Raw genomic sequence first — 54,541 nt, forward strand, 5'->3', positions numbered from 1 at the left:
TCAAAGATTAATTATTATCCTTACATTTGTGTCAGTATCGAATTGATATTAACTTATTAATGTTTATAGTTATATGAGCTTACTTACTATTTTACTTCAGGCCGCAGGCGGAAGCCAGCAATGGTCTGGTATTTTGATGATGGTTGTCATTGTTGCGATCTTCTATTTCTTTATGATCCGTCCGCAACAAAAGAAACAAAAAGAAATTCAGAAAGCCCGTGAAGCCTTGAAAGCGGGAGACAAAGTGATCACTGCCGGAGGTATCTACGGAAAGATCAAAGAAATCGGTGACACATATATGTTGATTGAAATTTCTGATGGCGTACGCATCCGTGTAGACAAAACATCCGTGTTTGCATCTGCAGAGGACGCGCAGCAAAAATAAACAACGGAACATATGTCACGACTTGGACAAACCAAACAAACATTCAAGTCTGTCCGGATAGAGATTAAGGCTTTTCTTCGCCGTCAACAGTGGAAAGAAGCCTTGATCTTTTTCTGTTTTATCCTGTTGGCTTTCGGCTTCTGGCTTCTCCAAAGCCTGCAACAGGAATATGAAATAGATATCAAGATTCCGGTCAAATACAAGAATGTACCGCCGGATATATCTTTCACGGAAACGCCGCCCGAAGCCATTACGGTCAAAGTGAAAGACAAAGGGAGCGTGTTACTGAACTACTCTTTCGGCCGTTCGTTTGCCCCGATTGAGGCCAACATGAAGACACAGCCGGAAAAAGCCGGTAAACTGGTCATCAGCCGGAAAGATATCGAAAGCGATATAAAGAAACAGCTGATTGCGACTACTTCCCTGCTCAGCTTCGAACCCCAGCTTATTGATGCGGCTTACAGCAAACGTATCAAGAAAGAAATTCCGGCCGTGTTCGAGGGAACCGTCCGGACGAATGCCGGTTTCAAAGTCTCAGGCGACATATCCATTACTCCCCGTAACATCAGCGTTTACGCCAGCGATGTCGTACTGGATACCTTGAAAGAGATAAAAACGGTCTATACCGAGATCAAGAAAGGAAACAAGAGCGTCACGCGTACCGTCCAACTGGAAAAGATAGACGGAGCTACTCTCGAACCGACAAGTGTGACCGTTACGATCCCGATAGAAGAATATACGGAAAAGACGCTGGAAATACCGGTTATCTGTACCAACCTCCCCCGCCATTACACCTTGCGCACATTCCCGTCTGTCGTAAAGGTGAGTTGCAGCGTCCCCCTTTCACGCTTCAAGGACGTCTCGGCGGATGATTTCGAGATACGGATCTCTTTTGCCGACCTGGAGCAAAACGCTTCGGGGACATTGCCTTTGCAACTGGACAAGAAACCAAATTGGGTGGATGTCGCGACAATTTCACCCGACCGGATCGAATTTATATTGGAACAAACAAAATCAAATGATTAAGATAGGAATCACCGGAGGAATCGGAAGCGGCAAATCAGTGGTAGCCGCTCTGCTGGAGTTGTCGGGCATTCCCGTGTATATCGCCGATACGGAAAGCAAACTTCTGACAACCACGTCGCCCGTTATCCGGGAAAAACTGATGGCCTTGTTCGGCGAGGAACTTTATACGGCCGACGGTTTGGATAAAAAACGTCTCGCCTCCCATATTTTCGGTAATCCGAAACGGCTTGAGCAGGTAAATGCCATCATTCACCCCGAAGTGAACCGCCATTTTCTTGCCTGGTCGGACAGGCAGGATGCTCCGGCATGCGCCATCGAATCAGCCATCCTTTTCGAATCGGGCTTTAACCGGATTGTCGATACGACGCTGATGGTCTATGCCCCGATGGAAGTACGTATCGCGCGGGCACTCGAACGCGATGCCGTTCCGCGCGAAGAGATCATGCGTCGCATCGAAAGCCAGTTGCCGGACGAAGTGAAGAAAGAGAAATCGGACTACGTGATCTTCAATGGCGGAGAACAGGCTTTACTTCCGCAAATAACCGCTTTCCTTGCCTGGCTAAGGATATGAAAACATTGACTTTCAATTTTATAGCAAACATAAGAACGAAGATGTCCGGTTGGAAGGAACTTTTACGCTTAGTGAATAATCATTAGAAACAAGAAAATATGTTCAAAACTGCCGGAAATTTCCGGCAGTTATACTACATTTGCAACACAAAAGTTAAACACTATTAGAAAAACAAAGTATTATGTTGAAGACGATTTTGTCTATCTCGGGCAAACCGGGATTGTTTAAATTGGTTTCCCACGGGAAAAACATGCTGATTGTTGAGTCGTTAGCAGATCAGAAAAGAGTTCCTGCATACGCAAAAGATAAAGTAATCTCTCTGGGTGATATCGCTATCTACACAGATGAAGCAGAAGTTCCCTTACACGAAGTTCTGACCAGCGTCAAAAATAAAGAAAACGGACAGCAAGCATCTGTTTCCACTTCCGCCAAACCGGACGAACTGCGTGCTTATTTCGCAGAGATCCTGCCTAATTTCGATCGCGAACGCGTATATCCGAGCGACATCAAGAAATTGATCTCCTGGTATAACATCCTGATCGGCGCCGGCATCACAGACTTCACTCCCGAAGAACCGGTAGCGGAAGAGGCTCCGGCAGAAGAAACAAAAGAAGAAGCGTAATAGATCCCTACCAGCTGGCGCGTAAGGGTACTTATTGTAGAAAACGCATTTTTCAGGCTCAAAAGAGATCTGAGACCAAACAGAGGTTAATTCGCTTTTTCGACGTCAAAAAGGGATTTTCACCTATTTTCCGGCACTTCTTCGCCACGAAGACGGTCGTCATTTCATTTATAAGGGACTTCATCGCCATGAGAACGGTCGTCATATACAAAGACAAGGGACCTCATGATGATGAAGTCCCTTGTCTTTGTAAAAAACCGCGCACCTCACGGCAGCAAGCCCCTAAAATACCGATGGAATATTTGGAACGCCACCCGATTTGTCTGAAAATATTCGATTCTCCGGGAGTTAAGGTTTATCACTTTGCACGCGTTTCCCGCTTCCGGCAACCCAATTGCCTGCTTTTCCAAACGACCTCAGCACCTCATTTCTCCTGTTGTCAAAAAAGGCTGCTGAAACCTTAAAAAGAGTCAATCCAAAACAGGCCAAGATTTCGGATGAAATAGAAAAACAGCCAGAAAAGGGGTTATTGTACAAAATATAATCTTTAGAACAACGGATTAGCCACCTTTTCCTTCAACAAGGCCAGATCGACCACCTGACGGATATCATCCACATAGTGGAAAGTCAGTCCTTTCAGATAGTCGGGCTTGATCTCTTCGATATCTTTCCTATTCTCCTGACAAAGGATCAGTTCCTTGATTCCGGCACGTTTGGCCGCCAATATCTTTTCCTTGATGCCACCCACCGGAAGGACTTTGCCGCGCAGCGTGATCTCGCCGGTCATGGCCAGGTTGCTGCGCACCTTGCGCTGCGTAAAGGCAGACACCAATGAAGTGACCATCGTGATACCGGCACTCGGACCGTCTTTCGGAATCGCTCCCTCAGGCACATGGACATGGACATTCCAGTTTTCAAACATCTCTTCGTCGATACCGAACAGTCCGGCATGTGAATGAATGTATTCGAGTGCCAACATGGCAGATTCTTTCATCACGTCACCTAAGTTACCTGTCAAAGTGAGCTTCGAACCTTTTCCTTTGCTCAGACTGGATTCCACAAACAGGATCTCACCGCCGACAGCCGTCCAGGCAAGCCCGGTCACGACACCCGCATAGTCATTTCCCTGATATTTATCACGGGTATATTCGACAGCTCCCAGGTAATCGTGCAGGTCTTCGGGGCGTATCTGCGCAGGAAGCACCTCATCGGAAGCCAGCTTGCGGGCCAGCTTACGCATAATCTTGGCAATCTTCTTATCCAGCTCACGGACACCGCTCTCACGGGTGTAAGATTCGATGATCGCCTGTAACGTCTTTTTCGGAAACTTCACTTTTCCTTTCGACAGGCCGTGAATCTCCAACTGTTTCGGGACCAAATGACGGGCAGCGATTTCCACCTTCTCTTCCATGATATAACCGCTCACCTCGATCAATTCCATACGATCCAGCAACGGTTGGGAAATCGTGTTCAGGTTATTGGCGGTAGCGATAAACATAACCTTGCTCAAGTCATAATCTATATCCAGATAATTATCATGGAAGGCATTGTTCTGCTCCGGGTCCAACACCTCAAGCAAGGCGGAAGCGGGATCGCCCTTGAAATCATTCGTCACCTTGTCGATCTCGTCAAGGATAAACACAGGGTTTGAAGTTCCGGCCTTCTGGAGGTTCTGGATGATACGTCCGGACATCGCACCGATGTAGGTACGGCGATGGCCGCGTATCTCCGCCTCGTCATGCAGGCCACCCAACGAAACCCGGACATACTTGCGGTGCAAGGCTTCTGCCACCGATTTACCCAGCGAAGTCTTACCGACCCCCGGAGGTCCGTACAGGCAGACGATGGGCGACTTCATGTCCCCTTTCAGTTTCAACACCGCCAAATGTTCGATGATACGCTCTTTCACCTTCTCCAGTCCGTAGTGATCGCGATCCAGGACCTTCTGGACATGGGCAAGATTAAAATTATCCTTGCTGTATTCGTTCCAAGGCAGATTGATGATCGTCTGCACATATTGCGTCTGGATGGAGAAATCCGGAGATTGCGGATGCAGGCGTTCCAACTTGCGCACCTCCTTCTCAAACGTTTCGGCCACAGCCGGCGACCATTTTTTCTTGGCAGCCTTCTCGCGCAGTTCCTTTATCTCCAACTCATTGATATTGCCCCCCAATTCTTCCTGGATCGTCTTGATCTGCTGCTGGAGGAAGTATTCCTTCTGCTGCTGGTTAATATCCTCGTGCGTCTTCATCTGGATGGACGTTTTCAGTTCCACCAACTGATACTCACGGTTCAGGATGAACAAAAGACGGTACGCGCGATCTTTCAGGTTACCGATCAGCAACAAATCCTGTTTTTCAGACGATCCGTTGGGGACATTGCAACAAGAGAAATTGATCAGGTAAAGGATATTTTTATTATTCCTTATTGAAAATATCAAGTCGCGGGGCGGTTCGGAAGCAGCTCCGAGCATCTTGATCGTCAAATCCTTGATAGTCGAGACAAGTGCTTCGAACTCACGGTCGGACTTGTCCGGCATGACATCTTCGAGCAATTTGATCTTTCCGTTCAGGTAAGGATCATAAGCTGAGAGTTCTTCCAGTTGGAAACGTTTCTTGCCTTGCAGGATCACGGTCGTCGTTCCGTCCGGCATTTCAAGCACGCGGACAATATCGGCCACAACTCCCGTCGTGTACAGATCTTCCATCTTCGGATCTTCCGTATTCATATCCTTCTGGCAAACCACTCCGATCAAACTTTTCTTATGGGCGGCCTCCTTGATCAGGCGCATGGATTTAGGACGCCCTATCATGACCGGCATGGCTACACCCGGAAACAACACCATGTTCCGAAGCGGAAGAATGGGCAATTCCTCTCCCACCTTCTCCATTCCCTCAGTAAAGTCTTCATCAACATCACAATCTGTGAGGATAGGCATTACGATACCAATATTATCATCCAGGTCGTTGTACGACTCCTCGGCAAACATCGTTACTTTATCTTTCTTCATATATTCTTTATCATAGTTGCGGAATATTCCTTTATCGCCCGCAATTCTATTTTACACAATAAACGTGCCAAAGTTACTATTTTTAACTCAATTCCGATTACTTTTGCACAAAACAATTGTCAATTACTATGTCAAATCCTTTTTTCCAATTCAAACAATTTACCATACGTCATGATAAATGTGCAATGAAAGTAGGAACCGACGGTGTTCTGCTCGGTGCATGGGCCGGAACGGAATCGTGCAACCGCATACTGGACATCGGGACAGGGACCGGACTGATCGCCCTGATGCTGGCTCAACGCAGCAAGGCGGCTATCGACGCTATCGACATAGATGCCGATGCCTGTCTCCAGGCACAGGAAAATGCAGAATCCTCCCCTTTTGCCGGACGGATAAAGATCCGGCATTCCGCCCTGTCCGATTTCGCACAAGCCGGCACGAACTTATATGACCTGATTGTATCCAATCCTCCTTATTTCACCGATTCATTGAAATGTCCCGACCGGAAACGGAACACGGCTCGGCACACCGATACGCTGACATTGGAAGATTTGTTGCAGGACAGCCGCAGGCTGCTTGCCCCGCAGGGACGCATCGCCCTCATCCTGCCCTACGACCAGAAAGAACGTCTTGCGGATTGCATCCGGACACAAAACCTGTTCCTTTCGAAAGAAACTTCCGTCATACCCGTGCCCGGTGCCGAACCGAAACGGCTGTTGGCCGAGCTGACGGCAGAACCACCCGCATCTCCCGTTCGTTCCGACCGGTTGGCCATCGAGATTGCAAGACATCAGTACACCGACGAATATGTCAACCTGACCAAAGATTTTTATCTAAAGATGTAAGGGAGTTTCTTATCGAAGAAACGAGTTACTTCACCAAACAGGTTCTGCACCTCTTCCGTAAAAGAAACTGTTTCCGGCGTCAATACGTTCAATGATTTAGGAAGAACGGAGATTTCGATCCGGCTGTCCGCCATGACCGGCTCGCCGTCCAGGTGCATGACTCCCGGTTTCTGGCGGATGATCGTCACCTCTTTCCCTTTGAATGTCTTGATCTTGCTGTTACGGTCGATCTGCTTCGTGAATAGCTGGATAGCCAACGGTGCTATGTCCAGCGGACCGAAAGGGGAAAGGATCGTAATATCCATTTTACCATCCTGGATATTGGCATGGGGAGCGATAAACGCATTGTTACCATACTGCGAAGCATTCCCGCAGGCCACCAAAAACGCCTTCTCCTTGACCGTCTGGTTGTCGATCAAGAGTTCATAAGGTTCGGGTTGATAGCTCAGATATTCCTCCACCGTGTTTTTTATATAAGTAAGCGACCCGCGACGTTTCTCACCGGCAAACTTCTGGCTGACCGCCGCATCGAAACCGACTCCGCAGGTACAGAAAAAGATACGTCCGTTCGCCTTGCAACAATCGATTGTCGAGACGTGCCCCTTTACGATCAGGTCGATCGCCCGGCGTACATCCATCGGAATATGCAATTCACGCGCCAGGCCGTTGCCGGAACCTTTCGGGATAATCCCCAGCACGGCATCCGAACGGAGCATGGCACGGGCAATCTCGTTCACAGTCCCGTCTCCCCCGACGGCAATCACACAATTGGCTCCTTTATCGAGGGCTTGCCGCGTCAGTTCGCTGGCATGTCCGGGATATTCCGTAAAAGAAATTTCAACACAACAATTTTCGCCCGCAAAAGCGGTTTCAATCATTTTCGGAATCTTTCTTTTCGAACCGACACCCGAAATCGGATTTATAATGGCCTGTATATTGATTGTTTGTCCCTCCATTCTCACTGCTACTTACTTTGAGAGGACAAAAATAATGCTTTTGTAAAACTTTTAAAGCATTTCGGCTACTATAAGTTATTTTTTTACTACTTTTGCGGCTGGATTTGCCGAAACATAGATATTATGTAGTAAGCAGACCTGGGTTCTTTTAGAATAACAACGTAGCGAGAAAATCATTCTCTGTTAATTATAATATGAAACTTTTACAAGAGAAACTATCAAAGTACGATGCACCTCAGCGGGCTATGGCCGCAGGAATTTATCCATACTTCAGAATGATTGAAAGTGATCAGGATACGGAAGTAATGATCAGCGGTAAAAAAGTCCTGATGTTTGGTTCTAACGCCTATTTGGGCCTGACAAACCATCCGAAAGTAAAAGAGGCGGCTATTGATGCCATTAAGAAATATGGTACGGGTTGTGCCGGTTCGCGTTTCCTGAACGGAACGCTGGATTTGCACATTCAGTTGGAAAAACGTCTGGCCGAATTTGTCGGAAAAGAAGATGCCATCGTTTATTCTACGGGATTTCAGGTGAACTTGGGTGTCGTTTCCTGCCTGACAGGACGTGAAGACTATATCATCTGGGACGAGCTGGACCATGCATCCATCATCGAAGGACACCGTCTTTCCTTCTCTACCAAACTGAAATACAAGCATAACGATATGGAGTCCTTAGAAAAGCAACTCCAGAAATGCGAACCCGACAAGGTGAAGCTGATCGTTATCGACGGTGTGTTCAGTATGGAAGGCGACATTGCCAAATTACCGGAAATCGTTGCGTTAGCCAAGAAGTATAATGCAAGCGTAATGGTAGATGAAGCACACGGCCTGGGTGTTCTGGGCGATCACGGTCGCGGAACCTGCAACCATTTCGGCGTAACCGACGATGTAGACCTGATCATGGGCACATTCAGTAAGTCGCTTGCTTCTATCGGCGGTTTTATCGCTTCTGACAAGGAGACGATCAACTACCTCCGCCATAACTCCCGCTCTTACATATTCAGTGCAAGTAATACTCCAGCCGCTACAGCAGCCGCCGGTGCAGCACTCGATATCATGCTGAGCGAACCGGAACGCATCGAGCACTTGTGGAAACTGACTCACTATGCATTGGACGGATTCCGTAACATGGGGTGCGAAATCGGCCATACCTCAACCCCGATCATTCCGTTGTTTATCCGCAACAATGATCTGACATTCCTGATTGTAAAAGAATTGTTCGAAGCCGGTATTTTCGTAAACCCGGTAGTCTCTCCGGCTGTTGCGCCTGAAGATACGCTGATCCGCTTCTCACTGATGGCGACTCACACGATCGAACAGCTTGACTACGCATTGGAAGCAATCCACAAAGTATTTAAAAGTCACGGTCTGGTTAAGTAAATCAGCACGGACAACGATATCGAAAAGGGCAAAGCGGAGCATTCTGTTTTGCCCTTTCTCTTTATAATTCATTCTTCATTTGCTACGAACCAAATATTTTGACTATTTTTGCGTAATTGTACGCACTATAAATACATTATATATACCAGACAAATGGATTTTAAATTAAATACAGGAAGTTGCTGCATGGGTAAAAAAGGATGCAGCAAGATACAAAATAATAAACTGAACACCTACGACTGGCTTTGCGACGTGCCCGATGCGGCAAACGCTACCGATTACGTGGAAGTGCAGTTTAAAAATACCCGCAAAGGGTATTACCTCAACAGTTCCAAGATACCTCTGGAAAAAGGAGATTTAGTCGCAGTGGAAGCCAGCCCCGGACATGATATCGGGACCGTGACACTGACCGGCAAGCTCGTCCTTCTCCAGATGAAAAAGAACAATGTCCGTACCGGCGAAGGCAATGAACCCAAAAAGGTGTATCGTAAAGCCAAACCGACCGATATCGAGAAATATGAAGAGGCGAAGGCCAAGGAACACGCCACAATGATCCGTTCGCGCCAGATCGCTGCCGACTTGGGACTGAATATGAAGATCGGGGATGTGGAATACCAGGGTGACGGCAATAAGGCGATCTTTTATTACATTGCCGACGAGCGTGTCGACTTCCGCCAGTTGATCAAGGTACTCGCCGAAGCCTTCCGTGTCCGCATCGAAATGAAGCAGATCGGTGCCCGCCAGGAAGCCGGACGCATCGGAGGTATCGGTCCTTGCGGACGAGAATTGTGCTGTTCAAGCTGGATGACGAGTTTCGTATCGGTAGCCACCGGAGCCGCCCGTTATCAGGATATATCCATGAATCCCCAGAAGTTGGCCGGCCAATGCGCCAAGCTGAAATGTTGCATCAACTATGAAGTGGACGCCTATGTGGAAGCGCAAAAACGCTTACCGTCCCGTGAAGTGGTGCTGGAAACAAAGGACAATACCTATTATCACTTTAAAACGGATATCTTCAAACGGGAAATCACCTACTCTACCGATAAATCGTTCGCGGCCAACCTGATTACAATCTCAGCCAACCGCGCCTTCGATGTGATCAACATGAACAAGAAAGGTATGAAGCCCGTCACGCTCGAAGCCGATACCAAACCGCAACCGCCCAAACGCGATGCGCAGGATATCTTGGGCCAGGACAGCGTTACCCGTTTCGATGCTTCCCTGAAAAAGAAGAAAAAGAAACGCAGCGGAAACGGCAACAAGGAAAACCTGCCGAAAGAAGCCGCCGCCAACACCGGCAACGAAGGGAACAGCAAACCTTCCAACGGAGAAAAAGCGAACGGCAACAACGGCAACGAAAATAAAAACGGCAAAGGAAACGGGAACAGAAACGGAAACCGCAACCGTAACAGCGGAAACCGGGAGAACAACAACCGGGAAAACAACCGCGAACGGGAGAACCGCGAAAACAACCGTAACAGACCGCGTCCGAACCGAGTAAATAACGATAAGCAACCGAATAATGACAAACCTCAGCAACAAGCTAAGCCTGCTGCCAAACCGGAAAGCAAGCCGGACACAAAGCCGGAAGCTTAAAGGAGTCATTGCCGCACTGACTTGTTCTCTGTTCTTTTCCTGCGAAAACCCAGCCTTGTACGACCAATACCAGGCGATCAACAATATCACGTGGGAAAAGGACAAGGAATACTATTTCACCTTCGAGGTGAAAGATATATCTGTTCCTTACGACCTGACACTGGAAGTAAGGAACAATAACTTGTACCCCTATCAGAACTTATGGCTTTTCTGCAGTGAAGAGCAGCCGATCGGCCCGCTCCGCCGGGACACCATCGAATGCATACTTGCCGACGAATTCGGCAAATGGCACGGACATGGCATTTCCTTATACCAAAGCAGTTTTCCCATTCATTCGCAATATAAGTTTCCGCATGCCGGACAATATACGTTCAGTTTCCGCCAGGGGATGCGCGACGATGCTTTGAAAGGAATACAGGAAATCGGTTTCTCGGTTCGCCCGGCCAAGTGAGCAGCCCAGTCCTACCGTTCCCTCCTGGAAGCATCCAGGCGAAGGAAGATAAAGAGCAGGATCGTGAACCCCCAAAGGGAGGAACCGCCGTAGCTAAAGAAAGGCAGCGGAATGCCGATCACAGGCGTAAGCCCCGTCACCATCCCGATATTAATGGCCAAATGGAAGAAAAAGATAGAAGCGACACTATAGCCGTACACCCGGTTGAAAGTGGAGCTTTGCCGCTCCGCCAGCACGATCAGGCGCAGGATCAGGAATCCGAACAACAACAAGACAGCCGAGGCCCCGATGAACCCCTGTTCTTCACCTACCGTACAAAAGATAAAGTCGGTATCCTGCTCTGGTACATACTTCAACTTAGTCTGCGTACCGTTCAGAAAGCCTTTTCCGGTAAACCCACCCGAACCGATCGCGATCTTCGACTGGTTCACATTATAGCCGGCACCGCTCGGATCGTCTTCCAATCCCAATGACACCTTGATACGTATCTGCTGATGCGGTTCCAGGATATCGGTAAACACATAATCCACCGAATACATAAAAGCCAGCGATCCCAATGCAAAGACAGCGATCAGCACATAATGCCACACCCAGTTGCGGACAGAAAGGAAAATCAGATAGCAGGCAGCCAGCAAGACCAGTCCGATCGATATCAAGGAATAATCGACCGGCATAAAGAAAGAAGCGGCATACCCTCCTAAACAGGCAACTCCCGTAGCGCCCAATATCACCTGTATCGCACGAGTGTCTTTCCTTTCAATCTGTATCAGGATAACCGTGATCAACAGGATCAAAGAAGAGACCAGCAACTCTCCCACCGCCGTAGCCCCCACCGTTACATCCGAGAACTTCATGCTGGTGACAAAAAAGACGACCGCACAGACTCCCGACAAAAGAATATAGCCCGACATCCCCTCCCGGTATAACATCAGGAAGAAAGCCAGGTAAACCAGCGCCGAACCAGTCTCCTGCTGCAACAGGATGCAAACCATCGGCAGGAATATCAGTGACAAGACGAGTATGAAGTTTTTAGGAACAGTCAACTTGAAACCATACGTATTCATCAGCTTCGCGACAGCAAGCGCCGTCGCAAACTTGGCAAACTCCGCCGGCTGCAACCTGACAGGCCCCAAAACGAGCCACGAATGGGAACCTTTTATATTCGGCGCCAGAAAGATCGTAGCTATCAGCAACACGATGACACCGGCATATATCAGATAAGCGAAAACATCAAAAAACTCACTCTCCAGCATCAGGATCACAAAGATCAACCCAACCGACAGCCCCATCCATATCAACTGCGAACCGGGACGACCCGACGGATCGAACAACCCCACGTTATCGAATTCATAACTGGCCCCGCAGATGCTGAACCACCCGGCTACGATCAACACCACATAAAGGATGATCGTCAACCAGTCAACCGTCTTCCATATTTCTGTCTTCCTATAACTCACGATTCGGTAAAGATAAAACGTTTGGCGATACAACCGCATTCGACATCGTCTCTTCCAGCAACTTGTTTTCTTCCGAGATCTCGCCTTTCAGATACTTCTCCATCATCAGCTTGCCGATCGGCACGCCATAGGTCGCACCGAAACCGCCATTCTCCACATACACGCAGATGGCGACCTTCGGATTCCGATAAGGAGCAAAACCGATAAAGGCCGAGTGGTCTTTCCCATGCGGATTCTCGGCCGTACCGGTCTTGCCGCAGACTTCGATATCCGTTATAGCCGCTCCCCGGCAAGTCCCGCCTATAACGGCATTCCGCATACCTTCGGCTACGATTTCATAATTTTTGCGTTCCACCATCGTGTACCGTTTATCCGTGTAAAGGGAATCCAACGGGGTGTCCTGCACCTCCTTCACGACATGAGGAGTAATAAAATACCCCCGGTTAGCGATGGTTGCCGCCAGATTACAAATCTGCAATGGCGTAGCCAACACTTCACCCTGCCCGATCGCAATGGAGATGACAGTACTGGAACTCCAACGTTTACCATGATATTTGTCATAATACTCGCTGTTCGGCAAAAAACCTCTATTTTCCCCAGGCAAGTCAATGCCCAGCTTATAACCGTATCCCATAGATACCAAGTAGTTTTTCCAGACCTCAAACGCCTCTCCCACGCTCGGATAACGCCGGCGGCTATCGATCATATCACGCAACCCCCAACAAAAAAAGGAGTTGCAGGAAGTAGCCAGCGCATAGGTCACATTCAGAGGAGAAGGATGGCCGTGGCAGGCCGGTTTGCCGTTCCGGGCCCCTGTATATCCATGTGCACAGGTGTACAGGGTCTCTGTCGTAATCACCCCCTCCTGGAGGAAAGTCAACGCCTGTGTCGGCTTGAATGTCGATCCCGGCGGATAACGGCCCATGATGGCACGGTCCAGCAAAGGCTTATCCGAATTTTTCGACAGCATGATATGGTTCTTCCCCCGCTGGCGGCCGACCAACAAGTTCGGATCGTAAGAAGGCGAAGAAACCATGCACAGGACCTCCCCGGTTTCCGGCTCGATCATGACAATGCTGCCCCTCTTGTTCTGCATCAGCTTCTCACCCAAAGCCTGCAAATCCATATCGATCGAAAGCGTCAGGTTCTTGCCGGACACGGGAGCCACATCGTGACGGCCTTCTTCATATCGCCCTTTTATACGTCCATGCGCATCCCGCAGCAGGATCTCCACACCTTTCACACCGCGTAGAGCCTCTTCGTAAGACAATTCCACGCCCGAACGTCCGGCATTATCTCCCTGCACATAGTAGGGATCTTTTTCGATATCCCCCCGGTTGACCTCCCCGATATTGCCCAACAGATGGGCGCCATAGGGATATTCATATTCCCGGATCGTACGGTTCTGGATATAAAAACCGGGGAATTTATATAGCTTTTCCTGCAAGACGCCGCATTCCTGTGCGGAGAGGTGATTCATAAACACCTGCGGGACATAAGAAGAATAACCGGGATTCAGCCGCCTGTTCTTGATTTCGGCTATACGTTTTACAAACAGTTCTTTTGTAATACCGAGGATATTGCAGAAGTCGAGCGTATCGAACGGTTGGATCTCACGCATGATCAGCATGACTTCATAAGAAGGCTGGTTATAGACCAGCAATTTCCCGTTGCGGTCATAAATGATACCCCTGGAAGGGATCAGTGTCTTTTTCTGAAACGCATTGCTGTCAGCCCACGCTTTATAATCGCTGTCCACCACTTGCAGGAAGAACAGACGAATGATAAAGATGAGAACCAGCAGAACAACGGCGCCGCCAATCACGTAACGCCTGTTCTCAAGAGTATACTTCGTATTAATCTCCACTTTTCTGGGACTCTATATTGAATGCTTCTATTGTACAAATTAACAAGGTCGTTGTCACCACACTCGCTGCGACGCGAATCGCCAGGAACAGCGGATCGAATAAAGTCAACGACTCGATCAAAAACAACGCCACATGATGAATCACGACAAAAAACAGCGTGTAGCGGAAGAAACCGCCATATCCGAACGTTTTGTAGGAAGGATTAATTCCTTCCGGCAGGTCTTTTCCCATCAACAACTGAATCAACGGATGACGGATAAAACCGGCCAGCGTACAGGCAAACGCATGCATTCCGGGCGTATTTGAAAAGATATCGATCACCAATCCGATCAGAAAAGAGAAAAACACCACATTCGTCCGTGAACTCCCCACAGGCATTTTCAGTATGAAATAAAGATACAAGAACGGCGTGGCCACACGCAGGAAATGGATATTGTTCAGGATCAAGACCTGGACCAACACCAACACCACAAAATAGATGGAACCCCGCAGTATATTGTTAATCATTCTTTTTCGCCTCCCGCTCTGTATTTTTTTGCTCCGCCTGACGGTAGTTCTTTATGATACGCACATTGTTCAAGGCCTGGAAATCAGTAGCCAGTTCCACTTCAAGCGAATAGAAGTTATCATCATGCTGTTTCTCGAAATTCACAACTTTGCCCACTATAATCCCGGACGGGAAAATGGCGGAATAACCGCTCGTCACGATCGTATCTCCTTTCTCGAACTCCACGTGGCGCGGCAATTCGTCCAGATTGGCAAAACGCGCGTTACGCCCGTTCCAGCTCAACGTCCCGAAATAACTGCTCCCCAACACCTTGCAGCTCAGTTTGAACTTCGGGTTCAACAACGGGATTACAACGGAAAAATAATCGGAAACCGTCGACACGATTCCCACGACACCCCGTTCGGACACGACCCCCATGTCCGGCTCCACTCCATCCTTACGGCCTTTGTTCACCGTGATATAATTGGATAAATGCGTAACACTGTTGTTCACGACATCCGCCGTCACAAAACTATACGGAAACTGTTCGGTCGAGTCGGATGCAAAACCGGCAAACAGAGCCGTATCGGCCCGCATCATCTCCAACTGGTCCTGCAATTCGAGCAACTCCATTTCAAGTTGCCCGTTCCGCTCCAGAAGCTCCCGGTTTATGTCACGCAGGTTCAGGTAGGAAGTCACGAAGCCGGAGACAGAAGCAATATGCCCGGTTATCACATTTGCCGAACTGAACATGATGTTCCGTTGATACGCATTATTACGATACACTAGCGTCAACGATATGATCTCAAGCAAAATGAATAAGAACCAATGCCTCTTTCTGACTAAAAAATCCAGAAGTTTACGCATAATCTGTTGAAAATTGAAAGTTGAAAGTCGAAAGTTGAATATTCAGCAAATGTACCACCCGCTTATTCTCAACTTTCAACCCCCAACTTTCAACTTATATTTACCGGATAAGGAAATTAAACTTGTCGATATTCTTCAACGCAATCCCCGTACCTCTGGCAACAGCATGCAGCGGATCGTCCGCCACATGGAATTCGATCCCCATCTTGTCACGCAAACGTTTATCGATACCACGCAGCAAAGCGCCGCCACCGGCCAGATAGATACCGTTCTTCACGATATCGGCATACAATTCGGGAGGCGTCTGTTCCAACGCACTCAAAACGGCAGCTTCAATCTTGGAGATCGATTTGTCCAGACAATGCGCGATCTCCTGATAGGAAACAGGCACCTTCATCGGCAGAGCCGTCATCTGGTTAGGTCCGCAGACTTCGAAGTCTTCCGGCGCATCTTCGAGGATACTCAAAGCGGAGCCGACATTGATCTTGATACGTTCCGCCATACGTTCGCTGACGCGTATATTATGCTGGCGGCGCATGTATTCCACGATATCGTTCGTCAGGTCGTCACCTGCCATCTTGATCGATTTGTTAGATACGATACCACCCAGCGAAATCACCGCGATCTCGGTCGTACCGCCACCTATGTCGACAATCATATTCCCTTCGGGAGCAAGCACATCCATGCCGACCCCGATAGCGGCAGCCATCGGTTCGAAAACCATATATACTTCACGGCCACCGGCGTGTTCGGCAGAGTCGCGCACGGCACGGATTTCCACTTCCGTACTACCCGACGGGATACCGATCACCATACGGAGCGAAGGAGCGAACCAGCGTTTACGTCCGCTGGCCATTTTGATCAATCCCCGCATCATCTGCTCGGCAGCGTAAAAGTCAGCAATGACGCCTTCACGGAGCGGACGGATCGTACGAATATTCGGATTGGTCTTTTCGTACATCTCACGTGCCTGGCGTCCTACCGCCAACACCTTTTCCGAACGAGCATCCAGAGCGATTACGGAAGGCTCATCCACTACCATCTTATCATTGCAGGTAATAATGGTATTGGCAGTCCCCAGGTCCATTGCCAATTCTTGTGTGAAAGAAAATAATCCCATTTTAATTAGTGTTTAAAGTGACGAATACCCGTCTTGACCATAGCCAAGCCATGTTCGTTGCAATAATCAACGGACAGCTTGTCGTTAATAGAACCTCCCGGCTGGATAACGGCTGTGATACCCGCCTTGTCGGCAATTTCCACACAGTCGGCAAACGGGAAAAACGCATCCGAAGCCATAACGGCACCATTCAGGTCGAAATTGAATGAAGCGGCCTTTTCAATGGCTTGTTTCAGAGAATCTACACGCGAAGTCTGTCCGATACCGCTTGCACAAAGCTGCTTGTTCTTCACCAGTGTGATCGCGTTGGACTTGCTGTTCTTCACGATCTTGTTGGCGAACAACAGGTCTTCTACTTCCGGAGCCGTCGGTTTCTTTTCCGTCATCGGTTCCAGATCGGCTTCCCCTTGAATGCTAAGGTCTTTTTCCTGCATCAGCACGCCGTTCAGCAACGAACGGAACTGCATCGGACAAGTCTTGCATTCCTTGCGGACCAATATGATACGGTTTTTCTTTTGTTTCAATACTTCAAGAGCGTCGGCATCATAAGCCGGAGCGATGATCACTTCGAAGAAGATCTTATTGATTTCTTCCGCCACTTCCTTGTTTACAGTCGTATTGGTGATCAGGATGCCTCCGAAAGCAGACACCGGGTCACCGGCCAAAGCATCTTTCCAAGCTTCCACCACGCTACCGCGGGATGCGATACCGCAGGCATTGTTATGTTTCAGAATGGCGAAGGTCAGTTCGTCGAACTCGTCGATCAGATTGACAGCCGAGTCGATATCGAGCAAGTTGTTGTAGGAAATCTCCTTACCATGCAACTGGTCGAACATATTGTTGAACTTGCCATAGAACTTGGCAGCCTGGTGCGGGTTTTCACCGTAGCGCAGGTGCATCTGATCGTCTACGGCAGCACGGAAATGCGAGCCCTGGCGATCGTCGAAGTAATTGAAGATTGCAGAATCGTAGCCTGAAGAAACGGCAAACGCCTCTTTGGCAAACCATTTGCGGTCTTCGATAGAAGTTTCCGCACCTTTTTCGTTCAGCAACTGCATCAACGGCTGATACTGAGCTTTGGATGCTACGATCACTACATCTTTGAAGTTCTTTGCAGCGGCACGGATAAGAGAAATACCGCCTATATCTATCTTTTCGATAATTGCCTGTTCTTCCGCGCCGGAAGCGACTGTTTCCTCAAACGGATACAGGTCGACAATCACCAAGTCTATTTCAGGAATTTCATATTGGGCAATCTGAGCCTGATCGCCTTCGTTGTCACGACGGTTCAGAATGCCGCCGAACACTTTCGGGTGAAGCGTCTTCACACGTCCGCCCAAGATAGAGGGATAACCGGTAAGGTCCTCTACGGCATCGCAAGGAAGTCCCAAGTCTTCTATAAACTTCTGAGTACCACCTGTTGACACAAAACTAACACCTTCGCGGTGGAGCTTCTTTAAAATTTCATCTAATCCATCTTTATGGTATACCGATACCAATGCACGTTTAATACGTTTTGTTGCAGCCATCTTCGTTGGGTTTATTTTAATGTTTTAGAGCACAAAAGTAGGGATTTATTTTCAATATGTATATAAGGTATGAAAATAATTTCCCGTCACCAACTATTAAAGAGTGCTACATAAAGCGAAACCCGGCTGTCCGCAAACAAGCGAAACAGCCGGGAACAAATCACTTATCCTGAGACGTTTTCAACGATTCTTCGATAATCTTCTCGTTTTCATCCGCTTTTTCAATCGTTTCGTCCAATTCGGTTACATCATGAGCGGTGTAATCATCGGACAAGATCGGATGCGGGGTAAGCGTTTCATCTTCCAGTTCGGAACTTTCGTCCCACAAAGTGTTCATTATTCCAACCATAACTATTTGTGTTTTATTTGTTAATACGAGAATAGAACAAACCGGAAGGCTAAATTGTTGAACCCGTACATTACAGATCCGTCTGCCGGGAGATTACTTTGATTTGCCTCCATGATTCACACTCAATATTGGCAATATCCGAAACATTTTTCCCGTTTCATCCTCCTGTTCATAAATAATGCATATATTTGTGGATTACATAACAAATAAAAAACAGTAACTATGAAAAAGGAAGAGTCAGATCTGAAAATCATGGAAGAGATGGAAAGAAAAGAGTTGCAGGACAGGTATATCCGTTTTGATTGGGCCATCAAGCGTCTGTTGCGCCAGAAGGCCAACTTCGACGTGCTCGACGGTTTCCTGACCGTCATGCTGAACGAAGAGATCAAGATCGTCGAGATCCTCGAAAGCGAGGGCAACCAGGAACGCGCCGACGACAAGTTCAACCGCGTCGACATCAAGGCGCTCAACAGCAAAGGCGAGATCATCATCGTCGAGATCCAGAACACCCGCGAGATAAACTACCTCGAACGCATCCTCTACGGCGTGGCCAAAGCCATCACCGAACACATCTCTTTGGGTGAAGACTACGACAAGATCAAGAAAGTCTACTCCATCAGCGTCCTCTATTTCGACATCGGTATCGGGACGGATTATATCTATCACGGCCAGAACCATTTCGTCGGCGTGCATACGGGCGACCAGTTGCGGGTCAACGAGCGCGAACGCAATGTCCTCGTCTCGCGCCTCCCCGCCGAAATCTTCCCCGAATATATCCTGATCCGCGTGAACGAGTTCGACAAAGTGGCCCTCACGCCATTGGACGAATGGATGGAATACCTGAAAGACGGCACGATCCGTCCGGATACGACCGTTCCCGGCCTGAAGGAAGCCCGCGAGAAATTGAAATTCTATTCCATGTCGCCCGCCGAACGCCTCGTCTACATCCGCCACCTCGAAGACATCAACATCCAGAACAACGCGATCTACACCTCCCGACTGGAAGGAATCGCAGAAGGGAAAGCCGAAGGGCTCGCTGAAGGTGAGGCAAAAGGAAAAGCCGAAGGTATGCGCCAAGTCGCTTCCAAAATGAAAGAGACGGGCGTGGATATAGCTACCATCGCAAAGTGCACCGGCTTAAGCGAAGAAACGATCCGGTCTTTATAAGGGAGGCTTATTACTGTAATGAAAAGGTTCGTTTATAAGAATGGAACCCATCCGATCCCCTCTATATGACAAAATTGAAAACAGGGTTCACAGCAGCATACTGACCTATAGGGCTTTCAAACGCCGTGAACCCTAATTGCATAAAATAACCAAGTGGCATTTAGAGGATAATCCAAGATGATTTGAACCGAAAATGATTAATCCTCATTCCAAAGAACGACGCCAAGCAAGATTAAATATGCAACTGCAATCCCAACGAAACAGGATGGACTTTCGGGCCTTTGTCCTTTTCAAACAGGCCGAAAGGAGAATATTTGGCATAGAAACCGATGCAACCGACACCCGCCTGGAAAAAGAAATCCATCGTTACCGGACGAAGGTTCATGCCCCGATCCATCTTCTTCTTTTGTTTGTCGCCATCCGCATCATGATAGACAATTTTGGAAGAAGAAATAGTTTTGACCACGCCAACGACACCCCCGGAAACAAAGAAACGCGGAGACTTGCGGCGATGTTTCGGCGACTGCCATTCCAGCAGGACCGGAATCGTCAGGCTGGTGATGTTCAACTTGCTGGCATTATAGACGATACCTTCGGGAGCGGGAACCAACTGCGTCACGCCGTCCACTTCCTGAAAATGGGCATTCATATCCAGACGGTAACGGCTCCAACGCATACCGGCTCCCGTCACAACCGCCCATCTATGACGGGAAAAGGGGAAACTGAACTCCATAAAATTCAAATTATATTCTAACGAATTCCCGCTACGAAGCGAAACACCGTCCACATCGTTGATCCCGTCACTACCGGAAAAGTTGGCGAAGCCCATGCCGAAACCCGCCCAGTGCGGATCGAAATCCTTGTCCCAGGAAGGGATCGGGATATTGATCGACTTGATATGCTTGCGCCGTTCGTAACTCTGTCCGTCCCGATAATGCCCTTCGAAGACCATTTCGCTGTCTATCGAATCGCCTTCTTCGGTCAGCTCGAACACCTTCACTTTCATCCGTTCGCCGTTGTCCTTCACTACGATACGTTTGTTTTCCAACCGGATGACCGTATCAGTCGGCATCGGTTCAACATCTGCAGCCAGCAATCCGATGGCAGGAAAGCATGCGGCTATGATCAGTAGAAATCTTTTCATATCTTTTCTTGTTTATCAGTTTATAAATCTTTTTTGGTAAATAAAAGGGTGATCAGGTCGTCGCTGTCCAGTTCGCCTTCGATATAGACCAGCGTAATCGTCCCTTTGGAGTTGACTTTGAACAGGACAAAGCGGTTCACGTCGGGTTCCTTGCCCGGAAGCTGGTAATAAGCGGAAACCACTCCCCCGTCGTCCGTCACCTCCTTGATCTTGCGTGCTCCCCGTTGGTCGGCTTCGAGACATTGGCGGGTAAAGCGAAGAGCGTCCGGATCGTTCTTGATCGTAATGCTCTTGTAACGCGTCATGCCGTATGTTTCCAGCATTTCGTTGGAAAGTTCCACCATCGTGACATTCTTCTTTTTCCCGTAGCGGGCAAAGACATCCTGTATCTTCAGGTCTTTCTGCGCTTCGGCAGCTTCCACACCGGTCGGCACCAACATCAAGGCCGCCAACATTATTAATAATGTATATCCCAACTGTTTCATCTTGATATTCTTTTATTCGTCCTCACTAAAAAGACTACCTAATTCTTTTAATTGATTGTCTATTATTCGGCGGTCCGCCTCATCCTTATCCATCTCCGGGAAGTAGTCATCGGCAGGAGTGGCCACCTCCTGCAACGCTTCGATCGCCAGTGAACGAACCTTATGGATGTCGGTATAGCAACGGCCGTTTATCACGACATAGTTATCGGAGCAGAAACAGGGATCGGCAGGATACAGCAGACGGGTAAGGCTCAACAGAGCCAGCACGCAGGCAGCCACGCCGGAAAAGATGTAAAGGACTGCACGCTTCCGGTTCGCAGGGCGGAGCGGAACGGATACCGGTTCGGGTTTCGAATCCGGTTCGCCAACTTGCGCTTCCGCATAACGTTCTATTTCTTCGTCAAAATAGGCGAACAGAGGAGCATAGGCGGCCAGATGCTCCGGCACCTCTCCCGAAGCGAAAAAGGCACGGATCAGCTTTTCTTCCGCGGCAGAAGTCTCGCCTTCGAAATACCGTTCCAGCAACTCCTCCATCATATGTAGATTCCTCTTTCCCATAAATCATAAATTATAAATCATAACTCCTTCATTAACTGTTCCCGTATCTTTTTCCGGGCTCTCGAAAGATTCACCCGGACCGCTTCGACCTGAGTGCCTGTTATCTCGGCTATCTCCGCCAACTCATATCCTTCGACGTCTTTCATCCGGATAATGGTTTGCTGAAGCGAAGGCAGCTTGCTTATCAAGCAACGGATACGGGCAACCGTATCGTGCTGTTCCAGCTCTTCCGCCGGGTTCCTGGTTCCCGAATCGAGCGAAAGCAAGGCGACATCCGTCCCTTCCGGCCGGTGCTGTTTCAGTTTGTCCAGCACCAGGTTCTTTACCACCTGTACAGCCAGCGCCTCGACACTGTCATAGCTGTCCAGCTTCCCGCGGATCTGCCACAATTTCAGAAAAGTCTCCTGCACGATATCCTCTGCATCCGACCTGTCCTCCATCATCCGCCACGAAATATTGATCAACTTCTCCCGCAGCGGCAGCACGGTTATTTTAAACGTTTCGAGTTCCATTCCTGCTATTATGACGACAAAGAAACGAAAACATAACATGGAAAACCCGGAAAAAACAAAAAAGGCCGGAAAAAACTTCCGACCCTTCCTGTTTCTCAGAATGTGCACCCGGCCTTTATTGCCTTTCGCTGCATCTGTTCCAAAGATTTCGCGTATGTGTCATTCAAGCGATCCGAACTATGGATGACCCGATAATCGCTTGCACTCGCCCCGTCCGCCATATCCGGTGCAATCGAATGGGCTTTGTTCATACCTTCCGCCCTTCCTTTTCGTCCGGCATTCGCCTTTGTCCCGTTTGCCAGGCGGGAAGAGAGCCGTTTGATTTCGGAACGATAGAAAGCGCAGTTGTTTCCGCCTCCCCCGGAACTTCCGCCACTGCCATAATCGGCTCCGCCATAGCCTCCACCGTCATTTGCATGGGCAGCCAACGACATATTGCTCGTTGCCGACACATACCCGGCGACATCGCCTTCAACGAGGCTGCCCACAGCCTGCCCGACCGAACCGATATCACCACCTCCATTCGCAACAGCATCCACAGCCAATGCAGTTCCGGCAGCTACTCCGATAATGTTTGCGGCAGTCATGAATCCTTGTTCCACCCGGTTCCACCGTCGTTCACGCCTGTCTTTCTTGGCTTGTTTCAGGTTGGCTTCTATCTCTTTGTTATCAGGGTCCAGTTTATTGGCGATCTTCAAGCGGTTCATTCCTTCTTTAAAGCTTTCACCTTCGATATCCATAATACCCAGGTTGTTATGTACCATTGCATAAGTCGGATCAATACATAATATTTTCTTATATTGCACGCGTGCCTCCGCATGCAAACCGGCTTCATCGTAGACAACAGCCTTGGCAAACGCCCGGTCCAAGAGATCATCCATCACAAGTCCGTCCGCCCCAATCTGTCCATGCTCGAAATTGATCCAGCCCACAGAAGTTCCGGCCACAAAGGGTTCGATCCGGTCGTAACTCGGCGGGACGACCAATGCCCCGATCCGACTATACAGTCCGACCGATTCATTTTCATAGACCGCAAACATTTCCCCTTCGGCCATATATTCGATCATTTCAAATGCACAAGGTATCACCAACCGTCCATAATGGTCAACCACTCCCCATTTATCATCCTGGGCGACCAAAGCAAAACCATCGCCTACACGTGCGATCTCTTCATAGCGCATAGGTACGGTCCAAAGCGAATCTGCCGGGACAGGCGTACGATAAAGGCTATCCATAATCAAGGCATCGATAGTCTTCCCTGCTTCCTCTATCTTAGCCAGGGACTCGTCATACAACCCATTGTCACGGTCGGACTTCACCTTTTTAGCGGCTTCCTTATAGAGCTTATTCGATGTCGGCAACTTGGTCATCATCTCTTTCAACTTATATTTACAGGGAACGACAATTTCGCCTTTCAGATCGATCGCTCCGATCTTCCCATCCATCTTAACGGCCGCCAGATCATTTTCCTCAAAATTCTCCGCCCACTCGAATTTCGGGGGGATCACAAACTTGCCTGACTTGTCGATAAATCCGAACATCCCGTCTTTCTTCACCGCAGCCAATCCCCGGCTGAACCCCTCCAGCCTGTCGATCGATTCAAACTGCGGTTCGATAATGAAACGGTTATAACGGTCTACAAAACCGACTCTCCCGTTCAGCTGCACGCCTGCCAAGTTTTCCTCAAACTGTTTGGCGACCTTTTCATACTGGGCGGGAATCGCCCATTCCGTCTCATAGCCTACATGCAAGATGTCATCCAACTGATTTCCAAACGAAATCCCTGTCCCCAAAATTCCGTTATTGGAAAGTGTAGCGGCTTTCTTCCACCAACCGCTTTTCTCCCCCTTGTTCTCATATCCCCATCTCTTGGCTTCATTAGATTTTGCCGCCAAACCGGAGCCGTCGGCTTGGGCAAAACCCAAGACCGGAATTGCCCAAGCTAAAATGATAGCCCATTTAACCCTATTTGTCCAGTACCTTTTCATATGCATTATATTTATTATTTGTACACCACCGTACCCTACTCTGCTTGCAATCTCTTTTCCACAAACAAACCTAAATATAGTTTTCAAATATATAAAAACACATTCTTTCAGGCAAGCAGTTTTTTTTCAAAAATCAGACAAGTTGCAGATTTTGCCGTTATGCGGAAGAAAACGGCCAATAAGTGGAAACAAAAAAGCGCCTCGGCTTCTCTTGTCGAAGAGTTCATTATAAAAAATTTTTACCCGCCGGATAATACTTTCACAACTATACGCCGGGATGCTTTTTCATGCATGCGGACAACCTTGACGGCAAAAGAATTGTTTCTTTCGAGGCGGAGTTCGATCGGGAACCCACCACGAATAGTAACAATAAAAAAACAACAAGTCATGAAAACTAAATTATCCGTCTTGCTCTTGTGCCTATGCAGCCTCACCCTGTTCGCCGCATGCAGCAACAGCCCGCAAAAACAAAAGGCAGCTGCCGAGAATGTCGCAGCCCCTATCCTGAACTTCCTGAAACAAAAGTATCCGGCCGCAACGATCCTGAAATCCGAAAAGGAGACTAACGGGACGGAAGTGGATATACAAGAAAAGAATCTGCACAAAGAAGTATGGTTCGACACGAAGGACCAATGGGTCTCCACGCACTGGGAAATCAGCGCCCGCGACGTGCCTGTCGCCGTCATGGACGCGTTGCAAAGCTCCGCCTACAACCAATATAAAGTAGAAGATATCACGGCGATCGAACGGCCGGACGGCCTGTTCTACGATTTCGAACTGAAACAGGACAACAACGAGATACACGTCGTACTCAATTCCAACGCGCAGATCGTAACACAAAGGACGACCCGCGCACCGGGATATGACTGGTAAAGAATACGGCAAACGGATCAGTCAACAGAAAACCGCTTTCCATTCGCCGATGTTGCGTTCTTCTTTGTCGAAGGAGGCGCCGACTTTGACCGGTTGCCTGCCGTCGACGGCGTAAGGGATCAGGTAGCCTTTGTCGTCGATCTGGCGGAGGGCCTCGTCTACCGAGCCGTTCAGCTTGAACTCGAACACGTAGATATAATCCGTTGTCTTTACCACGGCATCGGCACGCCCGCGGGCGCTCCGCACTTCGGCATCGACATATTGTCCCAGCAGCTTGAAGACAATATAGAAGACCACCTGATAATGACGTTCCGTCTTGTCGTTCAACTCGTAAGGCATACCGGCGAAGAAGGCGCGAAGGCGTTCCATAAAACCGTCGACATCCCCCTTACGCAACTCATCCCAGAACTTCCCTATATAAAACGGGGCATTCACTTCCGACATCGACGTGTAATAAGGAGTAATGAAATTCAACCATCCGTATTCCACTTCCGCATTCGGATAGCCGAGCACATAGAAGTCCTTCAGGGGGTCGTACTCCTTTATCGTCAGGTAGCCGCTCTGGTAAATGACCGGCACCGGGTTATGGAAATCCATCCGGTAATCGGTCAGGGCGGCGGCAGGCACTTCTATGCCGTCCAGTTCACGAAGGTCGTAGTCCGTCTTTTTCAGCATATCGACCAACATGGTAGGCGTGCCGGTAGCGAACCAATAGCTGCTGAAACGACGCTGGATCAATGCATTCAGCACGCTGAACGGATTAAAGACCCCTTCCGTCTGGAACTCCGAGAAATGATAACCGTCGTAACGTTTCGCCAGTTCGTTCACCGCCTGTTCGTAAGTCAGCCTGTTCATGGCGGCAAGCGCAGCCAGTTCGGGTTGGAAATCACGTTCGATCTCGTCCTTCGTCATGCCGCAGACGGTCGCATAGTCGGGATTCATGCTGATATCCATCAGCTGGTTCAAGTTGCTGAAGACACCCAACTGCGAGAACTTCGTCACACCGGTGATAAACACAAAACGAAGATAGCGGTCGGCATCTTTCAGCACCGTGTAGAAGCCGGTCAGCATTTCGCGGTAAAGATCGTGCAAACCGTCGTTGAACAAGGAGCGAAGCAGCGGTTTGTCGTATTCGTCGATCAGGACCACCACCTTCTCACCGGTTTTCTCGCAGGCCTGCCGGATGATCTGCATGAAACGGCCTTCGTATCCCAATTCACGGTCAGTCCCGCCATATTGCTTTTCCCATTGGATAAAGTGAGATTCCAATATCTGCTCCAGACTCTCCTTTGTTTCGTAAAACTTGGCATTCAGACTCAGATGAAGCACCGGATACACTTTCCAATCCTTTTCCAACTGCTCGATGGCCAACCCCTTGAAGACCTCTTTCCGGCCCAGGAAATAGGCTTCGAGCGTCGAAAGCAGCAGGCTTTTGCCGAAACGGCGCGGGCGGCTCAGGAATATAGGATTGCCGGAAACAGCCATTCGATAGACCAAAGCCGTTTTATCAACATACAAAAAATTCTCTTCACGCAATTTCGTAAAGTCCTGTATCCCCACCGGGAGTTTTCTGATCGGTCTCGTTTCCATATATCCGTTGTTTTAAGTATGCACACAAAGATAAGGATAATGCGGCAATATGCCCTAAAAACCGTTTCGAATTTACGGGACGGGGCTATCCGAAAACTCGGTCATAGCTTACGTTGTGTTATGATTTCAGGAAGGTGTGTCAAAATATAAAATAGAACACAGATGACACAGATTCAACAGATAACCGCAGATTTTTATTTTATTGATTTGCAATAATCAATCTGCGTGAATCCGTCTCATCTGTGTTATCTGTGTTCTAATATACAGATTAATGACACCCCCCTGAAACTTACCTTACCGCGACCTTGAACACCTCTTTTTCACCGAGGCGTACCAGATAAAGGCCGGGACGTAGCGGTCGCGTCGTTTCGCCGGCAGGCGCGTCGAAGAGCAGGCAGACACGGCCGCCCATGTCCACGATGCAGACACACGCCGGGCTGTCGAGCGAAAGATGCAGCCGGCCCTCTGCCGCCCATACCCGTGTGTCGGAAGCAATGGCGGCATTGGCTGTCGGCTGGTCATCGTTGCGGACAATCCCCTCGACCGCGACCGTGATGTCTTCCTCGACAAAGCGAACGACATATTTGCCGTCCGAAGCACGCGGTTCGAGTATTTCTCCCCGGCTGGTCCTGACGACCGGCTTCGAATGCAGCTCGTAGCCCTCCTGCAACACGAGGGCGAACGAGAAGCTGTAGCCTTCCTCGACCGTATAGGCTCCGGCCTTTTTACTGAACGTGACGCCCTCCACGTCGGGAAGGGTGACGGTGTAGTAGTTCGTGACAGGCGGGACATAAGGCGGCGGCGTGTAGGTTTTTATCCAGGCGATGCCGAAGGGGCTGAAGCTGTCGACGTCAAATTCGAGGCCGCGAGCGGTCTTCTGCAACTCTTTTTCGCCCTTGCCTGTGTCGGGGGCATCCCGATAGACTTCCGTCGTGCCGTCCGTCTTCAAGTGGACGATGACAAAACTGTCATTGCTGTTCGTGCCGGAAGGATAAGGATAGACCACATGGACCTTGTTCCCGTCTTTGGGCTGGATGGGGGTCATGGTGGTCTGACTGCTACCGGAGGTAGTCGTGATTTCCACCAGGGCGATTTCGGCAAAGATGATATTGTCTTTAGCAATATCGGCAGCAACCTCTTCGAAGGTCGCTTTCACGCTCTCCTGATGTTCGTCTTCGAGCGCTCCGGTGATCAGCTTGACTTCGGAACCGGTGCTTGCGGTAGTCTTATCCTTATCGATCACGGCAGTCGGCTTTTCGACCGGCGTTGACGGGAGTTTGCTTACATCAGCGACAACAACCGTCTGGGTGGTGTCGGCAGGCTCGACAGTCTTTGCCTTGAAAGCGGCTGTGATGGTAACGGCCGTAGCATCGGTCGGGACAGTATATTCGGTTGGCGGATTAGTATTGGTATTGTTTTCACCCGGCGTTGGTGTTATTGTGACATCCTTCAGCTCGTAGCCCGGCAAGGGGTAGTATTTGAGTGCCAGCTTGACTCCGTTCGGGATGGTGTCCGCTTTTGCCAACAGGCTGTCGCCGGAGAAGACGGAGATCGTGCCGCCTCCCTGTGCCGGTTGGGTGACGGCCACCGGGATAGCGGCTTTCACGCCGGTGAAGGCTGCGACCCCGTTATCGGCAGGCGCCTGGAAATAGACGACCGGTTCGGCAGGGGTGGCCGCTGTCAGGCCTTGCTGGCGGGTACGGACTTCGGTGCCATTATCAGCACCGTCCTTCGTCACCGTCCAGAGCCGGTAGGTCTTGCCTGCCGTAACGGTCGTGGCAAAGGTTTTGCCCTGGCGCAGTCGGGCGGCCGGGAATGGGTCGGCGGCATCGGTGGCGGCGAAGGCGATTGGGGCATCGTTCGTGCCGTTTCCATCGTTTTGTGCCGTTGTTGCAGCGAACTGCCATTCCATCCACGCGTTGCCGAGGGTTCCGGTGTTATGGATGGCGGCGTTGGCGCAATGGAAGGTGACGGAGGTCGACGACGGATCGGCCACGGTGAAGGAGCCGGAGTTATCGAGGCCGTAATATTCGTTATTATCGTCAGTATTTCCGATGTACAGGCCCTTGCCCGTCAGCGTCACAGAGCCTTTGTTCACGAAGGTAGAGGCGCCGGATGCGCTAAGGGTGGAAGTGCCCTCTCCCGTCGTGTTGAGGATCAGGGCGCAACCGGACCCGATGGTCAGGGCGGCAGCGCCGGTCGGTTTGATTTTCACTTTGTCGAACGTCAGCGTCGGGTTGCCGATGGCGGCGGAGATGCTGAGTTTGTTGGTGGACGGAGATGCGCCGTTGGCCATCTTGACCGTGCCGTCGAAACGGGTCGAAACACCATCTTCTCCCTTTTTGTAACTCCATTTGCCATTGGAGCAAGAGAGGGTGAGATCTGTATCGTCGGAAGACAAAGACAACGGATCAGGGTAAGGCAGATAGGTGGAAGAGGTCAAGTCGTCGGGCTGGCCGGGGATGAAATCGGACTCATCGTAAGTCTCCGGCCGGCCGTCGTTGCCAAAGCTGGCGATTTTTTTCAGTCGCGGGAGCTTGCCGTTTTTGGTGGTATCGATGGCGGTGAAGGCTTTGCCCTCACCTGTCCAACCGGCGATAACGTCAGCGACCTCATCGAGGTAGACGTTGGCCCCGTTGATCGCATCGACGGCGATGCCGGTGGTCGGGGCGGCAGTATTATCTCCTACCGTCAGTTTAATATTGACGCTGGCGTAGTTGCTGGAAAGGGTAGCATTATTATTATTTCCGGCAATACGACCGGCATGTTTTTCAGAGGTGCTTATGGTAGCTTTCACGCCGTCGGTATTTAAGGCGAGGCAATCCTGTACAGTAACGCTACCGCTCCAAATCCACCCGATGATACCGCCTGCATAAGCATAGTTGGTAGGGTAGCCGCTGTTGCTTGATGATTCAGCGGAAACAGAACCCGTGGCAAAACAAGATTCAATAACCGCATATCGAGCACCTCCGACAATACCGCCGGAAGTACTTGTCGTGGCTGTTTTAGCGGTTATATCCCCTGTTGAATAGCAGTACGATATATGACTCGGAGTACTGCTATCACCATTAATATTACCGTCGCCTACGATACCGCCCGCATAGGCGGTATTAGTATTACCAGTAGCACTGACATCACCCGTGTTGAAGCAGGAAACAATAGAAGATTGGGCACTTTCCCCTGCGATTCCACCCCCCATAACCGGTGATCCATCGACAGTGATGGCTCCACTGTTTGAACAAGCGCTAACCACCGAGTTTTCAGCTATCATACCGGCAAATCCACCGACATTTCCAACCTTGTCAGACATAGAGAAACTGACCGCACATTTATTATGGCAATTGATGATTTTTCCACTATTCACCCAGCCTGCGACACTGCCAAGATAGTAGTTATCGCCTGCGGCTGAATCAGTGGAAGTGGAAGTCCCCAAATTAATTGCTGGGGAAGTTCCTTCATCTGCCATCGTCAGATCCTGCACGGTCGCTCCATTCAAATACCCAAAAAGACCGATATAGTTTACCGAAGTTGAGTCGATCGCCATTCCGGTAATGGTTTTGTGATTTCCGTCGAAGGTGCCTTGAAAGCTTTTAGAAGAAGAAGTCCCTATCGGCATCCAATTATTCCTGAAACCAGTGGCGACGCCCTTGGTAGGCGTAGCCAGAGAGATATCGTTGGCAAGCTTAACCGTGCAGTCCTTAAAGCCTGCATTGGTAGGATAGTAAGCATCACCGGTATTGGTGGTATTGTTGGTAGTATTGGCGGTCTTCCCATTATTCGTCACCCAAGCGATCCACGCGAGGCCGCGGGGGGTTTTGACGGTGTAGGTTGTGCCGGAGACGGAGACATCGGTGCCACCCGGGCCGACACTGACTGTCTGACCGTAGGTAGGCCAGTCGGAAGGAAATTGCATTTTTTCGAAGGAGAATAATTTATTTTCCGTCGCCGTAAAGACGGTTGTTTTTTTCTCATCCATGAGTAGATTATCGTCTAACCAAACGGTATAGCCGATGTCCTTCTTGACGTTGACAGCGAAATGCCTATTTTTGTCGTCGGTGGTGAATTGGATAGCAGGATTAAGCGATTTGCCGTTGGCATCTTTTATTTCCAGCGTCTTGCCGCTCTCCGGGGCGGAGGAGTTAAACCTCCATTCGAGGAAGGGGGAATGCACATTATTGTCAAGAATTGCTTTTAATCCCGCAGAAGCCGTTATTTTCGCATCTTCGGCCGCAGATAAAGAAGCGCTATTCCCTATCGACACGGCATATTTGTTATCCGCTACGATATCTATTTTGCCTTTGAGGATGAGGCCTACCGGATGACCAGTAGTGTACAAATATATTCCATTTGACTTTTTCCCAAGGATATTCAATCCGGCAGCTCCACCATCCAGAAGCAGGTCGCATCCACCGTTGTTGTTGATTACTACTCCTTGGCATTTCAAGGTACTGGCTGAGCTGCCTGTCGCTTGGATACAGAGCGGTTCACCGCCCTCTACCATATAAAGCAATGAGTCGTTGGCATTGTAGGTTAAGTTCAGCTCCTTCAGTTGAAGGATCGGGTAGGTGTCAAGCATATTATTATTAGAATCCTCTATCTTTTTCTCGCTTTTGATATCGATCGCCCCCTGCGACCAACTATTATTCGTGCCCGTCAGCGTACCGGAGAACTCGGTGTCGGAGCCATCAGTCCCGATCTTGTAAAACCAAGCATAATCGGTCGAACTTTCAGCTTTCAGCTTATAAGTCAGAGTTAGTTTTCCATTGATATTGCTATTGCTCACATCGAGATCAGAAAGGCCTCCTCCTGTTTGCGCCCCTCCCCTCGCCGGCCATAAAAAAGCCAGTATCATGATACTGATTATCCGTGCAGCGAGCCGGAGGGGCGCTGCACGGCGGTTTCTTTTTATAAGTAAAAAGTCGTTCATAAATAGATGTATATTATTAAATGATGATGATTTATCCGTTGTTTTCGGCTTGATCCGAAAGCAACCAAAAGATCAAGGCTCCTCCGTCAGTCATATAGGTGTCAGCATCGGCCATCCCAAAAGAGCCGTCAGGCTCTATCTCCGGCCTAAGCTGGTGAGCGTCAAGCGCAGAGACCGCAGTGAGCGTCCGGAGCGTCTGCTGTTTGAGCGAAGCGAGTTTCAGACGCGACAGCGAACGAAGGGAACGGAGTAGCGAGGCAGCTTAAGCCTTGAACTTTTGGTTACTTTTCTTTCAAGAGAAAAGTAACAACCTCCTACAATTCACCGGGACGCTCCTCTTCGCCTCCGCCACCGCCTCCGCTGTCAGGCCCGCTGCCGCCGGAGGTGCTGCTGCCGGCGATGGAGGCGTAGAGGGTGACGAGGCCGTTGACGTCGTCGATGAATTTTTCGATCACATCGCTGGTGCTGACAATGGCATAGGCATTGACAATGGTGATGATCTGCCCGTAAAGCTCGTTAGCCGTCCCGACGGCCTGGTCGGAGCTGACATCCGTCTGTGCCAAGCGGGTCGACGCCTCGCCTGCCTTGCTGAGGAAAGCCGTTTCGAACGCGGTGTTCGCCTTGGCAAGCTCCGCCACTTCGTCTTCCAGGCCCAACGCCTTGACCGCCGCCACATTGGCTTCGAGCGCCAGGACAGTCAACATGCCCTTTACCTCAGCAGTCTGCTTGCTGTATTCGTCACCGCCGATCCCTTTGTAAGGGGCCAGGTCGGCATCCAACCGGATGGCGTAGGCCTGCTTGGCGGCGATCGGGTTCGTCTTGTGGGCACGCACGACGTTGCTGACGACGCCCACCAGGTTGTCGCGTCTCTTGTCTTCCGCTTTCATCTCCGACGTGGACACGAAGGTGGTCGAGCGGTTGACGATCGAAGCCAGCAGCGCACATGCCTCGGCATAGAGCGCCGCCTGGTCCACGATATAGAGCGCGGAGGGCGTAGCCTTCACGATCAGCTCGTTCACCTTGCTGTGGAAATCGCTTGTCGACCCTACGGTGAGTCGCGAGATACTGAAAGTCTTAATCTGTTTTACCATATTTCTTATTTTAAAATGTCAATATCAATAAAATCGTATCGTTTTCAGGCGATTTGGCCCTCCGAACAGCTTCGGGAACCCGAATGGCGGGCCGTTCGCCTCTCCGAACAGGTTCGGAACCCCGAACCGCAGGCCGTTCGCCTCTCCGAAGAACTTCGGAACCCCGAACCGCAGGCCGTTCACCTCTCCGAAGAACTTCGGAACCCCGAACCGCAGGCCGTTCACCTCTCCGAAGAACTTCGGAACCCCGAACCGCAGGCCGTTCGCCCTTCCGAAGAACTTCGGAACCTCGAACCGCAGGCCATTTGCCCTTCCGAAGAACTTCGGAACCTCGAACCGCCCGCCATTCAGTTTCCGGACACTCGCCGCCGGTCGCTATTCGCCCCATTTCTTAGGATGCGAGATAGGCGGCGTGTTCACCGGTTGGTTGTCCGCCGTCACTCCGAACTTGAAGTTTTCGGGCAGATCTTTTGTCGTGTAGCAGAGCTTGAGGGGATGATGGTTGGTCGCCCCTTTGAACCACGGCTCGCAGGAGGGATCCACCCGCCACTCTGTTGTCCAATAGCTCTCGAACAGGTTCTTGTTGTCCGGCAACTCGAAGGGGCGTTTCCATTCGGTCCCGCCCGTCGAGGCGATGATCGGATGGCCGTCGGCGTCCCTGTCGTAGATGCCGATGCCGGTGATCAGCTTGTCCTTGGGCGTATCGGAGGTGGCATACTTCACATAGACGTTCTTGTTCACGATGATGCCCGATTTGGAGATGTCGGCGTTGTCTCCCCTCTTGGAATAGCCGGAGGGCCTGTCCTCGCTGATCGTCACGTCGGTGAGCCCCGGATGGACGTCGTCGTAGCTGAGGGCGTAGTACCAGTACTGGTCCTTGTTGTCGTTCACGCTCACGTAGGTCGACTGCGAGGTTTCGAGCGCGTACCCGCGGTCGGTCGGGGCATTGTCGTTGGCCATCAAAGGATAATAGATCAGCTGGTTGCCGAAGTCGTCCTGGGCGACGAACGATTTGGGGTCTCCTGTGGCATGGTCGTTGCGCCCGTAGACCGACATGAAGTCGGCGAGTATGGCCCGCGGCATGGTGCGCTTCGGAGTGTGCTTTTCATCATAGGCTTCGAAGTATTTCATGATCGCATTCTTGCGCACCGAGTCCTTCACGAGGTCGTAGATGGGGATGAGCGCTTCGCCGGAGTCGTCCTTCGTCGTGTAGCTGATCGGGATCCAGGTGGAACGGCTGTCGGCCGTGATGCTCTGGTCCCAGGCTTTGACGTCCTGGCTGGCGTTGCCTCCGCTCGACTTGATCACGTAGCGTGCTTTCGAGGCCTGGCTGTAGTCGTAGCTGTAGTCGCCTCCGCTCGCGTCGGCGCGGATATAGTTGCTGCCGTGGATGCGCTGGTAGTATTCTATCCACTCCGTGGCCGGCTGGTCGCCGACGAGCTGCTTGACCTGTATGTTGGCGGCGGCATCGTGCCCGATGGAGTGTTCGTACATGTTCTCTTCCCGTGCGTACATATAGATAAAGTTACCGCCGAAAGAGGCCTTGCTGATGACATGCGTCCCGTAGTGGTCGAGCAGGTCGAAGATCGTCTTTTTGCCTTTTTCGGGGACCGTGTCGTTCGAATAGACCTTATAGGCGTCCGATCCGCTGTTGTTGAAGACGTCGTTGACCGTCTCGTCGAGCAGGAGGTAGATGTTCGAGCGGTCCGCCCCCGCCACCTTGGTGATCCAGTCGGGGTTGATCCGCACCTCGGCCATGTTCTTGCCGTAATAGCCGAGGTAATACTCGAAGTTCTGGCGCGTGTTGGTCATCGTCTCCTGCGAGAAGGTGACGCCTCCCGAAAGCCCTACCTTCTTTTTGATGCCGATCTGGCCGGTGATGCCCACGGCGACGTTCATTTTCTCCATCGTCTCCTCGAAACGTTCGCCGCCGCACTCGAACTTGATGCCGTCCTGGATGGACGACTCGTTGTCGAGGAGCTGCCCGCGTATCATGTCGAAGGAAAGGATCGGATAGGTGGTGTTGCCCATGTCCGCCCAGATGTGCGTCCCTTTGCCGATCGATTTGGCATAGGTGATATCGCCTTCGGCCGAGGTGGCGGAGCTGCGGAGCACGAGCTCCAGGTCTTTCGTCACCGTCTCGTCTCCCTCGACGCCGAGCGTCAACTTATAGCTGCGGGGCACGGAGAAGTCGGGCATCCCGGCTTTCGTGCCGTCCTTCAGGCGAAGGATGAGATATTTCACATTGTCTTTCATCTCTTCGGTCAGTTCGAAGGGGAAAGAAGAGTCGTGCAGTTTCAGGCGCAGTTTGCGGAGGGTTCCGAGCTTGAGGCGGAAGTTTTCGAGCTTGTTCACGTCGACCATCACGATCCGGTAGCCGTTCGTCAGGTCCGCGCTCCCCTCTTCCAGCGGAGGATATTCAGGTTCTTCGGCCCCGTCGTCGCTGCAAGCGGCAAAAAACAAGGCGCTTCCTGCGACGAACAACGTTGCGAGCAGGAGAGAAGCCAAGTTGCAAATGAGAGAGGTTCTTTTTTTCATAAGAATGAATTTAATAGGTTATACATATTGTGAAATTTACCTTATTCGATCTGTCGTATCCAATCGTCCATCGTGACGCCCTCCGGCAACGGCAACTTCCGCTTGAAGCGGTAGCGCGTGGTGTGGAGGCTGCCGGGCGAGATGGACATGCGGTCGGCGATTTCCCGGCTGTTCAGGTTCATCTTGATCAGCATGCAGAGCAGTTCCTCGACCGGCGTGATGCCCGGGACCAGTTCGCGCAGGCGGAACAGGAAAGCGGGATAGATGGCGGTGAAGGTGCGGCGGAACGCGTCTCCCTTCTTTCCCGTCTCATCCACCGCCAGGCATCCGGCAAGCAGCTGCTCCTTCTTCACCGGGCACTCGCGCGAGTGGCGGTCGAGGAGGTCCTGCAACTTTTCAAGGCGGTCATCGATCCTGCGCACCAGGAACTGCCAGAACAGATAATCGGTGACCAGGACAAACGCGACACAGAAAAAGGAAGCCACCGCAACGGCCGCCAGCCATCTTCCGCGGTCTTCCGTCGCTGCCCCTTCCATCCCGATGCCTACGAAGGCGAAGAAGACGAAAAGCAAGACCATTGTCGCTATTTGCTTTCTATTCATCATACTGTTCTTTCCGTGCTTTCAAAGTAACGCAATCCATTTCGTACCTCCGCTTTACTTTTATGGGCAATAGTCTGTACAACGGCTGAACAATAGCATTTTTCTATTGGAAACAACGCTTGATAATCATCTATTACTCGCCACGGTCCCTATGCCCTTTCACAGAAACAAATATAGAGGGGTTCGAGCTGCCGGCAAGGGGAAACCGATAGACGATTCAATAGATTTCGTCCGATTTCCGACCGTTTTTGCAAACGTTCGACTACTTTTGTCGAAAAAAAAGATGATGAAGAAACAAATGCTCGTTTTCGCCCTTGCAGGGGCATTTATCGCCTTCACGGCCTGCCGCCGCACGGCGGAAGATCCCTCGTCGCCGACGGCCGGATGGGAAAACCGGGGGACGGACAAAACGCTGAAAGCACTGAACCGGGAATGCCGGACGCTCTATGAAGCCGACCGTACGGACTCGGCTTTCACCATCTACAGCCGGATCTTCCGGAATTTCCCGGCTTCTCCGGCGGGCAACCGGGACAGCCTGCGGGCCGAAACCGGCATCGCGCTGCAATATTTCTACAATTCTTCCTATTACGAAAACAAAGAGGAGGTGTTCAAACAGATCACGGATAGCCTGGCGCACACGCGCCACCCCTACCTGACCGGGCCTTGCCTCCATTACCTGACGGCTTACCGGTGCCTGGCGACCCGCTTTACCGGCGACGGGGATTCGGAAGCCCTGCTGCGCGAAGCCGCCTCGCTACCGCCTGCCGGCGACGCGACGCAGGAGATGATATTCGCCCACCTCGTCGCCCGTACCTTGCAACGCTACAGCCGGCCCGCCGAACAATACATCCCGATGCAGCAACGGGCCGTCCGGGCTTTCCGGGCAGGCGGACAATTCGAGGACCCGACCGACATCCTCTCGCAGATGGGATATTTCTACAACCGCACCGGCCAGTATGAAAAGGGAGCGGAATGCCTGCAAGAGGGCGTCGACTACCTGCGCAGCCATCCCGGCTACAAAAAGATAGGGGCCATCTACCTCTATGGCGACCTGTCCAACCTCTACGCCCGCCTGGGCATGTCGGACAAGGCGCTCGAAGCAAACGCCTCCGCCATACAGGCCAGCCGCGAACGGAACGGGCTGCTGCTGACCGACCTGTTCCGGATGAGAGGCAACCTGTTTGACGAGTTGGGGCAGACGGATTCCGCCTTGGTCTGCTTCGAAGAGGCATTGCGGGCGGCCGCCGCCATCGCAGACAAGGCAAGGGCGGAGAGCCTGGCGGACGGGATCAGGTCGGACCGGGCCATCTTCATGGTCGACCACTCCGAACGCTTTCCCGGCGCCTTGCCCGAAGCGATCGCGTTACTGCAAAAGAGCTGCGCCGACACGCTCAGGGATACGACAACCGAACAGTTCATGTTAGGGCTGGCATTCGCCAAGAACGGGGACCCCGGCAAAGGAATCCCGATGATGGAAGAGGCGGCACGCGAATTTGCCGCCCAACAGTTCGACGAAAACCTCGACCACGCGTACGGGGAGTTGATGAAGATGTATGCCTCGCAAGGCTTGAACGACAAACTGGCGACGCTGTTCCCGCATTTCATCGCCTTGCGCGACTCTGTCCGCAAGGAAGACAAAATCCGCGCGACCATCGCCGCCAACATCCGGTACGAGACCGGCCGCAAGGAACAGGAAAACCGCGTGCTCACGGCCGAGGTGGCCTTGAAGGAACGTTCGCTGGTCTACATGCACATCATCCTGATACTGGCGGGATGCTTGCTGGCGGGCGCCGTCGCCTATCTTTTCCAACGCCGCCGGATGCACCGCGAAGAACAGGAGATGCACCGCCGCCAACTGAACGGATTGCTCTCGGCCCAGCAGGAACTGAACCGGCGGAACGAACAACTGAGCTTCGAACTGGAACAGGCGGTGCACAACGAGACCATCGACCACGTGCGCCAAAAGCTCGATCCCACTTTGCTCAGCGGGGAGGACGAGAAGCGTTTCCGGCAATCCTTCGCCGCGCTCTATCCGCGCTACCTGCCGGGACTGCGGGCCCGTTGTGCCGAACTGACCAAATCGGACGAACTCCTTTGCATGCTCATCCACCTGAACCAGAACACGGACGAGATCGCACTGGCACTGGGGATATCGCGTGCCAGCGTCAATTCGGGCAGAAGCCGCATCCGCAAAAAGTTCGGGCTGAGGAAAGAGGAATCGCTGGAAGCCTATCTGGAAAATGTGGACTGAGACGGGATCGTTTTACTTGAAATGCGACTTTTCCCAGGTGTAGACCTTCGGTTCGGCCTTCAGGAAAGGTTCCACCTGCCGGCGTTCGGCTTTCGTCAGGTAGCGGGGAGTCGTGTATTCGACCGTCAACGTCCGGTCGTCGGGGCTGAGCGAATATTTCCGCAGGTCCATGTCCAGGCGGGCGGTCGCTTCGATAAAGGCGGTACGGTTCTTGTCGGCATCGTCTTTGACAAACCATTCTGCCGGGACCGGAGTGTACAGGTCGGCGGCCTCCAACGGTTTCCAGTCTGTCGTGAAAAACTCGACCCGGCTGTCGGGAACGGGACCGCATACGGTCGTGACCATACAAACGACATAGGTATCGTTGACGAGCGGAAGAAGTTTCATCTCCACCGTGCTGCGATCCGTCACCTGCAACAGCAGGTAATCGTCCGTCAGCTTCTTCAAGTTGGAAAAGCCGTTCATGGTGTTTTTCAGCTTCGCCTCCTTCCCCGATTTATACAGATCTATCAAATCCTTACGCCAGGCGTTTTCGAGTTGGGGCACGTATTGGTCGGGCATGGCGACAAAGACCGCATCCATCTCCTGCGCCTTCATCCCCCACGCAAATGCACAAAGCAGTATAGAAAGAAATAATCGTTTCATATCTTAAATTGAATTTATAGGGAGACAAAGATAAAAATAAAATATCTACCTTTGCAATAAGTAATCGTAAAAGGTAACGTATATGAAAACAGTAGGAGATAAAATATTAATTTCCCCAGACCTTACCCACTTGCCAAATTGGATAGAAGGGACAATTATCGAAGTGGAAAACAACCCATTCGTGGGTGTCGTCATCTCTGCTGAGACCGAAGACGGAAATGTCTTCTTCGGAAAAGAAGACTTGTTCAAACCTCAAAACCGGAGATCTTTAGCGCGTACCGAGATACAGGAATATCATTCCTAATAATACTAAAAACAGGTCGATCGCCTTGCTTTTCAGGTTCTTTTCGTGGAAGAACAAAGCACCGGCGATGAAGGTGACCAGCACATTGCTGCGACGGACCATCGAGACGATAGAAATCATCGAACCGGGGAAAGTCAGGGCATAAAAGTAAATCCAGTCCGCCACGCAGAGGAAGACGGAGATAAAGATAATGTTCCAGTGCCACACAAAAGGCGTCGTGCTTTTCCGGCGCGGATACCAGAGAAACAGAAGGATCGGCAACATCATCAGGCACTGGTAGACATTGAACCAGACCTGCACCGTCATCACATCCAGACTTCCCATCAGATATTTGTCATACAAGCCGCTCGCCGCTCCGGTGAGGATGGACAAGACGGTAAAGAAGATCCATTTATTGTGCGTGAAACGGATGCCCTCTTTTTTGCCGGATGAGGAAAGAAGATAGAAGGAGGCAATGGAAAGGACCACCCCGACCCATTGGTACAGGTTCAGCCGTTCGCCAAAGACAAGCATGGCTCCCACCAGCGTCACGACGGGCTGCGTCGCTTTGATCGGCCCGGTAATGGTCAGCGGCAAATGTTTCAGGGCAAAGTAGCCGAATATCCACGACGACAAGACGATCACGGCCTTTACGAACACGGCCGCATGCGTCTCAAAGGAGACACGCGGCACATACAACATCGTCCCGTCGAGCACATCCGTAAAGAACGAAAGAAAAATGAAAGGGACGAAGATAAGACTGCTTATCAATGTATTGAAAAACAGAACCGGGATAACGGCATTGCCATTCAACGAAATTTTTTTGTTTACTTCATAACAGCCTAAAAGGAAGGCGGAGATGAAGGCTAATATGAGCCACATGAAAATTAAGAATTAAAAATTAAAGAATTAAAGGATTAAAGGAAAATAGTTTCGGGGTAGGTGACGTCGAACAGATAGAGGGCGTGTCCGGGGGCGGAGGTTCCGGCGCGGCCACGGTCTTTGGCTTCGATTACTTGGCGGAAACCGTCGACGGAGAGCTTGCCCCGCCCCACTTCTAAAAGTGTCCCGACAATGGCACGCACCATATTGCGCAGGAAACGGTCCGCCTGTATGGTGAAAACCCAGACATCGCCTTCCTGCTCCCAACCGGCTTTATAGATGCGGCAGTTGTTCGTCTTCACGTCCGTGTGCAGCTTGCTGAAGCTGGTGAAATCGATATAGTCGAACAGAACCGGACAAGCCTTGTTCATCGCGTCGAAATCGAGTTTGCCCGGAATCCGATAGACCTGTTCGTAATTGAACGGGTCTTTCCGGGTCGTGATATAATATTTATAGGTACGCGAAGTGGCATCGAACCGGGCATGCGCATCGGGGCGCACAGGCACGATACGGTAGACCGCGATATCTTTGGGAAGCAGGCGGTTCAGCTTCTCCGCCAAGAAAGCGAGGTCGGCGATCGGTTCCTGCCAGTCGAAATGAGCCACCATCAGGCGGGCATGCACGCCGGCATCCGTCCGCCCGGCTCCCACGACCGGGACCGGCCGTCGCAACAACGTAGCCAATGCCTCTTCGACGGATTGCTGCACTGTGATTCCATTCGGCTGTATCTGCCAGCCACAAAACTTCTTGCCGTTATAACCTAAATATATAAAGTATCTGTTCACGTCCGGATATCCTTGCTTCTGTTTGTTTTCGGATGCAAAGGTAACAGAAATCTCGCCAGGGGATTGCCTATGCAGACAGAAAAGTGTAATTTTGCAAACATAAATCTTCACAACAAAACTATTTGACATGTTTGAAACATTGCTTCAATCGTCTTATTTTGCCTTGTTCCTGATTATCGCCTTAGGGTTCGTGTTGGGCAGAATACAGATCAAAGGCCTCTCGCTCGATGTATCAGCCGTTATCTTTATCGCTCTCCTGTTCGGGCATTTCGGGGTAATCATTCCTAAGGAACTGGGAAATTTCGGTTTGGTATTGTTCATCTTCACCATCGGCATACAAGCGGGTCCCGGTTTCTTCGACTCCTTCCGTTCGAAAGGGAAAACGCTGATCATACTGACGCTTCTGATTGTCGGTTCCGCCAGCCTTACCGGTTTGATACTTAAATATGTGGTCGGAATCGATACGCCGAGCCTCGTCGGACTGATCGCCGGAGCGCTGACCAGTACGCCGGGTCTTGCCGTCGCGATCGACAGCACGCATTCCTCCTCCGCCTCGATCGCCTACGGTATCGCCTATCCGTTCGGAGTGATCGGGGTGATACTTTTCATAAAATTACTGCCGAAGCTGCTGCACAAGGACCTTGTCGCCGAAGCGAAAGCGCTCGAAGCACAGCGGAAAGGGAAATATCCTCCGTTGCACACGGCGACTTACCGCATCACCCATGCCAATATATTCGGGAAAACGCTGGCCCAGTTGCAACTCCGTTCCATGACAGGAGCCGTCATTTCCCGTGTGAAACATAACAACCTGACCAGCATACCGGTAGCGCAAACCATCCTGCATGAAGGAGACCTGATCAAGGCTGTCGGCAACGACAAGTCCTTGGAACAACTGGCACTCCTCGTCGGCGAACGTGTGGAGAACGACCTTCCTTTCGGCAGCACGCAGGAATTGCAATCGCTGTTGGTGACGAACAAGAACGTTATCAACAAGAGTTTAGGGTATCTGAACCTGCAAAGCACGTTCAACTGCACCGTCACCCGCGTACGCCGAAGCGGGATCGACCTCTCGCCCGAACCGGACCTGTTGCTGAAATTCGGTGACAAGCTGATGGTCGCCGGAGAAAAAGAAGACATCAAGGAACTGGGCCAGGTGTTCGGAAACGACGAGAAGAAACTTTCCGACACGGACTTCTTCCCGATTGCCGCCGGTATCGTGCTCGGAGTGCTGTTCGGAAAACTGAATATTTCGTTTTCGGACTCTTTCTCCTTCTCGCCCGGCCTGACAGGTGGTATCCTGATCGTCGCGCTTGTCCTGAGCGCAATCGGCAAGACGGGGCCGATCGTCTGGTCCATGTCCGGTTCCGCCAACCAGTTGCTTCGCCAGATCGGCCTGTTGCTGTTCCTCGCCGAGGTCGGGACATCCGCCGGCGTCAACCTTGTATCGACCTTCCAGGAAAGCGGGTGGACATTGTTCGGAGTCGGTATGGCGATCACAATAGTGCCGATGGTCGTGGCTGTCCTGTTCGGCTATTTCGTATTCAAGATCCATATCCTGGACCTGATCGGGACGATCGCCGGCGGCATGACCAGTACGCCGGGGCTTGCCGCCGCCGACTCGATGAGCGACAGTTCCGCTCCCAGCATCGCCTATGCGACGGTCTATCCGATCGCGATGGTGTTCCTGATCCTCTTTATCCAGTTCATTGCGGCATTGGTTGTATAAGAGGAAACATGTTTCCCCCGGCAGGAAAATAAATTTTCCATAGCGTGAAAATTTATTTTCTTGCCAGTGAAAATTTATTTTCACCGAAATGGAAATGCTGAAAATATTCAGTCACTCGACTTCTTTGCTATGCAAAACAAGCGTTTTCCCTCTAATATATTGGCGATTCTAATATTTTTCCTAATTTTGTGAGAACTAACAATATTAGAAATTCGCCATGCAAACAAACCAACAGTTTGACCTCGCCTTCAACTTACTGCAGAACACTGGGACCAATCTTTTTCTGACAGGAAAAGCCGGAACGGGCAAAACGACCTTTTTAAAAAGGTTGAAAGAGGTTTCTCCCAAACGAATGATCGTTGTAGCGCCAACCGGGGTAGCTGCCATTAATGCCGGGGGTGTCACGATCCACTCCTTCTTTCAATTGCCATTCGGTCCCTATATTCCCTCTTCACCGGAATATCAGGGCGGTAAAAAAGATTTCAAGAACCAATTCCGCAAGGACAAGATCAATATCATCCGCAGCATGGACCTGCTGGTGATCGACGAAGTCAGTATGGTGCGTGCGGACTTGCTGGATGCGATCAGCGATGTCTTGCGACGTTACAAAGACCGCAGCAAACCTTTCGGCGGTGTCCAGCTACTGCTTATCGGAGATTTGCAGCAGTTGGCTCCTGTCGCCAAAGACGAGGAATGGAATCTGCTGAAAGAGCACTATCCGTCCACTTTCTTTTTCGACAGCAAAGCCCTATCGGAAAGTAATTATTACTGCATAGAGCTGACACATGTCTACCGCCAGAGCGACACGAATTTCATCCACTTGTTGAATAATATCCGTGAAAACCGTTTCGACGACGAGACTCTGCAACAGCTGAACCAACGCTATATTCCCAACTTCCTGCCGGCTGAACAGTCGGGCTACATCACGCTTACGACACATAACTATCAGGCGCAGCAGATCAACAACCGCAAACTGGCGGAACTTCCCGGTCAGACTTATACTTTTACGGCTGAAATCAATCATGATTTCCCTGAATATTCTTATCCGACCGACGACAAGCTGACTCTGAAATGCGGTTCACAGGTCATGTTCGTCAAGAACGACTCTTCTTCTGAAAAACGTTATTATAACGGGAAGATCGGGAAGATCGTTTTTATCAATCCCAGCAAAATAACAGTGGTTGACCAAGAAGGAAACGAGATCATAGTCGAAAAGGAAACCTGGAACAATGTGAAATACACGATCGACCCCGAAACACAGGAAATCACCGAAACCATTTCCGGGACCTTCAACCAGTATCCGCTGAAAACCGCTTGGGCGATCACCATACACAAGAGCCAGGGATTGACCTTCGAACATGCCATCATCGACGCCTCGGCCGCATTCTCGCATGGGCAAGTGTATGTCGCACTGAGCCGTTGCAAGACATTGGAAGGGCTTGTGCTGAGCAGCCCGATTACCCGCAATGCCATGATCAACGATTACCGGATTCAGGAATTCACCTCTTCGGTCGGCAACCGCCAACCGGGCGAAGAACAAATGCAGGCCGCACAGCAACAGTATTTCACGGAACTGATCTGCGAACTTTTCGATTTCAACAACCTGCAACAGCGTATCCAATATGCCGCTTTTGTCGTGTATGGCAACCTGCAGAAACTTTATCCGGAACTAAGCGTCCAATATTCTAACACCCGCGACACATTCCGGTCTACAGTCACGGATGTCGGAGAACGTTTCATCCAGCAACTGAAACGGATGATAAGCGGAAATCCGGACTATCTCAAAGACGAAATGATACAGGATCGCGTCCGGAAAGGCGTTTCCTATTTTTTGGAACAGATAGACCGTCTTTGCACGCCTTTGCAGGAAGCGTCGGAGGTGGAAATAGATAATAAGGAGATCCGTAAAACGGTCAAGAACGCATTGGACAAATGGGACGAAGACCTTCGCGTCAAACTGGCCGTCCTGGAAGGATGCAAAGAGCGATTCACGATATCCGGTTATTTGTCGGCAAAAGCGAAGGCGAGCATCGAACAGACGCAAGCCCCGACCCGCAAGAGAAGCGAAAAGTCAGCCAAACAGGAGAAAGAAGCGATTTCTACCGACATCAAATATCCGGAATTATATGCCAGCCTGAAACAATGGCGCTATGAACTGGCAACCGAAAAAGGTCTTCCCCCTTACACCATCCTGCAACAGAAAGCACTGATCGGCGTAGTCAACACGTTGCCCGTCAGTGGACGCGATCTTCTCAGAATCCCCGGAATCGGGAAAAAGATCGTTGAAAACTATGGTGCAAAGCTATTGGAAATAGTAGACGAATACAAAAGAAGCAAGCCATAAAAAAAGACCCGGCACCGGCCATAGCAAGAGAGCCGCAAAGCGGCTCTACTTCCGGCCTCCCTACTTTTTCAGCTCGAACCCCATCATCATCCCGTCATACTGGCTTGCCAGCTTATTAAGCGTCTGCAAAGTCGTATTCTTGGAAACGGCGGAGAGTTTCGTCAGGAAATCCAGCAACTTATCCGCATTGAAAAGCAAGGATAACTGGTCGTTCGTAACAACGACATGAGCCGTCATCGTCGTCAGTTTGGACTTTCCGATCTTGCCGTAATGTAGTTCCATCGTCTTATCGTCCGCATTGAAAGAATAAGTGCCTTTCAAAGTACGGCCTTTCAAAACGCTTGTGAACGTACTGTCGGTATTAAAAGTATATTTGAATGCTCCTTCGATGATCCCGACTTTCGCACAATATTCTTTCAGCTTCTTTTCCATCTCCGAAGAGGCTACGCTTGCCGCCACATTTTTCAAAGCATTATCACCTTCCAACTGAATGGCCGGATTCACATATGTCCACGTACCGGCCAGATTTTCCGCCGTCAGCTTTTTGCCTCCGGTCACGGCGGTTACAGCATCCTTCACGGCAGCAGAATTCAAGATATCTTTAATCGATTGTCCATACGCTGCATCCGATATGGACAAAATGCCACAAACGGCAACTCCCAAAATCCAATTTTTTTTCATTTTCATCTATTCTTACTCATGTTTACAGTAGGCAAAGATACGAATATTATCCCTACATTTGTATCCGGGCAATCATCCCGACACTTGGATATCCTAATATACATTAATATGACAACTATGGTGAAACTAACTAAACACTTCTGCCTTATGCTGGTTTGTACACTCGCTTGTTTCAACGGTCGCGCAGAGATCAGTCCGACTGTCGTCCAATCGACGATCCGGTCACTTGTCGCAAAAGACAGCCGGAACAAGGCTGCCATCGAGAAAGGAGTCCGCCAGGCCGCCCGCCTCTGGCAGGAATCCGACGGAAACGCTGAAGAATTCAAAACATTCTGCGAAAAGAACTACATCTCCGATCCTGCCGAAAAAGAACAGGTATTCCTTAAAATCAGCGATTATATGGAAGGCATCAGCGGGCACTTCAACGAGATGTCCCTGCGCCTGATGAAGAACCTGCACCAACCGACCGGCCCTCTCCACGCGATCGACGAGAAGTTCGGTTCCTACAGTCCGGGCACGCACCTGCAAGACGACTTCTATAAAAACAAGATCGCTTTCATCGTCATGCTGAATTTTCCCCATTATACCTTGGAAGAAAAAGGCAGGTTAGGAGCAGACCGGAAAGCATGGGCATATGCCCGCCTCGGCGACCTGTTCACCGAGCGCATCCCGGCAACAGCCTTGCAAGCCGCCGGAAACGCAGAGAGCGATGCCGACATCTACATCTCCGACTACAACATTTATATGGGACACGTCGAGAACAAAAAAGGGGAATACTTGTTTCCTAAAGACATGATCTTGCTTTCACACTGGAACCTGCGCGACGAGATCAAAGCCAACTACAACAAAGGGAAAGAGGGCCTCGACAAACAGCGCACGGTCTACGAAGTGATGAAACGGATCATTGCACAGGACATTCCGGTCGAAGTCATCAACTCCGGCAAATACGAATGGAACCCATACAAAAACGAGATCAGCCTCGACGGCAAGCAGGTGCCCGGAACACCCGAATCGACCACCCGCTACCAAAAGATGTTGAACAATTTCAAAGCGATGCAGGAAATAGACACATACACGGGAAATACTTACATCGACCGGAAGTTCTCGGAAGATATGGAAGTCTCGCTGGACGACGTGGAAAAACTTTTCGACGAATTCCTTTCCGCTCCGGAACTGAAATCCGTCGGCAAGATGATTGCCAAACGCCTCGGCCGCAAGCTGGAAGCCTACGACATCTGGTATGACGGCTTCAAGGCACGCAGCAACCTGGACGAAAAGAAGCTGGACGAAAAGACACGGGCGCTCTATCCGAATGCGGAAGCGTTGGACGAAGACCTGCCGAACATCCTTGTCAAAGCCGGCTTCTCCCCGGAACGCGCCAAGTACCTGGCCGACAAGATCACAGTCGATGCCGCCCGCGGTTCGGGCCATGCCTGGGGAGCGGCCATGAAGGGACAGCAATCGCACCTGCGCACCCGCATACCGGAAACCGGCATGGATTATAAGGGCTACAACATTGCCATCCATGAGTTCGGACACAATGTGGAGCAGACCTTGTCCATGTACGATGTGGATTATTATATGCTGAGCGGCGTCCCCAACACGGCTTTTACCGAAGCGCTGGCTTTCGTCTTCCAGAAACGAGACTTGGAACTGTTGGGAATCGAAGACAACAATCCCGACAAAAAGGCGATGGAAGTCCTGGACAAGATATGGACGATGTACGAAATATGCGGCGTCTCCATGTTGGATATCTCTGTCTGGAAATGGATGTATGCACATCCCGATGCTACGGCCGGACAGCTGAAAGAGGCAACGATCTACCTGGCCAAAGAGATCTGGAATAAATACTATGCTCCCGTTTTCGGCGTGAAAGACGAAACGGTTCTGGCAGTTTACTCACATATGATCAGCTACCCGCTATACTTGTCGGCCTATGCCTTCGGACAGATCATCGAGTTCCAGCTTGACCAATACTTGGAAGGAAAAGATTTCGCAACCGAAGTCGAACGCATTTTCCGCCAGGGACGTCTGACACCCAACGAGTGGATGCTGGAAGCAACCGGCAACCCGCTGACTGTCGAACCGATGCTGGAAGCCGTACGGGAAGTGATCCATTAAAGATACAAAAGAAATGATATCAGCCAATCGTGTTACAACTGTAAACGAAACAGACGGACTGCCCCTGCCCAAACGCTACTGGGCGATACTTGCCACCGCATTGGGTGTCGGTATGTCCGTCATAGACGGAACTATCGCCAATGTCGCCCTGCCGACGATCGCACGCGATTTAGGGACAGAGCCCTCTGTTACCATCTGGGTAGTGAACGCTTACCAGTTGGCCATCACGATCTCGCTCCTCTCCTTCTCCTCCTTAGGAGATATTTATGGCTATAGGCGCATCTACTTGTCGGGGATCGCCGTGTTCAGCGTCACCTCCCTGATCTGCGCCCTGTCCGGCTCCTTCTGGACCCTGACGGTTGCCCGTATCTTACAAGGTTTCGGGGCAGCGGCCATTACCAGTGTGAACACGGCTCTGCTGCGCATCATCTATCCGAAAAAATTCTTGGGAAGAGGAATGGGGATAAACGCCCTTGTCGTGGCAGTCTCGATCGCTGCCGGACCGACCATCGCGTCGGCTATCCTGTCGCTCGGCTCGTGGCACTGGCTGTTTGCCATCAATGTCCCGTTCGGCATCGCCGCTCTGGTGATCGGCATCTCCCACCTGCCCGGCAACCCGGTGAAAGTCTATGGCAGACGTTTCGACAAAGTCAGTTGCCTGATGAACGCGTTGACCTTCGGACCGCTGATCTTCTCGTTGGAAGGGATCGCCCATAAGAAAAGCGCCGCCCTGGTTATCATCGGGATCGTGGCACTGGGCATAATCGGGTATTTCTTTGTCCGCCGGCAGCTACACCAGCGTTTCCCGTTGCTTCCTGTCGACCTGATGAGGATACCGATCTTCTCGCTCTCCATCGGGACCTCGATCAGCTCCTTCACGGCCCAGATGTTGGCAATGATCTCCCTTCCCTTCTTCCTCCAAAACACACTTGGGCGAAGCGACGTCGCCACCGGACTGCTGTTGACTCCCTGGCCTCTGGCAACCATGATCATGGCTCCGACAGCCGGTCGCCTGGTCGAAAAGATCCATCCGGGGATATTAGGCGGAATCGGCATGAGCATATTCGCAACCGGGCTGTTCCTGCTCGCTACCCTGCCGGCCCATCCTGCCGATATGGACATTATCTGGCGTTTGTTTATCTGCGGGGCAGGCTTCGGCTTGTTTCAGACACCTAACAACAGCACGATCATCTCATCCGCTCCCACCAATCGTAGCGGCGGCGCAAGCGGTATGCTCGGCACGGCCCGCCTTTTGGGACAGACGTTGGGAGCGACACTGGTCGCCATGCTGTTCAACCTCGTTCCCAACCACAGCACACAGGCTTGCCTGTACCTGGCGGGGTCGTTTGCCGTCATTGCCGGAATCGTCAGTTGCCTGCGCATCTCCCAACCGGCTCCCCTGAAAAGGAAATAAAAAAGGGACACCCATGAGGCATCCCTTTCTTTTATCTCGTCCCGTAAACAGGGATTAGAGTTTATCGTTAGAACCGAGTACGTTGATAATTTTGTGCTTGTACAGCTTTTCCATGTTATCACGAGCCGGACCCAGATATTTACGCGGGTCGAATTCAGCCGGTTTTTCTGCGAAAGTCTTGCGGATAGCAGCAGTCATGGCCAGACGAGAGTCCGAGTCGATGTTGATTTTGCAAACAGCCGATTTAGCAGCCTTGCGCAATTCTTCTTCAGGAATACCGATAGCAGCCTTCAAAGCGCCACCGTATTTGTTGATTGTTTCAACTTCTTCTTCAGGAACAGATGAAGATCCGTGAAGAACGATAGGGAATCCCGGAAGTTTTTCCATTACAGCATCCAATACGTTGAAAGCCAATGGAGGAGGAACCATCTTGCCTGTCTTCGGATCGATATGGCACTGTTCCGGAGTAAACTTGTATGCACCGTGAGAAGTACCGATAGAGATAGCCAAAGAATCGCAACCTGTACGGTGAGCGAAATCGATCACTTCTTCCGGATCGGTATAAGTGTGGTGGTCAGAAGAAACTTCGTCTTCAACACCTGCCAATACACCTAATTCACCTTCTACGGTTACATCAAATTGATGAGCATAATCAACAACTTTCTTTGTCAGAGCTACGTTTTCTTCATAAGGAAGATGAGAACCGTCGATCATGACAGAAGAGAAGCCAGAGTCGATACAGCTTTTGCAAGTTTCGAACGTATCGCCGTGATCCAGGTGCAAAACGATCTGAGGATTCGGACAGCCTAATTCCTTAGCATATTCAACAGCTCCCTGAGCCATGTAACGCAACAGAGTAGCATTTGCATATTGGCGAGCACCTTTAGATACCTGCAGGATTACCGGAGACTTTGTTTCAACAGCAGCCTTGATGATAGCCTGCATCTGTTCCATGTTGTTAAAGTTGAAAGCCGGAATTGCGTATCCGCCTTTGATGGCTTTTGCGAACATTTCTCTTGTGTTCACCAAACCTAAATCTTTGTAATTTACCATTGTTGTATATGTTATTACGTTAATGATTAGAAATCTCCCACAAAGATAACAACTATCCGGTAACATTATGCTTTTAAGCATATAAAATAACACAAAAGTAGACCTGATTGAAAAAATAGTTCGAATTTCTTTGTTTGTTCAACTCTAATCCATACCTTTGCAACCCAAAATACCGGTTACCAGACTTAAGTACAAGAGTATAAATTAAAAATAAGATAACAAAGCAATGAAAAAAGGAATTCATCCTGACAACTATCGTCCTGTAGTATTCAAGGACATGTCAAACGAGGACGTATTTATCACTCGTTCTACTATCAATGCAAAAGAAACGATCGAAATTGACGGCGTTACTTATCCGTTAGTAAAGGTCGAAATCTCAAGCACTTCTCACCCGTTCTACACTGGTAAGGCTAAATTGGTCGATACTGCCGGACGTGTTGATAAGTTCATGAGCCGCTACGGTAACCGCAATAAGAAGTAATTGGAAATGGAAAATTGAGAATCGTAATTGCCGGTTCTCAATTACGATTATATCGAATAAGAAAGGCTGTCCATATTGGATAGCCTTTCTTATTTTATACGGGATTCACCGATAAAGAAAGCAACTTCCGTTTTTTATTTACAAAGATATTCTTACTTTTGTGCGTAACTGAAGATTGAAATGAAGTCGTGCACCGTGCATCCCTTCATCTTCAATTGTCAATTATCAATCATCAATTAACATAATGCCATGGCAAAAACGAAAGAACAATTACTAAACATCCTGGACCAGTTCCAGCTCACAGAGAAAGTAGTTTCCGCCGAACCATTCGGAAACGGACACATTAACGATACGCTGAAAGTAACAAACGAAAAAGGCGAAATCAAATACGTGCTGCAACGCATCAACCACTTGATCTTTACCAACGTGGATATGTTGCAGAACAATATCCAGGTCGTTACTTCGCATATCCGTAAAAAACTGGAAGAAAAAGGCGAAAACGATATCGACCGCAAAGTCCTGACTTTCCTTCCGACAAAAGATAACAAATTGTACTATTTCGACGGAGACAGCTATTGGCGCGTATGTTTATTCATTCCGAACAGCAAAAGCTACGAAGAGGTCAGCCCTGAACTGTCTTACGAAGCAGGCAAGGCTTTCGGCGACTTCCAGTCCATGCTGGCCGACATTCCAGAAGGCACGTTGGGCGAAACGATCCCGAACTTCCACAACATGGAATTCCGTCTGGAGCAATTCCACGATGCAGTAAAGGCCAATGCCGCCGGCCGTCTGGACGAAGTGAAAGACTTGATCGAGGAAATCGAAAAACGCGCCGAAGACATGTGTATCCAGGAACGCCTCTATCGCGAAGGCAAGCTCAAAAAACGCACGAACCATTGCGACACGAAGGTTAACAATATGATGTTCGATGCCGAAAGCGACAAGGTGTTATGCGTGATCGACCTCGACACGGTCATGCCGGGCTTCGTCCTGTCAGATATCGGTGACTTCATCCGCACAGGAGCCAATACCGGTGCGGAAGATGACGAAAACCTGGACAACGTCAATGTCAACATGGACATCTTCAAAGCCTATACACGCGGTTACATGGAAAAAGCCAAGTCATTCCTGACCCCGACAGAGATCAAGTTGCTCCCGTACGGCGGCCGCTTGCTGACTTATATGCAGACAGTCCGTTTCCTGACCGACTACATCAACGGCGACACCTATTACAAGATCCACAGCCCGAAGCACAACCTGATCCGCACAAAGGCTCAGTTCAAACTGCTCCAAAGCCTCGAAGCACATGCAGACGAGATGGATGCGTTCATGAGCGAATGGCTGTAGGAACAGTTCAATAATTCAATTGGCGGTTGGCAATCAGGCAGTGAGATGATTACTGCCCGGTTGCCAACTGTTTTTTACCGGTTTTTTCGTATCTTTGTGATTGACAGACAATGCCAAAGTAACATCATGACAAATATATTAAATAAAATAAACTCTTTGTTTCCTATTTCCGATGATACCATTCAAGTATTGAAAGAGAATGTGACCTACTGCCGCTTTCCTAAAAAGTATCAGTTGATAAAAGCTGACACCTATTGTAAATCCGCCTTTTTCATCGAGAAAGGAATTACACGTTCCTTCTGGCTGGTAGATGGCGAAGAGGTCACGACATCGTTTGCCGGCGAAGGGAGTATTGTGTTCAGTATGGATGAACTCTATTACGGAAAGATAAGCGAAGAATTTGTCGAAACACTGGAAGAGGTAGAAGCCTACCGGATATCGTTGGCTACTTTGACGCATCTTTTCGAAACAAACATCGAACTGTGTAATTGGGGAAGAATCATCCACCAAAACGAATACAGACGTTTACATCGCAGCCACAAAGACCATTTGACCTTGTCGGCGCGGGAACGATACGAAGCTTTCAAGGAACAGTTTCCGGACGCATACCGACGAGTGAACTTAGGATATATCGCCTCTTATTTGGGAATCAGGCTTTCCACGCTCAGCCGGCTCCGAGCTAACGGATAGACGAATTTGACATAGGACAATTTTTTTACCCCAAAAAACGAATACTTTTGCCGCATATTACAAATATCTAATTCAATATCAATGTCAGACACAACAATCTCTTCAGCCGCATTTGCGGATACCAAACCCCATTACGAACTTCTTGACGGATTGCGAGGGGTGGCAGCCTTACTGGTTGTTTTTTATCACATCTTTGAAGGTCTTTCTTTTGCAGCCGGAGGAACTCCTATCACAACGATCAATCATGGCTACCTGGCTGTCGATTTTTTCTTCATCCTTTCAGGTTTCGTAATTGGCTACGCCTACGACGACCGCTTGGGAAAAACAATGACGACCGGCAACTTTTTCAAGCGCCGCCTGATCCGTCTCCATCCGATGATTATCATGGGAGTAGTATTGGGGACAATAGCCTTTTTCATACAGGGTTGTGTCCAGTGGGACGGTAAACACGTGACAATCTCGGCAGTGATGTTATCCACACTTTGTGCGATGTTTTTCATTCCCGCCCTGCCCGGTGCAAAATATGAAGTGCGTGGCAATGGCGAAATGTTTCCGCTCAACGGTCCAAGTTGGTCACTTTTTTTCGAATATATCGGTAACATCCTTTACGCCGTTTTCATTCACCGTCTTTCCACTAAAGCACTGACCGTACTCGTCGCCCTTTTAGGGATAGGGCTTGCCGGATTCACGCTTTTCAATGTTTCAGGATACGACATGATCGGTGTGGGCTGGACCCTCGACGGCGTGAATTTCATCGGCGGTTCCTTGCGCATGCTTTTTCCCTTCTCATTAGGAATGCTATTATCCCGCAACTTCAAACCATTCCAAATGAGGGGAGCTTTCTGGATTTGTTCGATCGTTCTGTTGATTCTCTTCTGTGTCCCCTATATAAAGGCAGACGCTGTTCCTATCAGTCTCAACGGGCTATTTGAAGCTGCCTGCATCATTCTTATTTTCCCGGTTCTTGTCTGGCTTGGAGCCTCCGGCAAAACGACAGACAAACGTTCGACGCAAATATGTAAATTCTTAGGCGACATATCCTATCCGCTCTACGCTGTTCATTACCCGATCATGTACCTATTCTATGCTTGGCTGATCGACAACGAACTTTATACTTTAGCCGAAATCTGGCCTATGGCAATAGTAGTTTACGCCGGCAGCATCGTCTTGGCTTACCTCTGCCTGAAACTTTATGACGAACCGGTAAGAAAGTGGTTAAGCAAAAAGTTCCTGAAAAAGAAACCTGCACTTTAAAAACACTTTAATATAGATTTATTGTACCCAAAAGGTCGGCTCCAAGACCTTTTAATATACCATCAAACAAACAACAATTAACGGGTGTCGATGTGGATTAAGATAGCACAGCGTCGGCACCCGACATTTTTTCGAGTATTTCTGAAACCTTCCCGCAAGTCACCTAACAATACCTTGTCTCTTCCAATCGTATAGTAATCACCGAAGTCGTAGGCAATTACATCATTGTTGTACTTATCCTCGCGAAACTAAACTTTCTTCTCGTCAAGCCAGATGCCAAAACGGGTGTCAGTCTTTTCAAATCGGTCGACATCGAATCGAAATTGTCTATCAGAACATCCGAAAAGAATAGCTCGTAGTAAATCTTGAGGGTGCATACTGCAAAGTTAAAACTTTACTCATGAACTCCCCACCGCCCACCGGGAAAATCTGCTGACCCCAGAAACCGGTCAAGCCCCCATGATCCCTGACAGCTGTCCATCCCTAACAAAAAAACCGACTGTTGCTTACAGAATATGAAAAAAGGAGTCAACTCCTTTCGGACTGACTCCTTCTCTTTCTTTCAGCTTTGACTGACTTCTAAAACGG

At 50.1% G+C, this 54,541-nt stretch carries 46 protein-coding genes (1 of these 46 running past the window's edge); 21 read left to right on the plus strand and 25 right to left on the minus strand.

All coding sequences use genetic code 11. The features are described from left to right. The 5 genes from nusB to RDN79_RS07670 all read left to right on the plus strand — a co-directional run. Positions 1-11 carry the end of a transcription antitermination factor NusB gene (nusB, locus tag RDN79_RS07650; protein WP_298548896.1) on the plus strand. The gene continues 916 nt to the left of window position 1, outside the view, so the window shows 11 of its 927 coding nt (coding positions 917-927); its start codon lies beyond the left edge, outside the window; it ends in the stop codon at positions 9-11. Positions 12-73: 62 nt separating this feature from the next. Further along, positions 74-385, plus strand: coding sequence for a preprotein translocase subunit YajC (gene yajC / locus RDN79_RS07655; RefSeq protein ID WP_005647768.1), 312 nt, complete (start codon positions 74-76; stop codon positions 383-385). Positions 386-397: 12 nt separating this feature from the next. Then, positions 398-1,411 carry a YbbR-like domain-containing protein gene (locus RDN79_RS07660; RefSeq protein WP_298548890.1) on the plus strand — a complete coding sequence of 338 codons (1,014 nt, stop codon included), beginning with the start codon at positions 398-400 and terminating at the stop codon, positions 1,409-1,411. Continuing rightward, entirely contained in the window at positions 1,404-1,982 is a 579-nt protein-coding gene (gene coaE / locus RDN79_RS07665) for a dephospho-CoA kinase (RefSeq protein WP_298548888.1), read from the plus strand. Before RDN79_RS07660 ends, coaE begins: the two co-directional genes overlap by 8 nt. Positions 1,983-2,163: 181 nt before the next feature. Next, complete coding sequence (locus RDN79_RS07670) at positions 2,164-2,604, plus strand: DUF5606 domain-containing protein (RefSeq protein WP_298548885.1); 441 nt, start codon at positions 2,164-2,166, stop codon at positions 2,602-2,604. A 547-nt stretch (positions 2,605-3,151) separates the two neighbouring features. On the opposite strand, the gene lon is transcribed toward RDN79_RS07670, so the two are convergent. Continuing rightward, positions 3,152-5,614: an endopeptidase La gene (lon, locus tag RDN79_RS07675; protein ID WP_298548882.1), complete on the minus strand. Its 2,463-nt coding sequence runs from the start codon at positions 5,612-5,614 to the stop codon at positions 3,152-3,154. A gap of 128 nt (positions 5,615-5,742) precedes the next feature. On the opposite strand from lon, the gene RDN79_RS07680 reads away from it, so the two are divergent. Beyond that, positions 5,743-6,459 carry a tRNA1(Val) (adenine(37)-N6)-methyltransferase gene (locus RDN79_RS07680; protein WP_298548879.1) on the plus strand — a complete coding sequence of 239 codons (717 nt, stop codon included), beginning with the start codon at positions 5,743-5,745 and terminating at the stop codon, positions 6,457-6,459. Here the strand turns inward: RDN79_RS07680 and RDN79_RS07685 are convergent. Beyond that, positions 6,444-7,415, minus strand: coding sequence for a diacylglycerol kinase family protein (locus RDN79_RS07685; protein WP_298548876.1), 972 nt, complete (start codon positions 7,413-7,415; stop codon positions 6,444-6,446). The genes RDN79_RS07680 and RDN79_RS07685 overlap by 16 nt on opposite strands. 194 nt (positions 7,416-7,609) lie before the next feature. Here RDN79_RS07685 and RDN79_RS07690 point away from each other — a divergent pair, with 194 nt between their 5' ends. The 3 genes from RDN79_RS07690 to gldH all read left to right on the plus strand — a co-directional run bounded on the left by RDN79_RS07690 (position 7,610) and on the right by gldH (position 10,844). Further along, positions 7,610-8,797 carry an aminotransferase class I/II-fold pyridoxal phosphate-dependent enzyme gene (locus RDN79_RS07690; protein WP_298548873.1) on the plus strand — a complete coding sequence of 396 codons (1,188 nt, stop codon included), beginning with the start codon at positions 7,610-7,612 and terminating at the stop codon, positions 8,795-8,797. 153 nt (positions 8,798-8,950) lie between these two features. Continuing rightward, positions 8,951-10,393: a regulatory iron-sulfur-containing complex subunit RicT gene (locus RDN79_RS07695; RefSeq protein ID WP_298548870.1), complete on the plus strand. Its 1,443-nt coding sequence runs from the start codon at positions 8,951-8,953 to the stop codon at positions 10,391-10,393. Further along, a complete protein-coding gene (gene gldH, locus RDN79_RS07700) occupies positions 10,320-10,844 on the plus strand; it encodes a gliding motility lipoprotein GldH (RefSeq protein WP_298548868.1) in 525 nt (174 codons plus the stop codon). The genes RDN79_RS07695 and gldH overlap by 74 nt, the downstream gene beginning before the upstream one ends. A gap of 11 nt (positions 10,845-10,855) precedes the next feature. On the opposite strand, the gene rodA is transcribed toward gldH, so the two are convergent. The 7 genes from rodA to RDN79_RS07735 all read right to left on the minus strand — a co-directional run bounded on the left by rodA (position 10,856) and on the right by RDN79_RS07735 (position 18,521). Further along, entirely contained in the window at positions 10,856-12,301 is a 1,446-nt protein-coding gene (gene rodA / locus RDN79_RS07705) for a rod shape-determining protein RodA (protein ID WP_374044496.1), read from the minus strand. Beyond that, a complete protein-coding gene (gene mrdA / locus RDN79_RS07710) occupies positions 12,291-14,168 on the minus strand; it encodes a penicillin-binding protein 2 (RefSeq protein ID WP_298548865.1) in 1,878 nt (625 codons plus the stop codon). Before mrdA ends, rodA begins: the two co-directional genes overlap by 11 nt. Then, on the minus strand, positions 14,158-14,676 hold the full coding sequence (gene mreD / locus RDN79_RS07715) for a rod shape-determining protein MreD (protein ID WP_298548863.1): 519 nt from the start codon (positions 14,674-14,676) through the stop codon (positions 14,158-14,160). Before mreD ends, mrdA begins: the two co-directional genes overlap by 11 nt. Beyond that, positions 14,669-15,523, minus strand: coding sequence for a rod shape-determining protein MreC (mreC, locus tag RDN79_RS07720; RefSeq protein WP_298548862.1), 855 nt, complete (start codon positions 15,521-15,523; stop codon positions 14,669-14,671). Before mreC ends, mreD begins: the two co-directional genes overlap by 8 nt. A 100-nt stretch (positions 15,524-15,623) precedes the next feature. After that, on the minus strand, positions 15,624-16,643 hold the full coding sequence (locus tag RDN79_RS07725) for a rod shape-determining protein (protein WP_005640987.1): 1,020 nt from the start codon (positions 16,641-16,643) through the stop codon (positions 15,624-15,626). A gap of 5 nt (positions 16,644-16,648) precedes the next feature. Further along, the gene (purH, locus tag RDN79_RS07730; RefSeq protein WP_298548858.1) at positions 16,649-18,172 is read right to left on the minus strand and encodes a bifunctional phosphoribosylaminoimidazolecarboxamide formyltransferase/IMP cyclohydrolase; all 1,524 of its coding nucleotides are present in this window, start codon (positions 18,170-18,172) and stop codon (positions 16,649-16,651) included. Positions 18,173-18,332: 160 nt separating this feature from the next. Next, a complete protein-coding gene (locus RDN79_RS07735) occupies positions 18,333-18,521 on the minus strand; it encodes a hypothetical protein (RefSeq protein ID WP_298548856.1) in 189 nt (62 codons plus the stop codon). Positions 18,522-18,743: 222 nt separating this feature from the next. Here RDN79_RS07735 and RDN79_RS07740 point away from each other — a divergent pair, with 222 nt between their 5' ends. Next, complete coding sequence (locus RDN79_RS07740) at positions 18,744-19,688, plus strand: Rpn family recombination-promoting nuclease/putative transposase (protein WP_308573102.1); 945 nt, start codon at positions 18,744-18,746, stop codon at positions 19,686-19,688. A 232-nt stretch (positions 19,689-19,920) separates the two neighbouring features. Here the strand turns inward: RDN79_RS07740 and RDN79_RS07745 are convergent, their stop codons facing one another. The 5 genes from RDN79_RS07745 to RDN79_RS07765 form a co-directional block, all read right to left on the minus strand. Next, positions 19,921-20,832 (minus strand): outer membrane beta-barrel protein, encoded by a 912-nt coding sequence (locus tag RDN79_RS07745; RefSeq protein WP_298553254.1) that lies wholly within the window; start codon positions 20,830-20,832, stop codon positions 19,921-19,923. Positions 20,833-20,852: 20 nt separating this feature from the next. After that, positions 20,853-21,317 carry a hypothetical protein gene (locus RDN79_RS07750; RefSeq protein ID WP_298553253.1) on the minus strand — a complete coding sequence of 155 codons (465 nt, stop codon included), beginning with the start codon at positions 21,315-21,317 and terminating at the stop codon, positions 20,853-20,855. 12 nt (positions 21,318-21,329) lie between these two features. Continuing rightward, entirely contained in the window at positions 21,330-21,875 is a 546-nt protein-coding gene (locus RDN79_RS07755) for a hypothetical protein (RefSeq protein WP_298553252.1), read from the minus strand. Positions 21,876-21,892: 17 nt separating this feature from the next. Beyond that, entirely contained in the window at positions 21,893-22,387 is a 495-nt protein-coding gene (locus RDN79_RS07760) for an RNA polymerase sigma factor (protein ID WP_298553251.1), read from the minus strand. A 95-nt stretch (positions 22,388-22,482) separates the two neighbouring features. Continuing rightward, positions 22,483-24,375, minus strand: a complete 1,893-nt coding sequence (locus RDN79_RS07765) for a WG repeat-containing protein (RefSeq protein ID WP_298553249.1) — start codon at positions 24,373-24,375, stop codon at positions 22,483-22,485. 387 nt (positions 24,376-24,762) lie between these two features. Here RDN79_RS07765 and RDN79_RS07770 point away from each other — a divergent pair, with 387 nt between their 5' ends. After that, positions 24,763-25,248: a PepSY-like domain-containing protein gene (locus tag RDN79_RS07770; protein WP_298553248.1), complete on the plus strand. Its 486-nt coding sequence runs from the start codon at positions 24,763-24,765 to the stop codon at positions 25,246-25,248. A gap of 21 nt (positions 25,249-25,269) precedes the next feature. Here the strand turns inward: RDN79_RS07770 and RDN79_RS07775 are convergent, their stop codons facing one another. The 6 genes from RDN79_RS07775 to RDN79_RS07800 all read right to left on the minus strand — a co-directional run bounded on the left by RDN79_RS07775 (position 25,270) and on the right by RDN79_RS07800 (position 35,999). Continuing rightward, positions 25,270-26,838: an ATP-binding protein gene (locus RDN79_RS07775; RefSeq protein ID WP_298553247.1), complete on the minus strand. Its 1,569-nt coding sequence runs from the start codon at positions 26,836-26,838 to the stop codon at positions 25,270-25,272. Positions 26,839-27,127: 289 nt separating this feature from the next. Next, the gene (locus RDN79_RS07780; protein WP_298553246.1) at positions 27,128-31,765 is read right to left on the minus strand and encodes a hypothetical protein; all 4,638 of its coding nucleotides are present in this window, start codon (positions 31,763-31,765) and stop codon (positions 27,128-27,130) included. A gap of 314 nt (positions 31,766-32,079) precedes the next feature. Continuing rightward, positions 32,080-32,856, minus strand: coding sequence for a DUF6261 family protein (locus tag RDN79_RS07785; protein WP_298553245.1), 777 nt, complete (start codon positions 32,854-32,856; stop codon positions 32,080-32,082). Between the two features lie 24 nt (positions 32,857-32,880). Continuing rightward, on the minus strand, positions 32,881-33,081 hold the full coding sequence (locus RDN79_RS07790; RefSeq protein WP_298553244.1) for a hypothetical protein: 201 nt from the start codon (positions 33,079-33,081) through the stop codon (positions 32,881-32,883). Between the two features lie 150 nt (positions 33,082-33,231). Beyond that, on the minus strand, positions 33,232-35,394 hold the full coding sequence (locus tag RDN79_RS07795; RefSeq protein ID WP_298553243.1) for an MAC/perforin domain-containing protein: 2,163 nt from the start codon (positions 35,392-35,394) through the stop codon (positions 33,232-33,234). A 41-nt stretch (positions 35,395-35,435) separates the two neighbouring features. Next, a complete protein-coding gene (locus RDN79_RS07800) occupies positions 35,436-35,999 on the minus strand; it encodes a hypothetical protein (RefSeq protein ID WP_298553241.1) in 564 nt (187 codons plus the stop codon). Between the two features lie 265 nt (positions 36,000-36,264). Here RDN79_RS07800 and RDN79_RS07805 point away from each other — a divergent pair, with 265 nt between their 5' ends. Next, positions 36,265-38,247: a transcriptional regulator gene (locus RDN79_RS07805; RefSeq protein ID WP_308573103.1), complete on the plus strand. Its 1,983-nt coding sequence runs from the start codon at positions 36,265-36,267 to the stop codon at positions 38,245-38,247. A 12-nt stretch (positions 38,248-38,259) separates the two neighbouring features. Here RDN79_RS07805 and RDN79_RS07810 read toward each other — a convergent pair whose 3' ends face one another. After that, positions 38,260-38,892, minus strand: coding sequence for a DUF3256 family protein (locus RDN79_RS07810; RefSeq protein ID WP_298553239.1), 633 nt, complete (start codon positions 38,890-38,892; stop codon positions 38,260-38,262). Between the two features lie 82 nt (positions 38,893-38,974). Between RDN79_RS07810 and RDN79_RS07815 the strand changes: the two genes are divergently transcribed. After that, on the plus strand, positions 38,975-39,196 hold the full coding sequence (locus tag RDN79_RS07815; RefSeq protein WP_298553238.1) for a transcriptional regulator: 222 nt from the start codon (positions 38,975-38,977) through the stop codon (positions 39,194-39,196). Here the strand turns inward: RDN79_RS07815 and RDN79_RS07820 are convergent. Next, a complete protein-coding gene (locus tag RDN79_RS07820) occupies positions 39,161-40,057 on the minus strand; it encodes a DMT family transporter (RefSeq protein WP_298553237.1) in 897 nt (298 codons plus the stop codon). The genes RDN79_RS07815 and RDN79_RS07820 overlap by 36 nt on opposite strands. A 35-nt stretch (positions 40,058-40,092) precedes the next feature. Next, on the minus strand, positions 40,093-40,842 hold the full coding sequence (gene truA, locus RDN79_RS07825; RefSeq protein ID WP_298553236.1) for a tRNA pseudouridine(38-40) synthase TruA: 750 nt from the start codon (positions 40,840-40,842) through the stop codon (positions 40,093-40,095). 127 nt (positions 40,843-40,969) lie between these two features. Between truA and RDN79_RS07830 the strand changes: the two genes are divergently transcribed. Then, a complete protein-coding gene (locus tag RDN79_RS07830) occupies positions 40,970-42,568 on the plus strand; it encodes an aspartate:alanine exchanger family transporter (protein ID WP_298553234.1) in 1,599 nt (532 codons plus the stop codon). 217 nt (positions 42,569-42,785) lie between these two features. Then, positions 42,786-44,912, plus strand: a complete 2,127-nt coding sequence (locus RDN79_RS07835; protein WP_298553233.1) for an HRDC domain-containing protein — start codon at positions 42,786-42,788, stop codon at positions 44,910-44,912. Between the two features lie 60 nt (positions 44,913-44,972). Here RDN79_RS07835 and RDN79_RS07840 read toward each other — a convergent pair whose 3' ends face one another. Further along, on the minus strand, positions 44,973-45,593 hold the full coding sequence (locus tag RDN79_RS07840; protein ID WP_298553232.1) for a DUF4923 family protein: 621 nt from the start codon (positions 45,591-45,593) through the stop codon (positions 44,973-44,975). Between the two features lie 147 nt (positions 45,594-45,740). Here RDN79_RS07840 and RDN79_RS07845 point away from each other — a divergent pair, with 147 nt between their 5' ends. Further along, on the plus strand, positions 45,741-47,714 hold the full coding sequence (locus RDN79_RS07845; protein WP_308573105.1) for a hypothetical protein: 1,974 nt from the start codon (positions 45,741-45,743) through the stop codon (positions 47,712-47,714). A gap of 13 nt (positions 47,715-47,727) precedes the next feature. After that, positions 47,728-49,128 carry an MFS transporter gene (locus RDN79_RS07850; protein WP_298553230.1) on the plus strand — a complete coding sequence of 467 codons (1,401 nt, stop codon included), beginning with the start codon at positions 47,728-47,730 and terminating at the stop codon, positions 49,126-49,128. A 54-nt stretch (positions 49,129-49,182) separates the two neighbouring features. On the opposite strand, the gene RDN79_RS07855 is transcribed toward RDN79_RS07850, so the two are convergent. Then, entirely contained in the window at positions 49,183-50,181 is a 999-nt protein-coding gene (locus RDN79_RS07855) for a class II fructose-bisphosphate aldolase (protein ID WP_298553229.1), read from the minus strand. A 226-nt stretch (positions 50,182-50,407) separates the two neighbouring features. Here RDN79_RS07855 and RDN79_RS07860 point away from each other — a divergent pair, with 226 nt between their 5' ends. From RDN79_RS07860 to RDN79_RS07875, 4 genes are all read left to right on the plus strand, one after another. Beyond that, entirely contained in the window at positions 50,408-50,662 is a 255-nt protein-coding gene (locus RDN79_RS07860) for a type B 50S ribosomal protein L31 (RefSeq protein WP_008150452.1), read from the plus strand. 249 nt (positions 50,663-50,911) lie between these two features. Next, positions 50,912-52,009, plus strand: coding sequence for a phosphotransferase enzyme family protein (locus tag RDN79_RS07865; RefSeq protein WP_298553228.1), 1,098 nt, complete (start codon positions 50,912-50,914; stop codon positions 52,007-52,009). A gap of 126 nt (positions 52,010-52,135) precedes the next feature. Next, the gene (locus tag RDN79_RS07870; protein WP_298553227.1) at positions 52,136-52,699 is read left to right on the plus strand and encodes a Crp/Fnr family transcriptional regulator; all 564 of its coding nucleotides are present in this window, start codon (positions 52,136-52,138) and stop codon (positions 52,697-52,699) included. 81 nt (positions 52,700-52,780) lie between these two features. After that, positions 52,781-53,953 carry an acyltransferase gene (locus RDN79_RS07875; protein WP_298553226.1) on the plus strand — a complete coding sequence of 391 codons (1,173 nt, stop codon included), beginning with the start codon at positions 52,781-52,783 and terminating at the stop codon, positions 53,951-53,953. The last annotated feature ends 588 nt before the right edge of the window (positions 53,954-54,541 follow it).

This window comes from uncultured Parabacteroides sp., assembly GCF_902493135.1.
In the GTDB taxonomy this organism is placed as follows: Bacteria; Bacteroidota; Bacteroidia; order Bacteroidales; family Tannerellaceae; genus Parabacteroides.

Bases quoted from the DNA above. Each gene is read 5' to 3' on its own strand.
- yajC (WP_005647768.1), top strand. From the start codon at position 74: ATGAGCTTACTTACTATTTTACTTCAGGCCGCAGGCGGAAGCCAGCAA.
- RDN79_RS07660 (WP_298548890.1), top strand. From the start codon at position 398: ATGTCACGACTTGGACAAACCAAACAAACATTCAAGTCTGTCCGGATA.
- coaE (WP_298548888.1), top strand. From the start codon at position 1,404: ATGATTAAGATAGGAATCACCGGAGGAATCGGAAGCGGCAAATCAGTG.
- RDN79_RS07670 (WP_298548885.1), top strand. From the start codon at position 2,164: ATGTTGAAGACGATTTTGTCTATCTCGGGCAAACCGGGATTGTTTAAA.
- lon (WP_298548882.1), bottom strand. From the start codon at position 5,614: ATGAAGAAAGATAAAGTAACGATGTTTGCCGAGGAGTCGTACAACGAC.
- RDN79_RS07680 (WP_298548879.1), top strand. From the start codon at position 5,743: ATGTCAAATCCTTTTTTCCAATTCAAACAATTTACCATACGTCATGAT.
- RDN79_RS07685 (WP_298548876.1), bottom strand. From the start codon at position 7,415: ATGGAGGGACAAACAATCAATATACAGGCCATTATAAATCCGATTTCG.
- RDN79_RS07690 (WP_298548873.1), top strand. From the start codon at position 7,610: ATGAAACTTTTACAAGAGAAACTATCAAAGTACGATGCACCTCAGCGG.
- RDN79_RS07695 (WP_298548870.1), top strand. From the start codon at position 8,951: ATGGATTTTAAATTAAATACAGGAAGTTGCTGCATGGGTAAAAAAGGA.
- gldH (WP_298548868.1), top strand. From the start codon at position 10,320: ATGACAAACCTCAGCAACAAGCTAAGCCTGCTGCCAAACCGGAAAGCA.
- mreD (WP_298548863.1), bottom strand. From the start codon at position 14,676: ATGATTAACAATATACTGCGGGGTTCCATCTATTTTGTGGTGTTGGTG.
- mreC (WP_298548862.1), bottom strand. From the start codon at position 15,523: ATGCGTAAACTTCTGGATTTTTTAGTCAGAAAGAGGCATTGGTTCTTA.
- RDN79_RS07725 (WP_005640987.1), bottom strand. From the start codon at position 16,643: ATGGGATTATTTTCTTTCACACAAGAATTGGCAATGGACCTGGGGACT.
- purH (WP_298548858.1), bottom strand. From the start codon at position 18,172: ATGGCTGCAACAAAACGTATTAAACGTGCATTGGTATCGGTATACCAT.
- RDN79_RS07735 (WP_298548856.1), bottom strand. From the start codon at position 18,521: ATGGTTGGAATAATGAACACTTTGTGGGACGAAAGTTCCGAACTGGAA.
- RDN79_RS07740 (WP_308573102.1), top strand. From the start codon at position 18,744: ATGAAAAAGGAAGAGTCAGATCTGAAAATCATGGAAGAGATGGAAAGA.
- RDN79_RS07745 (WP_298553254.1), bottom strand. From the start codon at position 20,832: ATGAAAAGATTTCTACTGATCATAGCCGCATGCTTTCCTGCCATCGGA.
- RDN79_RS07750 (WP_298553253.1), bottom strand. From the start codon at position 21,317: ATGAAACAGTTGGGATATACATTATTAATAATGTTGGCGGCCTTGATG.
- RDN79_RS07755 (WP_298553252.1), bottom strand. From the start codon at position 21,875: ATGGGAAAGAGGAATCTACATATGATGGAGGAGTTGCTGGAACGGTAT.
- RDN79_RS07760 (WP_298553251.1), bottom strand. From the start codon at position 22,387: ATGGAACTCGAAACGTTTAAAATAACCGTGCTGCCGCTGCGGGAGAAG.
- RDN79_RS07765 (WP_298553249.1), bottom strand. From the start codon at position 24,375: ATGAAAAGGTACTGGACAAATAGGGTTAAATGGGCTATCATTTTAGCT.
- RDN79_RS07770 (WP_298553248.1), top strand. From the start codon at position 24,763: ATGAAAACTAAATTATCCGTCTTGCTCTTGTGCCTATGCAGCCTCACC.
- RDN79_RS07775 (WP_298553247.1), bottom strand. From the start codon at position 26,838: ATGGAAACGAGACCGATCAGAAAACTCCCGGTGGGGATACAGGACTTT.
- RDN79_RS07780 (WP_298553246.1), bottom strand. From the start codon at position 31,765: ATGAACGACTTTTTACTTATAAAAAGAAACCGCCGTGCAGCGCCCCTC.
- RDN79_RS07785 (WP_298553245.1), bottom strand. From the start codon at position 32,856: ATGGTAAAACAGATTAAGACTTTCAGTATCTCGCGACTCACCGTAGGG.
- RDN79_RS07795 (WP_298553243.1), bottom strand. From the start codon at position 35,394: ATGAAAAAAAGAACCTCTCTCATTTGCAACTTGGCTTCTCTCCTGCTC.
- RDN79_RS07800 (WP_298553241.1), bottom strand. From the start codon at position 35,999: ATGATGAATAGAAAGCAAATAGCGACAATGGTCTTGCTTTTCGTCTTC.
- RDN79_RS07810 (WP_298553239.1), bottom strand. From the start codon at position 38,892: ATGAAACGATTATTTCTTTCTATACTGCTTTGTGCATTTGCGTGGGGG.
- RDN79_RS07815 (WP_298553238.1), top strand. From the start codon at position 38,975: ATGAAAACAGTAGGAGATAAAATATTAATTTCCCCAGACCTTACCCAC.
- RDN79_RS07820 (WP_298553237.1), bottom strand. From the start codon at position 40,057: ATGTGGCTCATATTAGCCTTCATCTCCGCCTTCCTTTTAGGCTGTTAT.
- RDN79_RS07830 (WP_298553234.1), top strand. From the start codon at position 40,970: ATGTTTGAAACATTGCTTCAATCGTCTTATTTTGCCTTGTTCCTGATT.
- RDN79_RS07835 (WP_298553233.1), top strand. From the start codon at position 42,786: ATGCAAACAAACCAACAGTTTGACCTCGCCTTCAACTTACTGCAGAAC.
- RDN79_RS07840 (WP_298553232.1), bottom strand. From the start codon at position 45,593: ATGAAAAAAAATTGGATTTTGGGAGTTGCCGTTTGTGGCATTTTGTCC.
- RDN79_RS07845 (WP_308573105.1), top strand. From the start codon at position 45,741: ATGCTGGTTTGTACACTCGCTTGTTTCAACGGTCGCGCAGAGATCAGT.
- RDN79_RS07850 (WP_298553230.1), top strand. From the start codon at position 47,728: ATGATATCAGCCAATCGTGTTACAACTGTAAACGAAACAGACGGACTG.
- RDN79_RS07855 (WP_298553229.1), bottom strand. From the start codon at position 50,181: ATGGTAAATTACAAAGATTTAGGTTTGGTGAACACAAGAGAAATGTTC.
- RDN79_RS07860 (WP_008150452.1), top strand. From the start codon at position 50,408: ATGAAAAAAGGAATTCATCCTGACAACTATCGTCCTGTAGTATTCAAG.
- RDN79_RS07865 (WP_298553228.1), top strand. From the start codon at position 50,912: ATGGCAAAAACGAAAGAACAATTACTAAACATCCTGGACCAGTTCCAG.
- RDN79_RS07870 (WP_298553227.1), top strand. From the start codon at position 52,136: ATGACAAATATATTAAATAAAATAAACTCTTTGTTTCCTATTTCCGAT.
- RDN79_RS07875 (WP_298553226.1), top strand. From the start codon at position 52,781: ATGTCAGACACAACAATCTCTTCAGCCGCATTTGCGGATACCAAACCC.